The following is a 55,409-nucleotide window of genomic DNA, read 5'->3' as shown; positions in this document are numbered from 1 at the left end:
TTTTGATGGTTGGTTAAGACGGGATATAAAACTGGCTAATTTAAAAAGTGTAAAATTTATTAATGAAGTGGTAATTAAGGAACCAGATTTTTTTATTATAATTTAGCTTATGAAAATTATTTTCTTAAAAGACGTACCTAATATCGGTAAAAAAAATCAGACCAAAGAGGTAAGCGACGGCTTTGCTTTGAATTATTTATTGCCTAATAAGTTAGCTATTAGGGCCACTAGCCAAACTCTAAAACAGGCGGAACTTAATATTGCTAAGCAAAAAAAACAACTATTGGCTCAAGTTAATTTACTTACCGAAACTAAGCAACGTTTGCAGGGTTTGGTAATTAATTTACAAGCCAAAGCTTCGTCGGCTAGTACGTTGTATGCAGCTGTTTCGGCCGAGCAGGTGTTGGCGGCTATTAATAAGGCGGGCGGTTTAAAGTTAGAAGCCAGCCAAATAATCGGTTGTCATAATATAAAAACTATTGGTAGCCATACGGTTAAGGTAAATTTGGCTTCTAACGAGTCAGTCAATCTAAAAGTAATAATTGAAGCAGAATAATTTTATGTCCACCAAATACATTTTTGTAACCGGCGGAGTTTGTTCGGGTTTGGGTAAGGGCACGGCCATGGCTTCTATTGGTGCTATTTTAAAAACAGCCGGTTACAGCGTTACAGTTTTAAAATTAGACCCTTATTTGAATATTGATCCCGGGACCATGAGCCCGTTTCAACACGGCGAAGTTTTTGTAACCGACGATGGTTATGAAGCGGATTTGGATTTAGGACATTATGAAAGATTTATTGACGAGCCTTTGTCTCGTTTATCTAACTTAACCACTGGTCAGGTTTATCAAAAAATTCTATTAGACGAACGGGAGGGGGCTTATTTAGGCCGAACTATTCAGGTAATCCCGCATATTACCGGTTTTATAAAAAATAAAATAACCGAAACGGCCCAGCGCACCAAAGCGGATTTTTTGTTAATAGAAATTGGCGGTACAGTCGGCGATATTGAAGGGGAGCCGTATTTGGAAGCGGCTCGGCAGTTTCATCGTGAATCTGGTCCGGACAACGTAATGTTCGCCTTGGTAACGCTGTTGCCGCATTTGGAAACTTCGGAAGAATATAAAACCAAACCTACACAAATGGCCGTTAGAGAATTGCATCGGGCCGGTATTCAGCCGGATATAATTTTGGCTCGGGCGGCTAAAAAAATTCCCAAAGATGTTTTGCATAAAATTGCTTTGTTTTGCGATGTGCCTTTGCCCAACGCCTTGCCTTGTCCGACTTTAAAGTCTATTTATGAAGTGCCTTTGGATTTGGAAAAAAATAATGTGTCTGAACTTATTTACAAACATTTTAAATTAAAACCGAAAAAAGTTGATTTGTCAGCTTGGCGAACTTTAGTGCGTCGGATTCATAATCCCAAGGCCAAAAAAATAACTGTGGCTTTGGTGGGTAAGTACACGGCACACGGCGATGCTTACATTAGTGTTCATGAAGCTTTAAAGGCGGCTAGCGCTTGGCAGGCATCTAAATTAAATATTATTGATATTGATTCGGAAAAATTAGAAAGCAAGGATAAAAAAGAATGGACTCGCTTAAAACAAGCTGATGGTATTGTGGTACCGGGTGGTTTTGGCAATCGGGGGATCGAGGGCAAAATAATGGCGGCGGCTTATGCCAGGGATAATAAGATTCCTTATTTTGGTTTGTGTTTGGGGATGCAAATTATGTGCATTGAGTTTGGTCGTCGTTTGCTTAATACCAAGGAAGTTAATTCTACCGAGTTTGATAATAAAACAGCTAATCCGGTTATTCACATTATGCCAGAACAGCGCCAGAACCTGGAGGCTAAGCATCTGGGCGCTAGTATGCGCTTAGGAGCCTATAATTGCCAATTGCAGGCTAAATCTAAGGCTTATAGCGCTTATACCTCTAAAGTCGCCCCACAGGCCGTGCCCTTAACCGAGCATAAGGATGGCACAGCCACTATTTCCGAGCGCCACCGGCATCGCTATGAATTTAATAATGAGTACCGCCATAGTTTTCAGGAAGCTGGTATGATTTTTTCCGGGTTAAACAAGGAACGTGATTTGGTGGAAGTAGCTGAATTAGCCGATCATCCTTTTATGTTGGGTACGCAGTTTCACCCTGAGTTTCAATCTCGGCCTTTGCGCCCACATCCTTTGTTTAGGGATTTTATAAAAGCCTGTTTGAAAAAGTAATTTTTTTTGGCTTTACCAAGATAAAATATTAACCAACGCCTCAGTCTAATTTAGACTGAGGCGTTTAAGTTTTTATATTTGTTTACATTATATCTACTGCCGCCGCTATCCGCCTTTTAGCAATTTATCTGCCACCATATTTAAGTCACGTGACAGAGCGGAAGTTGTGGCCGGGTATAACGAGCGCGTGTTTGTGGTGGCTTAGCATAGCGCGAGTACCGGCCGCAACGAGCACTGTAGGGGCTTAAATTCTGGTGGCGACTCTTGCTATTACTTCTCCTAGAGAAGTAATGAATTAAATATATATGACTGTTACTTTCTTTAAAGAAAGTAACACAAAGAATCGCCGCTAGAGTCCTCGCTTGGCTTCTGTCCCATAAGCCAAGCTGCGGGTAGCGGCAGGGCTTAAAGACAAAAAACTCCCGTATTGGGTAACAAGGGGAGTTTTTTAAATCAAGAGTAATTGCTTTTAGTTTATTCCACGCTGATGTAGCGACCAAGTTTTAACTTACCAGTAAAGCTTTTGCGCCAGCGTTGGTAAAATTTTACTATGCCGTTTTGAGTGGCGAACAAGGTATCATCGCCGCCTTTTTTAACACCTTTACCAGGGAAAAAGCGGGTACCGCGCTGTCTAACCAAAACCATACCAGCCTTGGCTGGTTGTCCGGCAAAAAGTTTAACTCCTAAACGTTTACTTTGTGAATCGCGGCCTAGTGTTGTAGAGCCGCCTGCTTTTGTATGAGCCATATCTAATAGTAAATTACTTGCGAAAAGTTTAGCTGTTTTTAATCAGCCAAATTATTATAAATTATTCTTTGTCTTAAGTCAAGGGTTTTAGGTGGGTTGTGAGGAATGAGGGTAGTAAAATAATAAAAAGATGCTATAAGTATCTACCTATAGCACCATGGCTTTTTTATTGCTTTTCATTTCTCGTTTTATTCCATGCCGTTTTCTGCAAGGAATGAGAATATAAAGGCTCCGAATTTAGGAAATATGTCTTTGACTGTTTTACAGTCAATAATTGTTTTTTCGCCAGAGTTAAAAACTTTTTGTCCATCCCATTCAAAGTATTGCTTTGGGGCTTTTATTCCTGATTTTTTAAAACTATCAGGAAATAAATCGTATACTTTTTCGGCTAAATAAGATGCACTAGGATCTACTGCAATGGATGTTTCTGCAGCATAGGCTATTTCGTTTTCTCTGGTAGCTATTTGCACGAATAATTTTGTGCCTTCTATACCAAAGAATACATGACACTGACTGTTAACTTTTTCGATTAAGCTTTCCATTGCACACTCCTTTTTTGTTTTTAAATTAGTTTTTAGATTTAATTTTAATAATCGGAGAATTATAATCGATCTTTTATAGTTTAATATAACGATTTATTTAAGCAGAATTTTAAAATCTTGTCAATGTCATGAGCGGGTTGTGTGGAGGGGTATTAGAAGGTAGAATGTTAGTATTAGTTGTTTTATTTATGAGCAAAGAAAAATTTGATACAAAAACCGAAGAGTCTTTTTGTAATTTTTTTAAAAACGTTGGTGAGAATATTGTGAAAATAAAGGGAAATAATTTTCCGGATTTTTTAGTTGATGACAGATTTGTTTTTGAAATCAAAGAAATAAATAAGAGTGGTACGGAAGAATATAGTAATGGGGTAAAAATACAAAAAATTAATATAATTAATGTTGTCAATAAATATATTATTGATTTTGATAAAAAAATAAAAAGCTATGAGAAAATTAAAAAGTGTAGTTATTATGGTTTAGTGTTTTATAATTTGAGATATCAAACAGATAATCATATTAAAGAATCTTTTAAAAATAGTAAGATTAAAAATTATAAAATAATTAATAGTCTAATTTATGCTGGATATAATAAGCCAACTAATACGACCTTAGCTTTGAGCGTATTTAATAATAAAGATTTTTTATTAGATGATATTTTTAACGATTTAAATTATGAAGTTTTGTAAATTTTTATGCCCCAATTAGCCATTGATATTGTTCTTCTACCGCCCGAGGAAGTAATGGATAAAGCCATTGCTATAAATAACCAGTTATCAGGTGATGCTATTAGGCTTAATAAGCTGGATTGCCTACCGCATATTTCTCTGTGCATGGGTGTGGTAAGGGAAGAAGATTTAGAAAAGGTTAAGCAAATAATCAATCAAATAGGGCAGAACTATAAGCCATTACCGTTAACTATAAATAAAATAGACGGCAAACATGTTTGCTTTGAAATAGTGAATACCAAAGAACTACAAAGTTTACATGAAGCTATAATGACTAAGCTGGAACCTTATTTATCATACAATTCTACAGTTGATTGTTTTTTAGGGGAAGAAATTAATGAGAGGACTCTGTGTTGGGTAAATAATTATAAAGAGAAAAGCAGTTTTAGTAATTTTTATCCTCATATTACTTTGGGAAAATATGAAATAGAGGGTAAGGATGAGAGTATTTATTTTACAGCTTCTAAGTTAGCTGTTTGTCATTTGGGGAATTATTGCACTTGCCGTAAAATACTACATAGTGTGGATTTGTTTTAAAAATGATTTATGTCTGTAAAATTTTATTTATCTTCTTATAAATTTGGCAGTCCAGATAATGTGGTTAAATTTAAGACCTTGGTAGCTAATACTAATAAAAGAGCGGCTTATATTTCTAATGCTTTGGATTGTTTTGATGATTTAGAACGTCGTCAGCAAGGTGAGCAGGAGGAAATAAATTATTTGGCGGGTTTGGGAATTACAGCTGAGGTTTTGGATTTACGCCATTATTTTGGTAAAATCGAGGAGTTAAAAAAAATTTTAGTTAATTATGACATTTTTTGGGTAAAAGGTGGTAATACTTTTGTGCTTAGACAAGCTATGGCGTTGAGCGGTTTAGATGTAATTCTTAAAGAGTTTGTAAAATCTGACCGGCCGATAATCTACGCTGGTTATAGCGCTGGCGTGTGTGTTTTATCACCAACTTTAAAAGGGTTAGCTATAGTGGACGATCCTAACCAAAAGCCTTATGGTGCGGACAGAGAGACTATTTGGGAAGGTTTAGGTTTGATTAATTATTCCATTGCGCCACATTATAAATCGGACCATCCGGAATCGGCTGATGTAGACAAGGAAATAAAACAAATGATTGATAACAAAATGTTATTTAAGGCTTTGCGCGACGGTGAGGTTATAATAATTGAATAATTTTATGAAAAAATTGCAGGAAGAGATTAAAATTTTTTGCCAAGTTAATGGTTTAATTAGACCGGTGGAATATCAGTTATTGGATATGGTATCCGAATTGGGAGAGGTGGCCAAGGAAATTTTAAGGTCGTCTGATTATGGTAAAAAACCCGTTGAATATAAAGAGGAATTAAAACAAGAACTGGGCGATGTTTTGTATTCTTTAATTACCGTGGCTAACGGTTTGGATATAGATTTGGAATTAGCGGTTAAACAAGCTATCGTAAAATATCAAGCCAGGCTTACCAAAGGTTCTCCTGGATCGGAAAATGATTAATTTATGAATAATAAGAATTGTTTTATAATTCACGGCTGTCCTTCTAATGTGGAACAAGGAATGAATCCAGCCACTAGGATTTATGATAAACATTGGTTACCTTGGTTAAAAAAAGAACTTATAGCCAAAGGTGTGCCAACGGAAATGCCGCTAATGCCCGAGCCTTGGGCGCCGGATTATCAAAAATTTAAACAAGAGTTTAAAAAGTACGAAGTTAATGAACATAGTATTTTAATCGGCCACAGTTGCGGTAGCACTTTTTTGGTTAGGTGGTTAGGTGAAACCAAGCAAAAAATAGCTAAGCTTATTTTAGTGGCGCCTTGGAAAATTGCCCACACTGGTGATAGTTTTCGGCCGAATTTTTATACTTATGATATCGATGTTACGATTAAAGAGCGAGTCAGCAAAATAATTATGTTTACAGCCAATGACGAAGCAGATGAAGGCCAACAAAGTTTAAAAATTTTTAATAAAGCTTTAGGTGGAGAAATTATTAGTTTGCCAAATCATGGTCATTATTGTTTTAAAAATATGAAGACAGAAGAGTTTCCTGAATTATTACAAGAAGTTTTAAGTTAAGATGTATGAAAAAATATTTAGTTATAATGGTGTTGGTTGTGGCTGCGGGGGGGTGGTTTTGGTTTAGTCAGCAGGCTAAAAATTCTAAGATGGTGGAGGTCGGCGGCAATCAGTCTGATATTGTAGAATTGGTTGATAATAAAAATAAGTCAATTGATAATACAGATGAGTCTGTGGCAGAAGAAAAAACATTAACTAATGATCAGGTGATTGAAAATAAATCAGCTGAAGTTGAAAAAACAGTTGAATCTAAAAATAATTCAGAGCCCAAGATAGAGCACGCCATAACAATTTTGCCAGTACCTTTTACTTCACAGGCGCCTAAATATAATTGGGATTTGCCTTACCAAGAAGCTTGCGAGGAAGCTAGTATGATAATGGCGGCTGAATATTTTAAGGGTAATCGGGTTAGTCGTTTGGAGCCAGATTATGCTGACAAGGAAATATTAAAGTTGGTGGCCTGGCAAAAGCTGGAGCGCGGTTTTTACGAAGATACCACAGCCCAAGAGGTGGCGGATATTATGAAAGATTATTTTGGTTTAAGCGCAGCAGTAGAGGAGTATGATGCAGTCAAAATAAAGGATTATATAAGGCAGGGTAAGTTGGTTTTATTGCCAGCGGCCGGTCGTTTGCTTAATAACCCCAATTTTAAACATCCCGGGCCCTTGTACCATATGCTGGTAGTAAAGGGTTTTACTACTGATGAATTTATAACCAATGATCCGGGCACTAAAAATGGTTTTAATTATTATTATCGGCCCAGTATTTTTGCTACAGCCGTGCATGATTGGAATGGTGGTAAGGTTACCGAAGGTCAGCAGGTTATGGTAGTGGTGGGTAATTAGAATTTAGCAGATAGAATTATGACTATAAAACAGCAGGAAAGTTTAATTAAAAAAGTTTTGCAGCAAACGGAAGTTTATTTAAAAAAGGATCAGGGTGGAGTTAAATTTGTTAGTTGGTCCGCTAGGTTGGGCCTAGTAAAAGTAGAATTAACTGGTCGGTGTGCCACTTGTCCTTTGTCTAAATTAACAGTTAATCAATATATAAAAAAACAACTTCGGGCTAAGTTGCCGCAAGTTAAGGAAATAGAGGTTTGTTAAATTAATAATGACAATTTAAATCGAAGTCGATTGATTAAGGTAAAGATTTTATAACTCCAGTTGAAGAGTTGTCTAGAGCAGTATCTTTATCGATTTCAGTAATGTCTTCTGCTGTTTGTTTGTTTAAAGAAAAAGGATTAGGTATCGGGTTAGCTGGCTTGGGTAGTTCGGTTTTTTTGTTTTGCCAGTTTAACAAAACTTTTTCGTACAAAGGCACATTAATACGGTACTGGGTAACTTGGGAGCGCAGTAAGTTTACTTCTTGCACTTGGGCCAAAGTTTGATAAAAGTTGCGTTGCAAAAAAACAATTAAAACAATAAGCAAAAATAATAATATTACTAAAGTAAGCGAAGGTAGCCAGGGCAATAGTTTGTCCGGTTTTATTTTTAGTTTTAATGGTTTTGTTAAATAGTCGGGTAGTTTCATAATTTATAAAAGGCGGTGCCGGCTAAATTTAATTGCAAAAGGTCGCTAGTTTTAGGTTGGTCCGCAGGTTTACTAAAGCGTACGGTTTCCAAGTTTAAATAATAATCCAGCTTTTCTAAATCTTTTAAGTAATTAAGCAGATTGTTAAATTGGCCGATTGCTTGAACTTGTAGATTTAAAGATTTATTGGTGATTAATTTATCATCCGTTTTGGCCAGATTTATTTTTTGATTAACACTGTTTTGTTTGGCTACTTGTTCTAAGGTAGTTACAAAAGTAAGTTCGTCACCGGGCTTTATGAACATAGTTTCAAATTGTTCCAAAGTGGGTTTAATTTTTTCGTATTGAGCGGTAGTTTGTCGGATTTTTTGACCGCGCTGGTATAGCATTTCCAAAGATTCTCGTTCCAGCATAATTTGCTGGTTTAAGGTAAAGATGGTTTTAATATTAGGCCAAATAATAAAACCAATCGTGCCTAGAACGGTTAGTAAAGCCAAGCCGACTGTTAGACCGGCTACCAAATGAGGTTTTTTTAATAAATAGGCGTTAAGCATCATAAATCATTCAGCTGTTAGATTAATTTGGCCGGCTAGTTGGAAATCAATATTTTGACTGGTTAAAATATTAGATAAAGGTGAGGACAAGTTACTTAAATAGGGCAGTTTAGCTAAATTATTTTTAAAAGTTAAATAATCATCTCTTTGTTTAGCTTGACCATAGACTGTTAAACCATTACTTTTTTCTAAACTTAAATAGCTAAGTTCAATACCTAAAGGTAGGTTTAGACTAACGTCTGACACTAAGTTAGACCAATTGATAAAGCCGTGTTGAATTTCCGACATGTGTTTAAGTTGATTGTTCAGCTTAGTAATATCGCGGTCCAAGGTTTTATTTCTCTCGTTAATGGTCGTGCTAGTAGCTAGCAGTTCATTTAGATTATCCTGTAGCATTAAACGGGCGGTAAAAGCTGTGCCAGCCGCTAGCAGAGAAAAGGCCAAAAAAAGATAAATAATTATTCTGGCGTAGCGGTACAAAGAAACAAGTTTTAATTGTTTTTGGTCGTTAGGTGAAAGCAAATTTAAGTTTAAGGACAGCATAGTATTTTAAGGCCGCAGGGCCAGGCCAATAGCCGTGGCAAAAGAATTAAGCTGTTCTTTGTTAAAAGGTGAGTCGTCGGACAAATATTGCCAGGCATTACTTTTTCTAACCGGTAATTTAAGACCTTTAGATAACAAGGCATCTAGTTTGCCAAAATTAGCACCGCCACCGCATAAAATAATTTGGCCGACCGGTTGCTCGGGAAAATGATCAATTTGGTAGTTAATGGATTCTTTAATTTTTTTAATTAGTTCATTAATCGCCGATTCCATTATGGCGTAAATAGCGCCCTGGCAACGTTTGGGGTCCAGTCCGCAAATAATTTTGGCTTTTTCTGCTTCAACTTCTGTCATTTTTAGTTGTTTAGCCAGGGTGGCGGTAATATTTAAACCAGAAATGGGTAAGGAGACGGTAAACTGAATAGCCTGTTGATCTAAAACTATCAAACTGGTGCGGGTAGCGCCGAAGTCTATTATTAAGGCGGACTGTTTGAGAGTTAAATCTTGTTCAGCTATAACACTGCGAGCAATAGCCAAAGCTTCTATTTCCATAGCTAAAGGAATAAGACCGACTTCTTTTAAAGCTACAGAATAGGAATCAACAATGTTTTTGGGAATTACCCCCAACAAAAGAGTTTGTTTGTTGGTTTTAGTATCAATTGAACCAACTGCTTGCCAATCCCAATAAGTTTCTTCAATAGCAATGGGAATGTGGTGTTCCGCCTCCCATTTTACTGCCAAGGGCATTTCGCTTAGGGGCATTGGCGGCAGATTGATGGTCATGATGAAAGTTTTTGTTTCGGGTAGGCAAGCGACCACATTGTTACTGGTAAATTTTCCTACTTTCGGTTGACTTAACATTTGCTGGAGAATTTTTTGAAAAATTTCCGGTTGTTTTAATTCACCTTCAAAAAAAACGCCAGCCGGTACAGAACTATCGGCGTAGGCGCGTAATCTTAAGAAACCTTTAAGATTTTTTTTAAATTGAACCAATTTCAGCGAACGATCGCTTATATCTAAACCTAAATGTTGTACCTGAGGTTGAAACAAAGGCATAAATTTAGTATAGCATAAAATTTTATTAATTAGGTTTTATTTCTTGCCAATCAATCAGACTATATTGGTCGCTGGTTAAGGGGAAACTGGGCGGTGGGTTATAAAGTAAATTAGAGTCATAATTTATTAGGCGATTTTGATAACCGGTGCTATCGGTGTAGGCAAAACCGTAACGTAAACTGGAAGCTAACATACCGTTTAAGGTAAGGGTTTGCCTAACATAACTAGAACCGCAGGACGAGCCATAATAATAACGACCAATTCGACCGTTTTTAGCTACTAAAGCGGCATCTATTTTTAAATTATCAGCACTATTCAACCCGACGTTAATATTATTTTGAGCCATTAAAGATAGAATATCATTACCATTCAAGTTTGAGTAAACTAAATTATTGTTAACAGTAATCGAAGTATTAGTGTTGGGGTTTTCGGGAAAGCGGGCTGAGGCAATAGTAAGTTTTTGATTACTAATTTGTCCTTCCAACCAAACATTGTCTTCTAAAAATATTAGGCCGTTGTTGGGGTAGCTATAAGTACCTAAAAAAATTTGAGCATTAGGCGCCGAGCTGATGCTCCAGGTGCCCCAGCCCGTTTGGTTTAAAGAATTGTAGCACCAGCTACTAGGCGGGCTTTGTAAAATTTTAATTTGATACAAATCAAATTGGCCATTGGTTTTTAAAACCAGGCGATAACCCAAGTAGCCGGAAGCTGCCAAATATAAGCCGTCGGCGATGGCTTGGCTTTTGATGGTTGCCAAATCCGAGGCTAAACCGTCAAAATCTACGGTTGGTACAGGAAATTGTCGGCCGACCACAAAAACATCCGGTCGGCTGGGTACGGCGGTTGGCGGCAAAGGATCGGTTGGGCTTAAGTGGGTGTGGACGCCAAACTCTAAACCGCCGGTATGGTCGGGATCATCGTAAGTTGATTTAGCACTGGTAACCAGGTTTTCTGCCCGACCGTCAAAGCGGATACCGCCGTTACTGTGTAAGGGGCCGGTAACTATTGTTCCGGCGCCAAAGCGTATATCACTGTTGGCTACAATAGCAAAACGAGCCAAGCTGGGCCTGGCAAATTGGCCGCGCAGGGTTCTTTTTTGTTGTGAGTTCAAAGTGGTGTAGCCAGTGGCATCAACAGTTACCAAAGTGGAACCAACTGGCGGCGGGGTAATGTTTAAACTAAAGTAACCCAGTAAATTACCATTAATATCTTTAAATTCATGAACATAGGGCCCGGGCTGACTCAAGCCGTCTTGAAAATCTTGCGGGGCGTGGGCTAAATGCCAGCGATAATAATTTAAGCCAGCCTCGGCCAGTTGAAAGGCTTTTTCACTATTTAAACGGGCTCGGCTTAAACGACTAACTCCCAGACTCCAGTTAACAAAACCGCCCAAGATTATTAAACCAATTGCCCCAAAAAAAAGAGAAAATAATATTATGTCGCCGGCTGGTAGTTTGTAGGTACGGGCTTTTATCATAAGTTGTCTTTTAGGTTTCTTAAATTAACCTGGGTCGACAAGGTATAAGGCAAGGGAAGTTGGTTGGGCGTGGCGTCAACTATTAAAGTTATTTTTATCAGCCGAACATCGTTTAGGTTAACCGGGGTGCTTAAAGGAGCACTTTGGCCGTTGTAATCATTGTTGTAATAAGAAAAAATCGTGGTGGCATTGGTTAAATTGTAAACTAATTCGTCGGTTATAGTATTGCCGGTTTGATAGTTTAAGGGGGTGCCACTGGGTTTGGTAACAGATCGTTTAAGAGTTGTGCCATCGCTAAAGTAAGTTATTTTTTCTTTGTCACTTGTTGAATCCAGGTTGGCGTAAAAAGTTAAAGATTGGTCGGTGGCTTGAGCGATAGGATAACTACCTAAAGATGATACAGAAGCGCGTCTTAATTCAGTGGTTAATTTATTTAAAGCCAATCTGGATTGATCGTGGCTTAATAGGGTAAGGTTCATATCATGGCTGGAGCGAAGAATAGAGGTGACTAAAGAGCCTAAGGACAAAAAAACTAAAGCCACAATAGCCAAAGCTAAAACTGTTTCTAAGATGGTAAAACCTGATTGGTTAGATTTTTTATTGGTCGGGAACATATTAATTTGGTAACAGACTGATTTCTAAACTAGTCCAATTAGGGGATAAGTCGGCCTGGGTAGTAAGGGTTTGGTAATTAGTTAAAGAAATTTCTACGTCATAAGTGGCGCTGGTTAGTTTGGTAAAAAAGGCCTGGCCTGGGGGAATACACTGTGAAGCATAAGTTAAGCTAATATCGGACAAATTAGGTGTTACTTTATCATCGGCCGTACTTAAATAAACTTTATAGCGCAAATAACGGTCACCATTATGTTGCGTGCCAATAGTTTGGTTACTAGCTGTGTAAAAAGTATTAGCTGTACCGTCAGGGCCGACAAAATTCCAAGTGATTTGATCGTTGTTACTAGCCAGTTGTATTTTTATGGGTTGACTGCCGCTGCTGGCTGGTTGATCACCGGGTTGCCAAGCAACGGTGGCCGGGCTGGCCGCGGCACCGGCGTCAAAAGTGGAGGAGATTAACCAGCCGTCTGTTACATAACTATTACCGACTTTTTTTAATTTAAGTTGGCCGGCTGGACTACTGGTTTCTATATGGCCATCATCACTGAAATATTTTTCGCTGTTAATAAAATTTTCTTGACCCGGACCTTGTTTCCATTCTGTTTGGGTAAGATAGCCTCGGCTGGTTAAGATTGTTTCTGACCAACTAGCTTTGGTTAGTTTAACAGCGGCGCCGGACAACGGCAGTTGGGTGCTGGCGTCTTTGACTATTAGCAACACGCTATGAGGTGTGCTGGTTTGCATAACCAGGTTTAAATTTTGGTTAGAAGCTGGTGATAAATTAAGCGGCAAGGGTGGGATGGTACCTCTTAATTCGTAAGAAGCGCTGGTCGGAGAGATTAAATAGGAATCCCATTCTAAATTAGTTAAGGTTTTAAGTCCATTAGTGTCAGTGGTTAAATTTTGGTTATATTTGTAAACAGCGGGTGATTGGGATATTAATTTAGCACCTTGAAGATTAAAGGGTATGTTGGCGATAGCCTCGCAGGTAGAATTGATGGTTGAAATGTTAAGTTGACTTAATAGGTCAATAGCAAAAGTCAGGCTGGTAACTTCTTGAGCAATCACGGTAGCATCTGTTTTTACCGGGTTTATTACTATTGGATCATCCGGGGCATAAGTGCGGTCGGTGGAATAGCCGGTTTTACTAACAACGATGCGATATGATTCCTGAGCCGGCGGTACATCCACTAGTAAAAGATTTCCTTGGTTGTCAGTGGTGTCGGTTAGATCAATAATTGGACTGACGGTGGAGTTGGTTATATGGACCAGCGCGCCGTTAATTGGTTGGCCGCTGGCGTTAATAGCTTTAATTATTAAAGCGCCGTTATTGCCGGTGTTTTCCAAATTTTTGGGCGCTACTATAGTAGTTAGGCTGACTGGATTAAAAAAGGGTAGGCAAGTGGAGCAGCTGACTGTTACGGTAACTTGTTTGTAATCGGCCGGCGCCGTATCGTTGGGTAAGCCGCCAATTGTGCCATCAAAAGGATCATCAATATTACGCACGTTGTATTGAACAGTAAAAATTACATTATCTTTACTGTCTAAGCTGTCGGCCGGTAAACTGCCGCTGGGCAAACCATTAACTAAACCGACCGATTGATAAGGTAGGTTGCGCACCACTTCCATTTTTTCCGTGGCCAGTAAAGTGGCCGCCGTTACCAAGCGATTTTTTTTAACAGACTTAGTTAATTGCAAGTAAACGTCATAGAGGCTTAAAGTAATAACCGTGAACAAAGCTAGACCCAAGAGGGCTTGTAATAAAGTAACACCGGAGGGAGGTTGGTTTTTATTTGGCCAGACCATGAAGGAGGATTATAAGCTTTGAGTCAATGAATACATGGGTAAAATTATGGAAACGGCCAACCCACCGACGGCTAAACCTAATAGCAACATTAAAATAGGTTCAATAATAGTAGATAAATTAGACATAGTGCGGTCGACATCCTCTTCATAAAAAGCTGCTAATTCAGTTAGGACGGAATCTAAAGTACCAGTTTGTTCACCCACGGCCGTCATTTGGATTACTAACCCAGGGAAAAGTTTACTATGTTCGGCCATAATGGTAGCAATGGCTGTGCCCTTACTTAAGCGTTGGCCGGTTTGGTTAACTGCTTGTCGGTAGCGAACATTGCCTAGAGTGGAAGCGGTTATTTGGAAAGCTTGTACAATGGGTATGTCGGTTTTTAGCAAGGAAGATAAAGTGCGACAGAATTTAGCCAAGTTTATTTTTTGCAGAATATTTTTAAAAATAGGTAATTTTAACAATAGACCGTGCCCCAGCCAGCGTCCTTTTTCGGTACGCCACAGTTTTATTAAGGTAATTAAACCAATAGTTAAGCCTATTAATAACCACCAACCATTATTAACGACAAAATCACTTAGGGAAATAAGTATTCTGGTGGGTAAGGGCAAGGTGGCGTTTACTTCTTGAAAAACAGCCATTATTTTGGGAATAACAAAAATAATCATACCAACACCTATACCCACCATGGCCACCACCACAACAATCGGGTAGGTTAGAGCGTTTTTTACTTTACTAATCAGAGCGTGGTTTTTTCTTAGTTGGATTGTTAATTGGCCTAAAACTTCTTCTAAGCGGCCGCTTTTTTCGCCGGCTTGAATCATATTAACAAAGATATCCGGCCAAACTTTAGGAAATTTAGCTAAACTGTCGGCTAAAGAAGAACCTTTGTCTACTTCGTTGGAAATGGTTACTAAAATTTGTTTAAGTTGTTTATTGCTGGTTTGGTTGGTTAGTGTTTTAAGCGCTTGGGCTAAAGCCAAACCGGCTTTTATCATAACCTGAAGATTTTGTGTAAAAAATATTTTATCGACTACGGATACTGGTTTACCCAGAGTGATATTGAAGTTGATTTTATTGTTTTTAAAAAAAGAATTTTTAACCGTCGGTTCAGCTTGGGTTAAAATTAAATTTTGCTCATGCAATAGAGCGGCTAATTCATGTTCGGAAGGGGCCTCTAATTGTCCACTGTGTAAACTACCGTCCGAGCGACGAGCTTTATAATTGAATTGCATAAAATTAATCCATGGTTACGCGCAGGACTTCTTCGATAGAAGTAATGCCTTGCACGGCTTTTATAAAACCGTCTTCCAGCATTGTCAACATATTTTGTTTTTGAGCTTCTTTTTTTAATTCGTTGGCCGAAGCCCGATTTAAAATAAGTTGAGCCACCGAGGCGGTGATCTCAAATAGTTCGTAAATACCTAAGCGACCGCGGTAGCCTTGGTTATTACATTGCTTGCAACCGGCACCTTTTTTAAAAGTTAGATTTTCTAAAGTTTTGCCGGTTGTTTTTATGACATTTTCCCGTTTTAAAGTACTTAAAATATTAGCTAGGTTAATTTGTTTAGCCAGATCATCAAGATTTTTTTTGTTTAATTTATAACTGGTGGCACAGTTGCCGCAAATTTTTCTAACCAAACGTTGAGCCACAATTATATTGGTGGTGGAGGCAACTAAAAAGGGAGCAATACCCATGTCTAGTAGTCTGGGTAAAGTGCCAACCGCATCGTTAGTATGTAGGGTGGATAAAACCAAGTGGCCGGTCATGGCGGCATGAATGGCAATTTCGGCTGTTTCTAAATCACGAATTTCACCTACCATAATAATATCCGGGTCTTGCCTTAATAAGGAGCGTAAACCATTGGCAAAAGTAAAACCGATGCGCGGGGAAACTTGGCTTTGGTTAAGGCGGGGCAAGCGGTATTCAATCGGATCTTCAATGGTGGAAATATTAACGTCGTTGGTATTAAGTACGTTTAGAACAGAATATAAAGTAGTTGTTTTACCACTGCCGGTCGGGCCGGTAACCAAAATCATGCCGTGTGGTTTATCAATATTTCTTTTTAGAATGGTCAGAGGGTTTGGTTGTAGTCCTAGTTGTTCCAAGGTTAGGGCTTGGCCGGATTCTTGGAGTAAACGTAAGACTATCTTTTCACCGTCAAACACTGGAATAATGGAAACGCGGAAAGAGAATTGGTAGTCTTTGGTTTTAATTTTAAAACGGCCATCTTGAGGCAAGCGGTGTTCGTCCAGCTTAAGGTTGGCTAGAATTTTTATACGAGCGGTTAAACCGTCTTGGGCCTCTTTGGGTAAAGACATAACATCGCGCAACAGGCCATCCACCCGATAACGAACAATAACTTCTTGTTCAGTTGGTTCAACATGTATGTCGGAGGCACGTTCAAAAACAGCATATTCCAAAAGAGTGTCGACTATTCTTATAACCGGTAAATCTTCGGCTAGTTTTTTTAATTCAGCCGGTTTATCTGGATTGGGTGTGGAGGGTTTAGCCGGATTGGTTAGTTCGGCAAATTCAGCTTTTAAACTTTTATGATATTGTTGCAGAGCCTGCTTTAGGGAAGTGGGAGAGGTTAAGGCAATATCAATTTGACTATTGAATTTTTTTGCCAAAAATTCAATAGTCTGTAAGTCATCTGGTTCGGTAGCGGCAATTTTTACTGAGGTTTCATCTTTGTCATAGGCGACCAGTTGGTGCGATTCGGCAATTGGTTCTGGTACGGCCAATAGGATATCTTTACGAATAACAGTAGTGTGTAAATCAACATAAGGTATTCTTAATTCTTTGGCCATGGCCTGGTATAGGTCTGGTTCCTTGATTAATTTGTTGTCTATTAAAAATGTTTCTAAATTTATGCCTTGCTTAAGGCAATCTTGTTTAGCTTTAGCGAGCTTGGCCGTTGGCAAAAGCTGGTTATTAAGCAAGGCTTTATAAAGTAGATTTTGGTTTAGCATATTATTTTAAAGGCTAATTTAAAGGCCACTTGACTTGAGTATACCAAAAGTTGTTTGGCTGGACAATAAAAGTATTTGGAGGGTTTGCCAAAATAGGTGGTAACTAGCTACAATTAGTGAGTAAACCTTTATGTTTGGTAAAAAAATAATTTTTTGGCAGTGGCGAAAAGAAAGTTGGCGGTCTTTTTGGCGACAAAGGCTGGTGTGGCTACCGGTTAGTTTAACTTTCTTAATGGCTATAAGTAGCTGGCTGGTTTTGTGGTTGGTGTTGCCCCAGCAGGCCGAGTTGAGTGTTATTAGGTATTCGGTTGTTTTAGGCCCGAACTGGTTAGCTGAGCCGCGTTATTTATATTTAGTACCAGTTTTAGGTACCTTGTTTATGGTGGCTAATGTTTTATTGGCTTATACCTTGGGTCGGCGGACTTTATTCTTAAAGCAGTTGTGGTTGTGGTGCGGTTTAATTTTAACAGCTGGTTGGTTTGGCTTAACTATGTTATTGGTTTGGATTAATACTTAAAAGGCTTATGTTTTTTAGCGCTATTTTTGAAGTAATTTTTTTAACTATAGTTTCTTTTTTGGTGGCTTTAAGTTGGACGCCGATTTTAACTCATTTTTTATATCGTTACCGCTTAGGCAAGCAGGTTAGGGATTCTGATAGTGCGCCGATTATGTCGGCTTTGCATAAAAATAAAAATGGTACACCGACTATGGGCGGGGTTTTAATTTGGCTGACTGTTTTAGTTTTAGCTTTGCTGTTTTTTTATTTAGATGTTTGGTTTGGTTGGGGTTTAAACTTTTTAACCCGTAGTGAAACATTGTTGCCCTTGGGCGCTTTGGTGGCTTCGGCCATTGTGGGCCTGGTGGATGATTGGTTTAACATTAAAGGTTTTGGGCCCAAAGGTGGTGGTTTAAGTATGAAGCACCGTTTGCTTATTTATACAGCTATTTCTTTAGTGGGTGCCTGGTGGTTTTATTTTAAATTGGATTGGGATGTTCTGCATATTCCTTTTGTGGGTAATGTCGGAGTGAATTGGTGGTATATTCCAATTTTTATTTTTATTATTGTGGCCACTTCTTTTTCGGTTAACGAAACTGATGGTTTAGATGGTTTGGCTGGCGGGACTTTATTAACAGCTTTTGGTGCTTTTGGTGCTATTGCGTTTTTACAGGGTAAATATGATTTAGCGACTTTTTGTGGAGTGATTGTTGGCAGTTTATTGGCTTTTTTATGGTTTAACATAAATCCAGCCCGATTTTTTATGGGTGATACCGGTGCGATGTCTTTAGGGGTTACTTTAGGTATTGTGGCTATGTTAACTAATAGTGTTTTATTGTTGCCGATTATCGGTTTGGTTTTTGTTTTAGAATCGTTATCGGTGATTCTTCAGGTGTTGTCCAAAAAGATACGTGGCAAGAAAATTTTTTTGTCAGCCCCTTTGCACCATCATTTGGAGGCTATTGGTTGGCCGGAACCTAAGATAGTTATGCGTTTTTGGGTAATTGCTGGAGTAATGGCGGCCACTGGTTTAATAATTGCTTTGTTGGACAAAGGTTTTTAAAAATATGCCTACAGTAGCTGGTTTTAAAAAATTAAGGGTTTTGGTTTTAGGTTTGGGTTTACATGGTGGCGGTTTGGCGGTGGCTAATTGGTTGCTTAGCCAAGGTGCCTTAGTGACAATTAGTGATTTTAAAAATTCATTGGAACTTCAATCAAGTTTAAAAAAATTAAAGCGTTCATCAAGATTACAATTGGTTTTGGGAAAACAACCTATAACTTTGCTTAAAAATTGTGATTTAATAATTCAAAATCCAGCGGTGCCCAGGGAAGCCAAGATACTTAAATTAGCCAGACAAAAAAATATTCCTATAGAAAATGAAGCTAGTTTATTTTTAAAAATTTGTCCCAGCCAGCATTTAGTAGCAATTACCGGCAGTAAGGGTAAGTCCACCACCGTTAGTTTGTTAGGACAAATGGTTAAATCTACCTTTGTTAATAGCTTGGTGGCCGGCAATATACGCGATACGGTGATGTTTGAAGCTTTAAAGAAAATTAACCGACATAGTCGGTTAATTTTGGAGTTATCTAGTTGGCAATTGGAAGTAATGGATTTGCACAAACAAAGAGTGCCGCTGGCTGTTATTACCAATATTTTGCCGGATCATTTGAATCGTTATGATTCTTTGGCGCATTATGTAAAAGCCAAGGCGGTTTTAGTACGTTGGCAAAAAGTCACTGATCAAGCAGTCTTAAATTATGATAATGTAAGAACCCGGGCTTTAGCCAAACAAACTAAGGCTAAAGTTTATTGGTTTTCTTTAATTAAACCGGTTAGGCGGGGCTGTTATATAAAAAACAATTTTATTTATTGGCAAAATAAAAAAATAGAAAAAATTATGTCAGTGGCTGATGTTAAGCTTAAAGGCCAGCATAATTTGGCTAATATTTTAGCGGCGGTAGCGGCTGGTCGTTTAATTGGTTTACCAGCTAGTAAGATTGCTAAAACTTTGCGTAATTATAAAGGTTTGCACGATCGTTTAGAGTTAGTTAGGCAGTTTAAGGGTCGGTATTATTATAACGATACAACCGCTACGGCGCCGGTAGCTACTATAGCGGCCCTTAAAACTTTGGCTGGTCAGGCGGTGTCTTTAATTGCCGGCGGACAAGACAAGAATTTAGAGTATAAAGGATTGGCCAAGCAGATAGTTATAAATCAGGTGGTTTTAATTTTATTACCTGGTACAGCTACGGTTAAATTGCTAGCGGCTTTGCCTAAAGATTATCCGTATTTGGAAGTTGATAATATGAAACAGGCGGTTAAGTTGGCTAATAGTTCTTTAGGTGTGGCCAGTGGGGGAACGGTTTTGCTGTCGCCTGGGGCGGCTAGTTTTAATTTATTTAAACACGAGTTTGATAGGGGCCAGCAATTTATTAAAGAAGTAAAAGCTTTAGTTTAAGAATAATTTAAAATGAATAAAAAAATTTTACAAACCGCCAATCGACCCGATTATGTTTTTATTGTGGCCGTGGGTCTTTTATTGTTGTTCGGTCTTATTTTTTTAGCCTCGGCTTCTTCGGTGTTGGCTTTTAATAAATTTGGTGACAGTTATTATTATATAAAAAGGCAATTACTGTACGGTGTGGGACCCGGGCTTATTTTGTGTTTGGCTTTTAGTCGATTGCCTTATCAAAAATTACGGCAGTTAGCCATGCCTATTTTAATTGTAACTTTGTTTTTAATGCTTTTAGTTTTTGTGCCAGGTGTTGGTTTTGAATACGGTGGTGCTCGGCGTTGGATTCATTTGTTTGGCAATTCCTTGCAGCCTAGTGAAATTTTAAAATTGGCTTTTATTATTTATTTATCAGCTTGGTTAGCTGGTAAGGGTGAACAGATAAAAAAATTTAAAGAAGGAATTTTGCCTTTTGTTTTAATAACTGGTCTTACTTTAGTTTTTGTTTTACTGCAGCGTGATTTAGGTACCACTTCGGTTATTGGAGTTAGTGCTTTTTTTATTTTGCTAGCCAGTGGCGCCAATTTAAGTCATTTGGCTGGTTTGATTGGTTCGGGTAGTTTGCTTGCTTGGTTAATGATAAAATTAGAACCTTATCGGGCCGCCCGTTTAACTGTTTTTTTACATCCAGAATTAGACCCGCAAGGTATTGGTTATCATATTAATCAGGCTTTATTGGCCGTGGGTTCGGGTGGATTTTTTGGTTTGGGTTTAGGTTATTCCAGGCAAAAGCACGCTTATTTGCCCGAGGTAACCGGCGATTCCATTTTTGCTATTATTGCTGAAGAATTAGGTTTTTTGTTTACCAGTATTTTTGTGATGTTAATTGGTTTTGTATTGTGGCGCGGTTTTAAAATTGCTCGTTATGCGCCCGATAATTTTGGCCGTTATTTAACCGTCGGTATTTTGGTTTGGTTGGGTTGGCAAAGTTTTATTAATATTGCCTCCATGCTTAATTTATTACCTTTAACTGGCGTGCCTTTGCCTTTTGTTTCGGCCGGCGGTTCAGCTTTAATGATTGCTTTAAGCGGTATTGGTATTATTATTAATGTGTCTCGTCAGGCGCACTGGAAGGAGAGATTATGACCATACTATGCTTGGGTGGCGGTACTTTAGGTTCGGTAACACCACTCTTAGCTGTGGCCGAAGAGTTACAGCAACGACATAAGGATTTAAAAATTATTTGGTGGGGTACGGCTCGGGGGCCAGAGAAAATTTTAGTGACCGCGGCCGGTTTAAATTTTTTGGCTTGGCCGTCTGGCAAATGGCGACGTTATTTTAGCTGGCAAAATTTTGGAGATTTGTTTGTTATTGGTTACTCTTTTATTAAAGCTTGGTTTTATTTAGGACGACTTAAGCCAGTAGTTATTTTAACAGCTGGTAGTTTTGTGGCTGTACCGCCGGCTTGGGCAGCTTGGTTTAGAGGTTTACCGGTTTTGGCCCATCAGCAGGATGTACGGGTAGGTTTAGCTAATCAATTGTTAAAACCAGTTAGCACTAAATTTACTTTGACTTTAAGCAAGTCAGCTACAGATTTTTCTAATAATCAGGCCGTGGTTACCGGCAATGCCGTCCGGTCTGGTTTTAACCAACCGCCAACAGTTACAGAAGCTAGGCAGAAATTAGGTCTGGCTGTTGAAAAAAAGGTAATTGTTTTTTTGGGTGGTGGTACGGGTGCGTATTTTATTAATCAGTTAGTGATTGATAATTTACCTTCCTTAACCACTTTGGGGCAAGTTGTCCATTTAACTGGTTTAGGAAAAACATCAACCAGTCAGCCAGCTATGGATTATTGGCCAATTCCTTTAACGGCCGATAATTTATTTGTTTTGCAAGCTGCTGATGTGGTGGTTAGTCGAGCCGGTTTAGGCACTTTGTCTGAATTAGCGGCTTTAAAAAAACCAGTGGTGGTGGTGCCTATGCCGGGTACGCACCAGGAGGCCAACGCCGCTTTATTGGAAACAGCCCAAGCTGCCTTGGTTTTTAAGCAAACAGATTTGACTTCCAGTAAATTGATTGATACTTTAAGTCAGCTGTTGAATGATTCAGCTGTTAGTTTTGAGTTAGGTAAGAACTTGTCCGCATTAATCCCTACCAACGGGGCCAAAAGAATAGCGGATGAGGTGGAAAAAGTAATTAACCGAGCCAAGAATTAAGATTTAGTATTTAAATTATTTATGTCTTTTTTGGATAAAGCTAATCGAATATACTGCATTGGTTTAAAAGGTGTTGGTATGATTGGTTTAGCTCAAATTTTAAAAGGTCTGGGTAAAGAAGTTTGGGGTAGTGATACCACGGAAAAATTTATTACCGATGAGGTATTAGTTCGAGCCGGTCTTAAGTGTCATGAAGGTTTTTCCGCCAAGCATTTGGCCGAACCAATTGATTTTGTTATGCGTTCCAGCGCTTATGGTCCGGAACAAGAAGAAGTGGCCGCTGCTCTTAAAAAAAATTTACCAACTTATACTTACGCTGAAGTTTTAGCCGAGCTTACTAAAACCAAACGAGGTTTGGCTGTAACTGGTAGTCACGGCAAAACCACTATTAGCGCTTTGCTGGCTCATATTTTAAAAGAAGCTGAATGGCGACCTACGGCCTTGGTAGGTTCTATGGTTAAGAATTGGCAAGGTAATGCTTTAGTGGGCGATGGTGATTGGTTTATTTTTGAAGCTGATGAATACCAAAATAAATTTCATCAGTTTATGCCCGAGGCCGCTATTTTAACTGGTATTGATTGGGATCATCCGGATTTTTTCCCGGATGCCGAGTCTTACTATCAGGCTTTTGTGGAATTTTTAAAAAAACTTCCGCCTGATGGTTGGTTGGTAGCTTGTTATGATGATAATAATGTTAAACGAGCGGTGGCCGAGGCTGGTTTAAAGCCGGAACAAATTATCACTTATGGTTTAAAAAATGGTTATTGGAAAATGGTTAGAATGTGGTTAGAGGAAGGTCGTTGGCATTTTTCTTTGAATGAGGGGCAAGAATATTTAGGTGTGTTTTCTTTTCGATTAATTGGCGGGCATAACGTAGCTAACGCTATGGCGGCTATTGCGGCCGCCCGGCGCTTAGGTATAGAGGTGGATGTTATTCAGCGGGCCTTATTAAGTTTTGAAGGTACGGCCAGACGTTTTGATATTAAAGGTAAGTTGACCAACGGTTTAACTATTGTAGATGATTATGCTCATCATCCAGCGGCTATAACTGCGACTTTAAAAGCCGCTCGGGCTTTTTATCCTTATAAAAATATTCGAGTGGTTTTTCATCCTCATACTTTTAGCCGAACTAAGGCTTTGTTTAAGGAATTTGCCAATTCTTTTAAAGAGGCGGATCAGGTTATTATTTTGGATATTTATGCTTCAGCTCGTGAGAAAGTCGGTAGTATATCTTCTTTGGATTTGGTGGAGGAAACAAAAGAGCATCATAAAAATGTGGTGCATCAGCCAACAGTGGAGAGTGTGGTGGAATATTTATCAGCTGATTTAAAACGCAATGATCTTTTGATTACTATGGGTGCGGGTGATGTTTGGCGAGTGGGGGAGGAATTGATTAAAAAGTTTGGACTTATAACTGGGAATGAGTTTTAGGTTTTGAGAGAATAATTTATTTAATTGCTTTTAACGAGCAGAAGCCCAAGCTTGGGACTCTAATGGTACTTCTTTACACCCCCCTTCTTTTAAAGAAAGGGTTAATTATATATTAAGATATTTAGTACTCCATTACTTCTCTAAGAGAAGTAATACAAGAGTCGCCACCAGAATTTAAGTCGCTACAGTGCTCGTTGCCTGATAGGCCCAGGCTATGCCGAATCTACCACAAACACGCCTTGGCTTATCTGTCAGGCAACTTCCGCTCTGTTACCAGGGCTTAAATATGGTGGCAAGTTACTTATTTAAATTTTGAGATAGCGGTATATTTAAAAACACTCTTAATTTATAAGAGTGTTTTTAAGAAGTGTAGTGTTTTCTAAATTAATCTGGAGGAGAACAGGTGAAACAGTTTTGGCTCGAAAGCCACTGTTTCGAATTAATTGACTTCTGGTAAGAGCTAGTTAACACCAGCTAAACAGACCAGCACAATTAATTATTCTCCCCTCCAAGTTAACTTAGAAAAAATATTTTTTTAAAGTTCCCACCTAAACGGCTGATAAATTATCCGCAGCTAGGGTGGGAGGGAGAAAGAATGTTATTTTCTCCCAATTAGGTGTGTTGATGAGTCCTACGGCATTAGGACTCTGAGGAATATTTTAAATAATTTTTTTGTCTTAGCCACTTGTTTTTAAGGTGGCTATTAAAAAAGATGTTTGCCTAGATACCGTCAGTTCAAACATTACTGATTGTCTTAAGATCCTTTGTATAACCGGCGTGACTGTTTAAGGTAACAAGACAAATTTGTGCCTGTAAATTCGGTACCAAGGTAAACATCCTTTGGTAAGCTGTTTTAATTAAGGGACAAGCACGACCCAATTAAAACTTAATATATTTAATTTTTAACTATTTATCATACACCCAAGCAGGATTTTTGTCAATAGTTAAGGCTTGGCTTGGTGGTTATTTTGGCTAATGTTAGAGAAGATAATTAAATTTAGTTTATGTTAATTGAGTTTTATTACAGGATGTTTGTTTACAGTATATTAGAATAATCTCTTGCTTAGTTAAGCAAATAACCTTAACCTAGGTAAGGGAAAATTTATAAAAATATTCAATATGGCCGATATAATTACAGAATTTAATAATAATCAAATAGGGCCGGTTTTAGCAGAGGAACCTTTAAAAAATCATACTAATTTTAAAATTGGTGGTCCGGCTAAATATTTTTTTACTGCTTTGAATACGGCCGACTTAATAAAAGCTGTACAAGTAGCCAATGAATTAAATGTTAAAACATTTTATTTAGGTTTGGGTTCTAATGTTTTAGTATCAGATGGTGGTTTAGATGGTTTGGTTATAAAAATTAAAACCAATCAATTAAAGATTACCGATTGTTCAGTAGTGGCCGAAGCGGGTGTTAATTTAGCTTGGCTAGTGCAGCAAATTGTGGCGGCTGGTTTAACTGGTTTAGAACCTTTAGTTGGTGTGCCCGGTACAGTGGGTGGGGCAATTTATGGTAACGCGGGGTTACCTAAGATTAAGCAGGGATTTATGGGCGACTGGGTTAATAGCGTAACTGTTTTGCGACAGGATAAAATTATTACTTTAACTAAAGAAGCTTGTAACTTTTCTTATCGGCAATCCCTTTTTAAGACTAATGAGGATGTTATTTTATCGGTTAATTTAAAATTAAACCCCGGTGTTAGTGCTCAAAGTCGGGAATTAATGGCTACTTATATTAAAGCCAGACAAAATCAACCTTATAATAAACCGTCTTCTGGTTGTATTTTTACTAATTTGGTTATAGAAAATCCAGCTGAATTAAGAAGTAAATTTCCTAACAACTCAGAGATAGAAGATTTTATTAAACAAGGTGGCCAGCAATTGCCGGCGGCTTGGTTAATTGATCAAGCTGGTTTAAAAGGTAAAACTATGGGGGATATTAAAATTTCCGAAGAGCACGCTAATTATTTGCTTAATTTAGGCCAAGGTACAGCTGAACAGGTAATAATGATGATTTCTTATATTAAACAGCAGGTGCGTGATAAATTTGGCTATCAATTAAAAGAGGAAATAAAGTATTTGGGTTTTTGATTATTTTGATATTCTCAAGGATGTTAGAATTATTCTGGTATAAAAAGAACCGCCTCTTAAAAAACAAAAGGCGGTTTTAAAATTGTATGAATTATTTTTTCATTTCCTCTGAATCAAACATGGAGGAGATGGATTTATTAGAAAAAGCATTGTTGGTTACTTCGGCCAGTAGTTTAGCCAGACTGATAACTTCTATTTTTTCCGAAGTGATTTCTTTTTTTATTGTATCGGTTACAACAAGTTTTTCTATGGGGCTATTTTCAATGGCTTCTATAGCTTTACCGGATAAAACAGCGTGAACAACTGAGCCATATATTTTATTAGCGTCTTTTTCTTTTAAGGCTTTAACTGTGCCAACAAAAGAACCGCCGGTGTCTATCATATCATCCACTATTAAAATATTTTTTCCACTTGGATTGCCAATAATATTTAAAATTTCCGCTTCGTTGTCTTTGGGCCTTCTTTTGTCAATAATAATCAATTCGGCGTTTAATCTTTTGGCCCAAGCTCGCGCCATTTTAACCGCGCCAACATCGGGGGCGGCCACGGTATCAATTGGATATTTTGACCAGTAGGGCAGTAATTCTTTAGAAGCATAAACATGGTCAACCGGAATATCAAAGAAACCTTGTATTTGGCTGGCGTGTAAATCAATGGTTATGATTCTGTCAGCTCCGGCAGTGGTTAATAAGTTGGCAACTAATTTGGCGGTGATAGAAACCCTAGGTTCTGGTTTTCTGTCTTGTCGGGCATAACCAAAGTAAGGAATAATAGCGAATATTTTAGCTGCCGAAGCTCTTTTAGCCGCATCGATGGCTACAAGGAGTTCCATCAGGTTTTCAGCCGGTGGATTAGTTGATTGAACTATGGCGACGGTGGCTCCTCGAATATTTTGATGATATTTACACCAAACTTCACCATCGCTGTGGCGTTTAACTTCCAAATTGCCCAAGGGCATTTCTAAATGTTTGGCCATTTTTTCAGCCAAATTTTTACTTTCTCTGCCCGAGAATATTAATAGATTTCCATTCATGTCCTGTCTCCTCATATTGTTTATTTTATATTGATTGTTTGTTAAATACCATTTTTAGACTTGTTTTTAGTTAGTTACCTTAACTCCGTGGTTTTTTATCGTTAAGTAAGAGGCTAAGATTAGCCAAAATAATCTTATTTGCCAAATGGGTCAATTTTATTTATATTAATAAGCGTTATCCTTATTAAAAATATATGGATTTTATTATCAGCGGAAAAAATTTTAAGCTTACCCCGAGCATTAAAAAATACGTGCAGGATAAGTTTAGTAAATTATCTAAATATTGGGGAAAAATTATACGGGCGCGCATTGAATTAAAAGTGGACAAAGCGCATAAGTCAGGGCAGTTAAGTGGGGTGGATGTGGTTTTGGAAGTACCAGGACCAGATATTCGGGCCGAACAAAAAGCTAGCGAGATGCACGAGGCTATAGATTTGGTAATGCCTAAATTAGAAAGGCAGCTTAATAAAGCTAAGGATAAAAATTTGGCTAGAGAAAAATTTAATCCGCCGGTTTTAGATTTATAAGGAGTAAGCAATCGCCATGGCTAAAAATAAAAATTATCGTAATTTTTGGAAATTAGGTCGCCCAGAAGTAAACACAGATCATTTTGACATAGTCCCGCCTGGGGAATTGGTGGTTAAAGAAGGTAATTATCAATACAATTTAAACGATTTAATAAAAAAATTTGGTACGCCTTTGGAAATCGCCTTTCCTTTTATAATTGAGAATCGACTGGGGCACTTAATAGAAACTTTTAATCGCACTATTAAATCTTACAAATACAAGGGTAAGTTTTTTTATCATTACCCCATGAAGGTTAATCAGAATAAAGAGTTTGTTTTGCCGATTATTTCTGAGGGAGGTAATTTAGAAGTAACCAGCGCTAATGAATTGTGGCTAGTTAAACGTTTGTGGGAGCAAGGGCAATTCAATACTAAGATACGGGTTATTTGTAATGGCCCAAAAACTAATTATTATTTGTCTTTGATTAGCGAACTTCGAGAAAAAGGTTTGCAGATTACGCCGATTATTGAAAGCTTGGAAGAAGCCAAGTCCATTAATGGTTTTAAGGGCGATGTTGGTATTAGATTAGATTTGGATATGAAGATTCGGGCCCATTGGGACAAAAAAGTGAATCGTTTTGGTTTGAAAGCTAATGATATTTTGGAATTAGGTCGCATTCGCAATCTTAAATTGTTGCATTATCATACTTCTACCCAAATTGAATATCAGGAGGATATGATAAATCCTTTAAAAAAGGCTATGGAAGTTTATGTTAAACTGCGTAAAATAAATCCCAGCTTAGACATGATAGATATTGGAGGTGGTTTTCCTGTGCCTCATGAGAAAGTCCCTTTCTTCAAAGTGGAAACCATGGTTAAACGTATGGTTAGTATTATTCAAAAAGCTGTAGATAAAGCTGGTTTACCACATCCTGATATTTTGTGTGAGTGGGGTAGTTATTTGGTCGCCCCGGCTCAGGTAACTATTTATCGTGTTTTATCACAAAAGCATATTAGTAAAGGTACGGCTAAAAATTGGTATATCGTGGATGGTAGTTTTATGAACGACCTTAAGGACACGTGGGCCATTCACCAAAAATGGCATGTTGTGCCAGTAAATAATTTACAAGCTAAAAATTTAACTCGCACTTGGTTAGCTGGTTTGTCTTGTGATTCAGACGATAGATACACCAATGGTGGTAATTATGTTTTATTACCTAGGTTGGATGATTTAGAAGAAGGCGAAAAACAATATATTGCCATATTGGACACTGGTGCTTATCAGGATGCTCTATCTTCTTATCATTGTTTGCTTTCTTCGCCAGCTAAAGTAATTGCTCAGAACGGTGTTTTAACAGTAGCTAGGAAGCGTGAATCAGCTGAAGAGGTTGGTAAGCAATTTGGTTGGTAATTACACAGGTTCTTGCTGGGTAATGCAGTGAATAGCTCCGCCACCGTACAGTAAATCGTTACAATCAATTAAAGTAATTAATCGGTCGCTAAAGTAGTGGCCGATTATTTTTTGGGCCTCTTGGTCGCTGGGTAAGTTAAATTTAGGCAGTAACAAACAATTATTAGCTAAATAAAAATTAGCGTAAGAAGCCGGCATTAATTGGCCATTATCATAAAAAATTTCCGGCAGGGGTAATTTAACTATATTTAATTTATCACCCTGGGCAGTTGTTTGGTTTAGAAGCAAATTATAATTCTCCACTAATCTTTCATAGTTGGGATTATTTTTATCATCAGTCCAAGTCACTAAAATTGTATTGGTATTTACAAAGCGGGCAATTTCGTCGATGTGTCCGTCGGTGTGGTCGTTGACTAAGCCTTGTTTAAGCCAGATTACTTTATCAACCCCCAAATAATCTTTTAGTAATTGTTCAGTGTCTTGTTTGGATAAACTAGAATTACGGTTAGGATTTAGCAAACATTCTTCAGTGGTTAAAGCCAAACCTTGGCCGTTTACCTCCATAGCACCGCCTTCCATAATAAAATCGGTTAGGAATTTTTGGCCGGTTATTTTTTTGTCTAATAAGTCAAAAACATTATTATCTTTGAGTAAATCAGTAAATTTATGACCGTAAGCATTGTATTGCCATTTAACCCAGGCTTTTTCTTTTAGATTGTTTTTTAGGAAAGTTGGGCCATAGTCGCGCAACCAAACATCGGCATAATCAGTTATATAAAATTCAACATTTTTTAGAATAGTTTTAGTTGATTCTAATTTTTTTAAAATTTTATTTTTAACCGCTTCGTTTTGAATAATAATTTTTATCTTTTCTTGTTGGCTTAGAGCTTCAATTATTTGGCAGTAAACCTGTTCAACCTGGTTAAGGCGGTCGGGGAAAGTTATTAGGTCGTACGGCCAAGCCAGCCAAGTGGCCGAGTGCTCTTGCCATTCGGCTGGCATTTGATAGCCTAGTGATTTGGGGGTCGGGTTCATATTAGTGGTTGGTAGGTGTCGGGGCGCCTGTTTTTTAAAAAACCCCAACCCTGGCGAATTCTTTTATTGTGTGACAGATCAATATCACAGATAATTATTTCTTCTTTAGTAGCTGAAGCTTTTTTGATTATTGTGCCAAAACCATTAGTCACAAAAGATTGTCCCCAGAAGTTTAATTTATCTTCACGGCCAGTACGGTTAATAGCCGCTACGTGAACACCGTTGGCAATGGCGTGGCCGCGCATAACTGTTTCCCAAGCATTATGCCAATCGCCGTCTTTAGAATTATGGCCGACTATGTAGCCAATAGCTGTTGGGTAAAAAATTAAATCAGCGCCTTTAAGCGTGGCAATACGGGCGGCTTCGGGAAACCATTGATCAAAACAAATAAGCACGGCAAAAGTGGCGTATTTAGTTTTGTAAATTTTGTAGCCGGCTTGGCTGGGGTTAAAATAATTTTTTTCCCAAAATAAAGGATCGTGCGGAATGTGAATTTTACGGTAGGTTGGCAAAAGTTTGCCTTGTTCGTTTATCACAGCGGCTGAATTGTGAAAGCGACCTTGTTTATCTTTTTCGTAAATTGGGGCCACTATGATGGTTTGATACTTTTTGGCCAGTTTGCCTAGAGCTTGGGTAATTGGGCCGGGGATGGTTTGAGCGTAAACATCTTTATTAACATTTTTATACTGAGGAAAATAAATCGTATTGAATAGTTCGGGCAAGGCGATAATTTTGGCGCCACGCCGGCCAGCCTTAGCCACTAAAGCTAAAACTTTTTTTAAGTTAAAAGCTTGGTCTGTGGTAGATTGATGTTGAATTAAAGCAATAGTTAATTTTGGCATAAATAATTTATTATAGTAGAGCTATTATATTTTAGCAGAACTTGGTTGTAAAGTCAGTTAGTTAATTGACAGATTGGCTTATTTTAATTAAGGTTTTATCAAACATCTTCAAAAAATAAAAACAATTTCAACAACTTTTAGGAGGTTAAAATGTCTTTTAAAATCAGTAATGCTTTTTTGTCTTCTTACAGAAAAGATCAGGAATTGATTAAATTCGCCAACAACCTTAGTAGTTTAGGTGTTAAGGTTTACGCTTCGGGCGGTACAGCTAATTATTTGCTTGATAATGGAGTTGAAGTTTTGAATATTGCTTCAATAATCGGTCAAGCAAAGTTTGGTCACCGTTTAGTAACAATTTCACCTCAAGTATTCGGAGCTTTGTTAGCTAATTATTCTTCACTCGATGATTTGCGGGAACTGGCAGAGATGGGTATGGAACCTTTTGATTTATTGTATGTTAATCCTTATCCGACTAGCGATGTTATTAAAGATAAAGTTGGAAATTTTTCTGCAGTTGTAGAAATGATAGATGTTGGTGGTCCAGCTATGTTGGTAGCGGCTGTTAAGGGTTTAAGATTAGTTGTATCTAATCCTAAACAATTTTCAAAAGTAATAAAAATAGTTGAAGAGGTTAACGAAGGTAGAGTTGATTTAACTGATGAGTTGCAGAAAGATGCTTATATATTTGATATTCTAGGGTTAGGCATAGAAGCAATTCATACGGTTCTTAATTCTTATGAGCCTTTGTTGAAATTTTTCGGTGATACCAGAGTAAAACTGGTTAATAAACAAAAAAAGTAAAAACAATTGGACGCTTCTTTGCCTTTTTAGGTGAGGAGGCGTTAATTATTTTTATACTTGTCGTTAGCTTAAAATTATAGTATAGTAAGGTCTGTTTTATAGCTTGTAAAGTAGAAAAAATTAGCATGTCATTTTTAGATAAATTATTTGGCGATCCTAATGAACGAGTGGTTAATAAGCTTTTGTCAGAGGTAGAACAAATAAACGCTTTTGAACCCAAAATAAAACAGTTGACCGATGAACAATTAAGCGGTCAGACTGCTTTATTTAAAAATCGTTTGCAGCAAGGCGAAACTTTGGATAATTTATTACCCGAAGCTTTTGCTACCGTGCGTGAAGCGGCTCGTCGTGTATTAGGCCAGCGGCATTTTGACGTTCAATTAGTTGGCGGTATTGTTTTACATCGCGGTCAAATAGCGGAAATGCGTACTGGTGAAGGTAAAACTTTAACCGCCACCTCGCCAACCTATCTTAATGCTTTAACGGGTAAGGGTGTACATGTGGTTACCGTGAACGATTATTTGGCTAGGCGCGATGCTATTTGGATGGGTAAGGTTCATTACAGTTTAGGTTTGACTGTTGGTTGTGTAAATCACGAAATAGCTTATTTGTACGATCCGACTGTTAGCAACGAAGATCCGTCTTTTAATAATTTAAAGGTTGTACCGCGTCAGCAGGCTTATTTGGCTGATGTGTTGTACGGCACTAATAACGAATTTGGTTTTGATTATTTAAAAGATAATATGGTTTGGCGTCTTAGTGATATGGTTCAACGTCCTTTGCATTATACGATTGTGGACGAAGTGGATTCTATTTTAATAGACGAAGCCAGAACACCTTTAATTATTTCGGCGCCGGCCGAAGAAGCTATGGCCACTTATTATAAAGTGGCTCAGTTTGCCGCGGGTTTGGTAGAAAATGAAGATTATAATGTAGATGAAAAAATGCGAGCCGCTACTTATACGGAAAATGGTATTACTAAGGCGGAGCGTTGGCTTAATTTAGGTAACTTGTACAGTGAAGCTGGTTTTCAGATGATTCATCATTTAGAGCAGGCTTTAAAAGCTAAAGCTTTATTTAAAAAAGATAAGGATTATGTAGTTAAAGAGGGGGAAATTGTAATTGTCGATGAATTTACTGGCCGTTTAATGCCCGGCCGTAGATATTCTGAGGGTTTGCATCAGGCTATTGAAGCTAAAGAAAATGTAAAAATTCAACGTGAGTCTTTAACTTTAGCCACCATTACTTTTCAAAATTATTTTAGGCTTTACGAGAAGTTGGCTGGTATGACCGGTACAGCTACTACCGAAGCTGAGGAGTTTCATAAAATTTATAAATTAGAAGTGGTAAGCATTCCCACTAATAAACCCAATATCCGGCAAGATTTAACCGATCGGGTATATAAAAATGAATTAGCCAAATTTAAGGCCGTGGTGCAGGAGGTAAAGGAGCGATATCAAAAAGGCCAACCGGTTTTGTTGGGTACTATTTCAATTTCTAAAAATGAACTGTTGTCTGAGCTGTTAACTCAAGCCGGTTTACCGCACCAAGTTTTAAACGCCAAGAATCATACGGGTGAAGCTGGTATTATTGCCCAAGCTGGTCGCAAAGGTAGTGTTACTTTGGCTACTAATATGGCTGGTCGCGGTGTAGACATAATTTTGGGTGGCAGTCCGGCCACAGCCGAAGAAGCGGCCGTTGTTAAAGATTTAGGGGGTTTGCATGTTATTGGTACGGAACGGCACGAATCACGGCGTATAGATAATCAATTGCGTGGTCGTGGCGGCCGGCAAGGGGATCCAGGCTCCACTTTGTTTTTTGTTTCTTTGGAAGATGATTTAATGAGGATTTTTGGTTCGGACCGAGTAGGTGGTGTAATGCAACGCTTAGGCTTGCCCGACAATGTGCCTATAGAAAATAAAATGGTTTCTAAATCCATTGAAACAGCGCAAAAAAAAGTGGAAGGTCATAATTTTGATATTCGTAAGCATTTGGTGGAGTATGATGATGTTTTAAATAAACAACGGGAAGCGGTTTATAAGAAACGGCGACAAGTATTGCAATCAGCCGAAAAAAATCCCAATGAATTAAGGGAATTAGTAGTGGAAATGATTGTTAAAGAAATTAGCGAGGTAGTAGCTTTTCATACGGCTTTAGATAATTTAAAAGATTGGAATATTGAAGAAATTTACGAAACAATAAATTCCATTTTCCCAGTGACCAAAGAAGTTAGAAAAAAATTAGCAGAATTAGAAGGTCATAAAAACACAGCCACAGACGAAGTGATAGCTAGGGATAGTTTAATAAATTATTTAACCGGTTTGGCTAAGGAACACTATGTGGCTATGGAGCAGAGTTTGCAAATAAAAGCAGCCGATTTAGCTGTGCCCAACAGCCAGGAAATAATGCGCGAAGCAGAAAAGACTTTGTTTTTAAGAGCTATTGATAGACTGTGGGTTCAGCATTTAACTTCTATGGATTATTTGCGGGGCAGTATTGGTCTGCAAGGTTATGGCCAAAGAGATCCGTTGGTAGAATATAAACGCCAAGCTTATAAAATGTTTAAAGAGTTGTTGGCCGCTATTCAAGATGAAATGGTTTATAATATATTTAAAACCGGTTTAATACAAAATTTGGTTAGGGAGCCAGTTGCTCCCAAGCAGGCGATTATAGAAAAAGGTCCGGCTAAAACCATGGCCGAACAAAACAGCGTCTTTGCGACAGCTTTAACCACCCAGGGCCAGGCGGCTAGCAATAAACCGCGCGATGGTGAAGGCCATAAAGTCGGTCGCAACGATCCTTGTCCTTGCGGTAGTGGAAAAAAATATAAGAAGTGTCATGGAGCGTAAAATATATGATTGGGTTGAAACGGGGAACAGTTAAATTGGTAAAGTATGACCCGAAATGGCGACAGAATTTTAGAATGGAGTCTAAAAAAATACAAAAAATTTTTGGCGGAGATGTGATAGAGGCGCAACATGTAGGAAGTACAGCTATTCCAGGAATATTAGCAAAACCAATTATTGATATTGCTATTGTTGTTCCGTCGCTTTGTAGGGTTCGACACTACGTAAAAAAATTAAAAGGTATAGGTTATAAAATAAAGAAAGACGACACTAGAAAGGAAAGATTATTCTTTACTAAAGGCCCAGAAAGACAGAGAACATATTATCTCCATATTGGAGAAATTGGTAGCAGTTATGTTAAAAATATGGTTTTATTTAGAGATTATCTTTGTAATAATGAAGATATGGCAAAGAAGTATTCTGCATTAAAAGAAAATTTAGCAATAAAATATCAAAATAATAGGGAAATTTATAGTAAAAAGAAAGAAAAGATGATCAAAGAAACAATTAAAAGGTCAAATAAATCTTTGCGGAAGTTAAAATAAGATTAAGAAGTATTATGAGATTCAATAAATTTTTATGAAAGATTTGGAAAAAAGAGTTTATAAGCATTTAAAAGATCGGCATTGGCATAATTTACGGCCGGTAGACATAGCTAAGTCTATAATGATAGAAGGTGCCGAACTTTTGGAACTTTTTCAGTGGGAAAATTTAAGTTTGCCAGAAGTAAAAGGCAACAAGAAGAAACTGCAAGCCATAAAAAGTGAATTGGCCGATGTTATAATTTATTCTATAGAGCTAGCGGTGTTATTGGGACTGGATACAGAAAAAATTATTAAACAAAAATTAATTCAGGTGGCTAAAAAATATCCAGCTAAATTAATGAAACAGACTACTCAAGAACCGGGGACCGAGAGTCTATATTGGAAAATAAAAAAATCTCATCGTCGACGTAAAAATAAAAAATAAGTTTTATAGATTAATAACTATAAGTTCTTATGCAAAATTCTTTTCAAATTCCCACTAGCAGGTTAATAAAATACGTGGAGTTGTTTAAGATTTTTTGGTTAAGTTTTATTTGTTTATTGCCTTATTTGCTGGTGTTGCATGTTTTGTCTTCGGCTATAGATATTAAGTATTTGTCTGCCATTTGGGATAATCTGGTGATTTATGTGGCTGTGCCTTGGTTAGGCTTGGTGGTTTTTTTATTGTTGGGTGGAAAGGTGCCAACTATTAGTGCTTGGCGAGAATATTTGGCTAAACAGCCGATTAAAATTTTTAGAATTGGTTTTATAAGTTTTATAGCAATTACCGTACTATTGATAGTTTTTAATCTGTCCAATGCTTGGTTAATGTTTTTAATTTTGGTGGGCGGTTTAGTGGTTTTGTCCATTGATTATTTAATACTCAAGCTGTGGCTTAAAGCTTATCAAAAAATAGATGAAGTTTTACAAAAACTTAAAGAGCTCGCTTTTAAAAAAGATGTTTAATATTTTTGTTCGTCTAAAAAATAACAAATTTTTCTCTCTAATTGTTTTGCTTGGTTTGGTGTTTTTGCTAGCTGGGTTATTTTGGTTGTGGTTGAGCCTAAAGCCCACACCGACTTTTTTGCCAGCTGGCGATGTTAATATAATAACGGGGGTAAAAGAGTTTAATAATCCAGTTAAAGCAACGGCTCAACCAACTGAGGCGTTGCGGGTGGTGGCAGAAAATTTGGAAATACCTTGGGAAATAGCAGTTTTACCAAATGGTAATTTAGTTGTTACGGAGCGGCCGGGCAATTTGGTAATTTTAAATTCTGATGGCTCTTTATTAAGTAGGCTTAAGGTGGAAAATGTTTATCACCATGGCGAAGGTGGGCTTTTAGGCTTGGCTTTACATCCTGATTTTTTAAACAATCGCTGGGTTTATTTATATTTAACTGTTAATCAAGACGGGCCGATTAACAGGATTGTTCGCTATAGTTTTGACGAAAAAGGTTTAACTGATAAAAAAATTATTTTAGATAATATACCGGGCAGTATTTATCATAACGGGGGTCGTATTGCTTTTGGTCCGGATGGATATCTTTATGTTACGACTGGCGACGCTACCGATACGGGTTTGGCTCAGCAGACTGATTCTTTGGCTGGTAAGATTTTGCGTCTAACTGATATAGGTGGAGTACCAGCCGATAATCCTTTTGGTAATTTAGTTTATAGCTATGGCCACCGCAATCCTCAGGGTTTGGTTTGGGATAATTTAGGAAGGTTGTGGGCAACCGAGCATGGTCGGTCTGGTTTGCAATCTGGTTTTGATGAACTTAATTTAATAAAAGCTGGACAAAATTATGGTTGGCCAGATAGTCAGGGCGATTTGGTTAAACCTGGCACAGTGGGGCCAGTAGTCCATTCAGGCGCCAAAGAAACCTGGGCGCCGGCTGGATTAACTTGGTATAAAGATAGTTTGATTTTTGTTGGTCTGCGTGGCCAGTCGGTTTATCGGGTAACAGTTGATGTTCAAGGAAGTCTTAAGGATATTAAACATTATTTACGTCAGGAGTTCGGGCGCTTGCGGGCCATAACAGCAAATGATAAAGGTATTTATATTACAACCTCTAATCGCGACGGTCGGGGTCAGGCTGGCCAAGACGATGACAAAATAATTTTTGTAGATTCTGATTATTGGCAGTAATTTTATGATTTTTTTAGATAAACCTAAAGATTTTAATCCCAAAATAGAAGTCGTTAGTTGTTTAATGGAATATGACGGTGTGATTCTTTTTTTACAACGGAATGATGATAAATTTAAAGGTGGAAAATGGTGTCGTCCGGCTGGTAAACTAAACGCGGGTGAAAATAAATTACAAGCTTTGGTTAGGGAGATTAACGAGGAAACTGGACTTGAAGTAAAAGAGAGTAATTTGGAATTTTTAAAAACAATTTATGTTCGTTATCCGGAGTTTGATTATCCTTATCATACCTATAAATTATCATTGCGAGTTAAACCAGATGTAAAGTTGAATAATAACGAGCATCAAAAGTATATTTGGCTTAAACCAGAAGAAATTTTAAATTTAGATTTATTGCCCGATGAAGCAGATTGCCTTAAGTTAATTTATAATTTATGAATTTAGAAGATAAAGTTTTAGCTATAGAGAGTCGCAACAATAAAGTAGAGCAAGACAAAGCTTGGGAAACTAGCTGGACTAGGCGTATTTTGTTAACAGTTTTTACTTATTTGGCTATTAGTGTTTATTTATTAGCTATTGATATTAAAAATCCTTGGCTTAATGGTATAGTGCCAGCGGTAGCTTTTATGATTTCTACCTTAACAATGCCTTGGTTTAAAAAACAGTGGTTAAAAATAATTAAAAAATGACTTTATTAGATTTTATAATCATAGCCAAACATAGGACTTACGCTGCCGGTGATAGTTCGGCCGATGAATTATTAGGCGATAGCGGGAAGATTTTTAATTATGCGGAGGAGGATTATAAATACCAGGATAAATATTTTGGTTTTAATCCTTTTAGCGGGCAGGAGATAATTTGGCAACAGAATAAACCCCTTTGGACTATGAATTATTATGGCCAAGTTTTTTCGGATCAGGTTAAAGCTAAAGAAGTTTATAGTTTTTTGCGATTAGCTCTGTTGGAAGTTAGGGTATCTCGGCCATTTAGGGGCCCTGAGGAATTTATTAAGGGTGATTGGAAATATGTGGACGTAAGTCAGGGCGATTGGGAAAATTTTTCCGGCCAAGAAGAAATTTATTTTAAAAACCAAAAAGTTTATCAGTTAAATTATTTGGGTGGAATATTAAATAAGTAGTTTATATATGAAGCCAAAAATTCCCATAGTTAATGAAAAAGATGAAATAATTGATTATAAAGACCGCACTACTATTACTAGTAAAGATATTTATCGGGTAGCTGGGTTGTGGGTTACTAATAATCAGGGTGATATTTTATTAGCTCGTCGGGCTTTTACTAAGACACATGATCCTGGTAAATGGGGTCCGGCTGTAGCCGGAACAGTCGAAGTAGATGAAACTTATAAAAGTAATATTATAAAAGAAGCTGAGGAGGAACTAGGTTTAAAGAATTTGGATTTGATTCCTGGGCCAAAATACTTAAGTCGGGGTGAAAAGTGGACCCATTTTACCCAAGTATTTTTTGCAGTTATTGATACAGAGTTAGATAATATAAAAATTGACGAAACAGAAGTGGCTGAGGTTAGGTGGTTTAATAAGAGCGTTTTAGGAGTTGAGTTATCTACTCGGCCACAGGATTTTCTTGGGGCAGTTAAAAAATTTTTTGATTCAAAAAATGGTTAATAATATTAGGCAAAGAGTTTCAGCGGTTATAGTAAAAGGTAACGAAGTTTTGCTTATTAAAAGAATTAAGCAGGATAAAATTTATTATGTTTTTCCTGGGGGCGGTGTAGAAACAGGTGAAAGTTTGGAGCAAGCTTTGGTTAGGGAGATTAACGAGGAATTAAGTTTGATTGTGACTGATTATAAATTTTTGTTTAGCCTAGATTTGTTAGGTTATGGGCAATCTTTTTATAAGCAGGAAAAATATCAAAATAATTTTTATTTAGTTACAGGTTTTACTGGCCAGCCGGCTATTGGCGGACCAGAAAAGGAAAGAATGAATAAAGATAATGTTTATGGACTGGTTTGGTTTAATAAAGAGGATTTGTCTAAATTACCAAACTTACAACCAACAGAAGCGGTTAGTAAATTGGTCAGTTTAAAATTAATTAATTAAATTTATGACTAAGGAAATAAGAGTTGGTATCGGAATAGCTATTTTTAAACAAGGCAAGGTTTTATTGGGTAAAAGAAAAGGCGCTCACGGCGCAGGTGAATATGCTTTTCCTGGGGGTCATATGGAATATGGAGAGTCTTTTACTGATTGTGTTAAAAGAGAAGTGACTGAGGAGTGTGGTTTAGAGATAGATAATATAAAATTTCAGTTCGTGGCCAATAATCTTTTTTATTGGCCTAAGCATGTAGTCCATTTGGGCTTAACAGCTGATTGGTTATCCGGAGAACCAAAATTGTTAGAGCCGGATAAAAATGAAGGTTGGCAATGGTATGATATTAATACCTTGCCTAATCCTTTGTTTAAACTGACTGAATTATTTTTTGAATCGTATAATTCGGAAAAAAATTATTTTGATATGGAAAAGCCTAAGTAAAGGATAATTTATGGAACTAACTTTGGGTTTTATTTTTCAGGATGATAATATTTTGTTGGGTTTAAAAAAGAGGGGATTCGGCCAAGGCAAATGGAATGGTTATGGTGGAAAAATTGAATCAGGTGAAACTATTGAACAATCTTTAGTTAGAGAAATAAAAGAAGAAGTTAGTTTAGTTGTAAAAGAGTATGATAAGCTTGGTGAAATAGAATTTATTTTTCCGCAAGAAGAGTTTTTAGTTCATATTTTTAAAATAACAAGTTATACTGGTAAACCTAAAGAAAGCTTAGAGATAACTTGGCAATGGTTTAAATTGAGCGACATTCCTTATGATAAAATGTGGATAGATGATAAGTATTGGTTGCCTATGTTAATTCAAGGTAAAAAATTCAACGGTCGATTTGTTTTTTCTGATGAATCAGGCCAATCAATTAAGCAATATAATTTGCGGGAAATTTAGTCGTTTATGAATAGAATAGATAAAGAAAAAATAAGCTGGGAAAATTTAGCCCATTTTTCTTGTGTCAATTGTAGCAAGTGGTGGACAATCGGTGATGCACCTAAAGATAAATTGGATTGGTATTGTCCGTGGTGCGGGCTTAAGCAAATTTTTAAACAGCCGGGTAATTAATATGTCTTATCTTTTAGCACCTATTTATAAACCGATTGGTTATACTCCCTTGCAGGCTTTAAATAAATGGCGTTTACAGCATAAAGACTGGGACGGTTTAAAAATGACTTATACTGGTCGCTTAGATCCTATGGCTGAAGGAGTTATGTTAATTGCCATTGATGAGGCTTTACAAGATCAGTCTAAATATCAAAAATTAGGCAAAACTTACCAGGCAGAAATTTTATTTGGTTTTACAACCGATAGTTACGATGCTTTAGGTTTGCCCAAAGAAGTTATTAAGCAACCAATATTAGAGGGTGTTAAAAAAGAAGTAGCATCCTTGGTGGGCGATTTTAAGTTCAGCTTGCCACCTTTTTCATCTTATAAAATTAAAGGCAAAAGATTATTTTGGTGGGCCTTGCAAAATCGTTTAGCCGAAATAGTCATTCCCCAAAAAACTGTTTTGTTAAACAGGTTAGATTTTTTATCAACCAAAAATTATACAGCCGATCAGTTGATAAATTTATTAATTGATAAATTTTCTCGATTGCAGACCGATTTAAGGCAGGAGACAATTTTACAGCAGTGGCATAAGTTGCTTTTAGAAAATTCTAATCAATTTTTGTCTGTTAATTTGGAAATTGATTGTTCTAGTGGTACCTACATAAGAAGTTTAGCCAAAGAATTAGGACGTAGGTTGGCTAGTGGAGCTATTTTGCTTAGTTTAGTTAGAACCAGAGTGGGGGAATATAGTATTAAGGATTGTGAGGAAATAGAAGCAGATAATGCAAAACTCTAAAACCTAAATCCTAAAATTTAAAATTATTGAGATTGGGGTATTATTTAGGGTTTGGAAGTTAGAAATTAGGATTTTTAGGTTTTTAGTTTTTGTAGTATCATGTAATTGTATTATTTATTAGCAAATTTATGTCGCCACTACAGCCAGTATCTGGAGCCAGTCACAAATCCAATAAACCACGTAAGGAACAAATGGCTCTAAGTTCGGTTTTTCTTTCGGTGTTATTGGCAGTGGCTTTAATAGGTTTGGGTCAGCGGGGTTTGTATGATTTAAACAGATTGTATAATCCCCATTATCAGGTTTGTAATCAGGCTAATTATTTATTATCAGCGGGTGAAAGTTGTTTGTGGGAAACTTATGCTTTTAAAACAGTTTTATTGCATAGTTATTTAAGTTTGCCGTTATTTTTAATTTTTTTAGGTTTGGTTTTTTATTTTAGAAAAAGGCGTTTAGGAACTTGGCAAACGGCTTTGTATCGTGTTTCTAACGGTGTGGCTATATTTTTTGGGGTAGAATTCATATTGGAAGTTATAGTTTATTTATTTCAATATCATAAAGTGGCAGCTTGGTATACCAGTTTGGGGTTAGCCGCTTTGTTGTTGGCAATTTTGGTTGTTTACATAGAAAGAAGGCGGGCTTTTAATAAAAAGACTGGTCAGGGCCATTAATTTATGAGAGAAATTTTGGGCCGACAAGTAGAGGGTGACGAAGATGGGGTTTTTTATTTAGACAGAATTGATGCTGAAGCGGAAAGTCTTTTTAAGAAAGCTAAATATGAGCATCGGGTTAAATTTAAAGATGACAAAGGGCGGCATTTTATTATGACTAGGTCAGCAGCCGGTCGTTATTTGGTCGCCCAAACAGATTCCAGTAGTGGCTGGTTTTAGTTAGATTTATGGACGATTTAAAGAATTAGTTTTATAATACTGCTTCACCAAATTATTTATGAAAAAAAGAATTAAAAATAAAAAATCTCAAGTGGCGGTTTTTGATATTGATGGCACTATTTTTCGATCTTCTTTACAAAGGGAGTTAATAATGGAATTGGTTAAATATGGTGTTTTTCCACCGATTGTTAAGAAAGAATTGGAAAAAGATTTTTTTTCTTGGGTAGATAGGCGGGGCAGTTACGAAGATTATATAATGGGGGTGGTTAACTCTTATGAAAAAAGGATTCCCGGAGTGTCCGTGGAAGATGTTAGACATGTGGCCAGAATAGTGATTGGCAAACAAAAGAATCGAGTTTATACCTTTACCCGTGATTTAATCAAAAAATTGCGACCCACTCATCATTTAGTGGCTATTTCCGGTTCACCCATTGAGATAGTAAAAGAATTTAATCGTATTTGGCGTTTTGATAAAGTTTATGGCATGGAATTTGAAATTAAAGACGAACGTTATACGGGTAAAGTAAATTTTTTACCTATTACAGATAAACGAGCGGTTTTAACTAATTATGTTAAACAAAAGAAACTGTCCTTATTTGGTTCGGTGGGTGTGGGTGATACGGAAAACGACGCTGGTTTTTTGTCTTTGGTAAAAAAACCGATTTGTTTTAACCCTAACCACGATTTATACAGTATTGCCCGTAAGAAGAGTTGGGCTGTTGTGGTGGAAAGAAAAGACGTTATTTACCATTTGTAGGCGTTTTGTAACGTTTGTTGTTGTAGAACGTCTTTATATTAAATGGGCTAATTAGCTCATTTATTTGTCTTTATGAAATTAGTTACTAAACAAACTTATCAGCTTTTTTGGCAGCATATAAAAAAATATCGCTGGTATTTTTATGTGATTGTTTTTTCCATTGTGATAGGTTCGGTAGTAGATGTCATAGTACCGATTTATTATAAAAAATTTATTGATTTGTTAACTGTTTCTACTGCTCAAAATAACTTAATTAAGCAAGATTTAGTTAATATTTTGTTGTTGATTTTAGGTTTAAATGCTGTTAGTTGGTTGTTTTACCGTTTAGCCACTTTTACTAATAATTTTTTTCAGCCTAGGGTAATGGCTGAATTACAAAATACTTCTTTTGAGTATTTACACGGCCATTCTTTTGGATTTTTTGTTAATCGTTTTGTCGGTGGTTTGGTACGTAAGGTTGGTCGGTTAATTAGGGCCTTTGAAGAAGTTACTGACGCTTGGTATTGGAATATGATAAGGATCGGCGTCAGTTTAATAACTGTTTTGGTAGTGGTATTTAGCCGTTACCAGTTAATTGGTTGGTTGATGTTAGCTTGGTTGGCGCTTTATCTTACTATTAATTATTATTTGTCTTTATATAAATTAAAATTAGATGAAGCTGCTGCGGCCGCCGATACCAAAGTGACTTCTTATTTGGCAGACACTATAACCAATCAATCAAACTTAAAAATATTCGCCGCTTTATCTGATGAAAAAAAAGGTTTTGCCGATACCACTAGTAATCAATTTGTATTATCTAAAAAAAGTTGGGATTTTGATGCCGTTATAGAAGCGATTCAGGCGGTTTTTATGATTTTATTGGAGTTTGCTATTTTTTATTATTGTTTGACTTTGTGGATTAAAGGTTTGGTAACGGTCGGTGATTTTGTGCTGGTACAGGCCTATATAATGCAGGTATTTTTCCAATTGTGGGGTTTTGGCCGGATAATTCGTCGTATGTACAGAAGTTTTGCTGATGCCGAGGAAATGGTGGAAATATTAAATACACCTCAGGAAATTAAAGATGAACCTAGATCGTCTGAATTGAAAGTTAGTAAAGGTTTAGTGGAATTTAAAGATGTTAGTTTTAATTACCAAAACTCACTGGATGTAATAAAGAATTTTTCTTTAACAGTTAAACCAGGAGAAAAAGTTGGTATAGTTGGACCGTCGGGTGCTGGTAAATCTACTTTAGTGGCTTTGTTGTTTCGTTTTTATGATAGTCAGCAGGGGGCTATTTATATTGATGGTCAGGATATAGCTAAAGTTAGTCAAGAATCTTTGCGTCGCAATATTTCCTTGGTGCCACAAGATACAATTTTATTCCACCGAACTTTATTGGACAATATTCGTTATGGTCGGCGTTTTAGTACTAACGAAGAAGTAATAGAAGTGGCTCGGCAGGCGCATTGTGATGAATTTATTAGTCGTTTGCCTGAAGGTTATAATACTTTTGTGGGTGAGAGGGGAGTTAAGTTATCCGGTGGTGAAAGGCAAAGAGTGGCCATTGCTCGAGCCATCTTAAAAAATGCCCCAATTTTATTATTGGATGAGGCGACTAGTAGTTTGGATTCCCAAGTTGAGATTTTAATCCAAGATGCTCTGGAAAAATTAATGCATGGTAAAACCACTATTGTCATAGCTCATCGTCTGTCTACTATTATGAAAATGGATAGGATAGTGGTGGTTAAAAATGGTATGGTTGAAGAAATAGGTAGTCACGCTGAATTATTACAAAAAGAAAGTGGTCTTTATCAAACCCTTTGGCGGTTGCAAGCGGGCGGTTTTGTTAGTGCTTAAAAGGTTTAGTTGGGGTTTTCTCTGAACCAAGTATCATCTGGTAAATCAGCGATTTTAATATCATAAATACCAACCTTGCGATAAGTTAGGTAGGCTGGTAATTGGCCGAACTGTTCTTTTAATTCATTCAATCTTTTTGTGATGATTAGCATATTAGCCGATAAACGGATAGGTTCGGTAATTTCTTTATCTTTATAATTTTCGGTCAAGTCTTTTAAGTAATTTAAGCAAGAGGCTGTTAGTTTTTTCATTTCTATCAATATAGTTTGACCAGTTTCTTGGTTATAATCGTTTGTATTGATTTTTTCAAAAATATCTTGAATCATGGACCAGGCCTCTACAGCTTCGTCTGGCGTAATAATTACTCCGTCTAAGTATTTTAGAACTCCCAAAGCTTGACCAATCGGCGCATCGGCTAGACGCATTAAATTGGTATATTTTTGGTAATTATCAGGTTCAATGCCAATTTTTCTTAAGTCTTGTTGGCCAATATCTTTTAGTTGTTTTTGGCGATCGGTTTGCTCTGAGGCATTAATTGAATTAAAGTTGTTTATTTTTTCCATATGATTATTTTAGAATAAGTCTAGGAAGTTAGCCAATTATAGTAACTTAACTTTTAATTAAAATCAATTAAACTACCCTTGCCAGACTGCCAGACGACTGCTATAGTGTTTATGTTTTCCTGTTATTAACAGGGTTTTATTTTCGTTTAAATAATATTAAATCATGAAAACTTCAAAGTTTTGGCAATCATTAAACGATAGTCTGGGGTTTATTTGGTGGCCTTTTATCGGACTTTATAAGTTATTGTTTAATAACATAACTTCTCGTAAAAAAATTTGGTATGCTTTTTCCGGTATATTGTTACTGAGTCTGTTAGCCGGTTTGGTGGATTATCCCAAAGTGCCATCTTGGGTGCCTGGGAGTTCTTTTTGGAATAGATATAATGTTCAATTAGGTTTGGATTTAAGAGGTGGTAGTCATTTGGTTTATCAGGCTGACGTTGTTAGTATTGCTTCTGCAGAAAGGGCTGATGCTTTGGAAGGTGTCCGTGATGTGATTGAACGGCGGGTCAATTATTTTGGAGTAGCCGAACCAATAGTGCAAACTAATAAGGTAGGTGATAATTGGCGAGTCATAGTGGAGTTGCCTGGTGTTAAGGATGTCGAGGAGGCTATTAAATTAATAGGTGAAACTCCAACTTTAGAATTTAAAGAGCAGGGTGCGGCTCCGGTAGCCGATATTAGCGCTACTGACGCTAATAATGAACAGGTAAAAATTAAAGCTGAACAAGTCTTGGCACGAGTTAAGTCGGGTGAAGATTTTTTTCAATTAGCTACGGAATTTTCCGAGGATCCCGGTAGTAAGGATCAGGGCGGAGATTTGGGTTATTTTGGTAAGGGAGTTATGGTGCCAGACTTTGAACAGGCTGTTTGGTCCTTGTCAGTTAATGAAGTAACTAAAGAATTAGTAAAAACTCAATTTGGTTATCATATTATTAAAAAAACCGGTGTCAGAGAAAATGCTGATAAAGTAGAGGAAATTAGTGCTAGCCATATTTTATTTAAAACAGAATCAGCTGCTTTAACAGCTGATCAGTGGGTATCTACAGGTTTGTCGGGCAAACAATTAAGCAAATCTCAAGTTGAATTTGATCAACAAACAGGCGTTCCCCAAGTAAATCTTACTTTTAATGAGGAGGGTAAAAAATTATTCTCGGAAATAACTGGTCGAAATGTTGGTAAGCCGGTAGCGATTTTTTTGGATGGCACGCCAATAAGTGTACCAACTGTTCAGCAGGCGATTACTGGTGGACAAGCGGTTATTAGCGGTAGTTTTACCCTGCCAGAGGCCAAGCAGTTGGCTCAACGTTTGAATTCAGGTGCTTTACCAGTACCGATTTCTTTAGTAAACCAAACTACAGTGGATGCCAGTTTGGGTAAAGTGGCTGTAGAAAAAAGTTTATTAGCTGGTATGTATGGTTTATTGTTGGTAGCTTTGTTTATGTTGTTTTATTACCGCTTGCCGGGGTTAATTTCGGTATTGGCTTTGGGTATTTATACGGCTTTGACTTTTGCTATTTTTAAATTATGGCCAGTAACTTTGACCTTAGCTGGTATAGCTGGTTTTGTTTTATCAATCGGTATGGCTGTAGATGCTAACGTGCTTATTTTTGAAAGATTGAAAGAAGAGCTGAAAGACGGTAAAACTTTAAATCAAGCTATTGAGGAAGGTTTTGCTCGAGCTTGGACATCTATTCGAGATTCTAATATTTCCAGTCTTATCACAGCGGTTATTTTAATGTGGTTTGGTTCTAGTTTGGTAAAAGGTTTTGCTATAACTTTGGCTTTAGGTATTTTGGTAAGTATGTTTTCCGCTATTACGGTGACCAGGACTTTTTTGCGCTTGTTGGCCACCGGGCATTTAACGGCCTGGCGTTGGCCGTTTGGTGTTAAGGCCCTTAAAAAAGAGCAAGTTAATTAGTTATTTAATATGATTAAAATAATTCAAAAAAGAGCTATTTGGTACACCTTGTCTTCTTTATTGGTGGCTATTTCTATTGGTTTTTTAGCAATTTGGGGTTTAAAATTTGGTATTGATTTTACCGGCGGTTCGCTTTTGGAAGTAGAGTTTACGGCTAGTCGCCCCAGTTTAGTGGCTATGCAAGATTCGTTGTCAGAATTTGATTTAGGTGGTTTTAGTATTCAGCCGAGCGGTGACAATAAGGCTATTTTACGTTTTAAAGAAGTTGACCAAGAAACAAAGAACAAAATAACCACCCAATTAACCCAGCTTAGTGGCGGAGAAGTTAAAGAAGATAGATTTGAATCGGTCGGCCCAGTTATCGGCTCGGAATTAAAATCAGGTGCTTTATGGGCCATTATTTTGTCTTTAATTTTCATAGTAATGTATATTGCTTGGGCTTTTCGTAAAGTGTCTCGCCCGGTATCATCTTGGAAATATGGTCTAGCTGCTATTGTGGCTTTAAGCCATGATGTGTTGTTTACCTTAGGTATTTTTGCCGTTTTAGGTCATTTTAAAGGTGTAGAAATAGATAGTATGTTTGTTTCGGCACTTTTGACTGTTTTGGGTTTTTCGGTGCACGATACTATAGTGGTTTTTGACCGTACTCGAGAAAATCTTTATCGTCATTCATCAGTTAATTTTGAAGAAACAGTTAATAAGAGTGTTAATGATACTTTGATTCGTTCTATCAATACCTCATTAACTACTTTATTGGTTTTGTTGACTTTGTTCTTTTTTGGTGGGTCTACTATAAAGTATTTTGCTTTAGCCTTGGCAATCGGTATAGGTATTGGTACTTATTCTTCTATTTTTTTGGCTTCACCTTTATTGGTTACTTGGCAAAATTGGTCAAGCCGGTCACGAAAGTAAGTTGCTAAGTAATTTATGTTTTAACAAGTGGTTCTTATGGGGCCGCTTGTTTTTTTTATTAAAATTATGTTTAATATAGTTATTGGTTGACATAGAACATTTTTTATGATATATTAGACAATGTATTAGAATTATTTGGCAACAGTATGAATGATGAACAAGAATCTTCTATATTAGACAAAATAATATCAGAACAGTCAGTCAGTCATTTGTTGGAATTTGATCCTAAAGATACTTTGACTGAACTGTTAAATATGCTGTCGGATAGAGAAAAACAGGTTTTAATAAGGCGTTTTGGTTTAGCCAACGGTTTACCAGAAACTTTGGAAAAAATTGGACAGAGTTTTCAAGTAACTCGGGAAAGAATTAGGCAAATAGAAAGGCAGGCTATTCAAAAATTGCGTGACGGTAAGCAGATAAGTCAGGCAGTTAAGTTGCTTAAGGAAATAATTGTTGAAATTTTAGAAAAAGAAGGCGGTATTATTCCCTTAAGTCGTTTTCAGTCTTTAATGGCTGAATACGGTAAGGGGATGACCCGTTTAGCTATTGAATTTTTATTGAATGAGGTTTTAACTGATTTGGTGGTACTTTTAGGCGGTGATAATTCCGAGTTTGTTACTGGTTGGCGTTTACGGACAGCTAATCAGGAAAATTTGTTAACTTTAATCGATAAAGCTGAGGAAATAGTTAGTTCTCAGGGTAAGCCGATTAGTGGCCTAGAATTAGGTTCGGCTTTATTGGCGGCTAATTTGATTGATCCTTTGAATAAGCCAATTAATAGCGCCGATTTAGCTTTGGCTTTATTATCTATGAGTCGTCGGATTAAACAGAATCCTTTTGGTGATTGGGGTTTGTCGCACTGGGAAACTATTACACCTAAAAGGATGAATGATAAAATTTATTTAGTCTTACAAAGAGCTAACAAACCTTTGCATTTTAGAGAAATAGTTCGTTTGATAAATGAACAGAAGTTTGATAATAAAATGGCTTATGCCCCAACAGTTCACAATGAACTCATTTTGGATAAAAAATACGTTTTAGTCGGCCGGGGTATTTATGCTTTAAGAGAGTGGGGTTTTAAACCAGGTGTAGTGGCCGATGTTTTAACCAGAGTGTTGCAAGAAAAAGGACCTTTATTATTAGATTCTTTAATAGAAGAAGTTCTTAAAAAACGTTTTGTTAAAAAAGGGACAATTCAGTTGGCTTTGACTAATCGGGAAAAATTTAAAAGATTACCCGATGGTCTTTACGATTTAGCTACTAATCTATCAACTATCAACCAAGATTAACATGGAGTTAGTGTTGGATTTTACTTCACTATATTTTGCCAATCCTCTTAGCTTTGCTTGGTGGTTTATTAGCCATGGTGGTTTAATTTTGTTTTTGTGGCCAATTTGGCGGGGTTTTACCCAGATTTGGTTACAAAATAAACAGCATGAGTATAAGCATAGTTTAACTTATCATTTATTGGCTATTGATGTGCCAAAAATGACCGAGCAAACACCCCAAGCTGTGGAACAAATATTTGCCTCGGTGGCTGCTACTTATAACAAACCCAAATGGCATGAAAAATGGTTTAAGGGTATGTCCACGCCCGAATTTAGTTTTGAAATAGTTTCTTTAGGCGGTTATGTTCAATTTTTAATCAGAACAGAAGATGAATATCGGGATTTAATTGAGGCAGCTGTTTATGCCCAATATCCGGAAGCGGAAATTACTGAAGTGGAAGATTATGTTGGTCGAATCTCGCCGGATTTTGATACGGCGGAGTATGATTTATGGGGTACGGAATTTGTTTTGCAAAAACCTTGGGCTTATCCCATAAAAACTTATCCGGAATTTGAGCATGAATTAAGTAAGCTATATAAGGATACTATGGCTTCGCTTTTAGAAATATTGGGTCGAATAAAGCCAGACGAAGATGTTTGGCTGCAATTGGTATTAATTCCAACGAGTGATAGTTGGAAAGCTCGTGCCGCTCACGAGGTTCAGTCCATAATTAAAGGTCATAAAGTTTCTAATGGTTTTTTTGATTATATTTTTTTTAAATTACCTATTAAAATTTTAGATGATTTGGGTGAAATTATTTTTCCTTTATGGGGTGAAATAGGCGAGGAAGAAAACAAGGAAAATGCTTTAAAAGATTTAACGCCTGGCCAGAAGAAAGTTGTGGAGGCTATAGAGAAAAAAATGGCCAAAGTTGGTATGTATACTAAATTTCGTTTAATTTATTGGGGGCGGCGAGAGACCTTTACTAAAGGCCGGGGTGTTAAGGGTGTAATGGGGGCGATAAATCAATTTATGACTTTAGACCGCAATGGCTTTAAACCTTCGTCAAAATTAACTACCAAGGCGGATTATTTTCTTAAACAATCACGTATTAATAAAAAACAACGTAAGATTTTAAGATCTTATCAGCAGCGGGATGTACATACTGGCGAAGGGCATGGTTTTATTTTGAATATTGAAGAATTGGCCAGTTTGTATCATTTTCCGGTGGTGGAAGTTAAAGCACCTTTGGTTAAGAAAAGTGAGCTTAAAAAGGCTGAGCCACCTTTTGCTTTACCAGTTTATCAACCTGGCTTTTTGCGTCCTTTGGTGGAGCAAGTGGGTGAGACTTTAATTAACGGTCAAAGTGTTAAGGGTGGAGCGCCATTTAATCTGCCCTTTGTTGAATAATTTATGTCTACAGATCAGCTACAAAATATAAATGTTTTTGCTCAGACGAATTTTCGCAACATGCAGCGAAAATTTGGTATTAAAACTGATGATCGTCGTCGGCATGTTTATATTATTGGTAAAACAGGCATGGGTAAATCTGTTTTGGAAGAAAATATGATATTTAACGATATTCGGGCGGGTCATGGTTTGGCCATAGTCGATCCGCATGGCGATTTAGCCGAAGCGATTTTGGATGTTATACCTTCGCATCGGGTTAACGATGTCGTTTATTTTAATCCGTCCGATGTGGATTACCCAGTGGCTTTTAATCCCTTAGAATCGGTAGATCCCAAATATCGTCATTTGGTGGCTTCGGGTTTGGTGGGGGTTTTTAAGAAAATTTGGGCCGATTCTTGGGGGCCTCGTTTGGAATATATTTTACGTAATGCCATTTTAGCTTTATTGGAATATCCTAATTCTACTTTGTTAGGTATTACTCGTATTTTGGTAGATAAATATTACAGAAAAAAAGTTTTGGAAAAGGTAAGCGACCCAGTAGTTAGGTCCTTTTGGATAGATGAGTATGATAACTATAATGAAAAATTTAGAACTGAGGCTATTTCGCCGATTCAAAATAAAATTGGTCAGTTTTTATCCTCTTCAATTATTCGTAATATAGTCGGCCAACCCAAATCAACCATAGATTTGCGGGAAATAATGGATAATAAAAAAATCTTGATACTTAATCTGTCTAAAGGGCGAGTAGGTGAGGATAATTCTGGTTTGTTAGGTGCGATGATGATTACTAAAATTCAATTATCGGCTATGAGCCGTATTGATACCTTGGAAGAAGCTAGGGAAGATTTTTTTCTTTATGTTGATGAATTTCAAAATTTTGCTACGGAGAGTTTTGCTAATATTTTGTCAGAAGCTCGTAAATACCGTTTAAATATAACTATAGCCCATCAATATATTGAGCAGTTGGGCGATGTCGTTAAGGCGGCTGTTTTTGGTAACGTGGGTACTATGATAACTTTTCGGGTCGGTGCAGAAGATGCGGAATTTTTAGAAAAAGAATTCGGGCCAACTTTTACTGAAGAAGATTTAGTAGGCTTACCCAAGTACCATATTTATTTAAAATTGATGATTGATGGAATTACTAGTGAGTCTTTTAGTGCTGTTACTTTACCGCCAGTGGCTACTAAAAATAAGAACCGGGAAAAAATAATTAAGGTTTCTCGTGAACGTTACAGCAAAACTCGGCAACAGGTTGAAGAAAAAATCTTGCGGTGGGCCGGTGTGGAAGATGTTTTTAAGGAAACAGCTACAGCTGAATCTGGTAGTTTAGATGAAGAAGAGTTAAGGTTTAAGCATAAATCAGCGGCGCCCAGCCAATCGGCTGAAGTCGATATGCCTCGTCTTAATTTAACTAAGACGGTTCAGGATTTATATGAAGCCGAATGTTGGGTTTGCCACAGAAAACTGCAACTTCCTTTTAAGCCGGATGGTATTAGGCCGATTTATTGTAAAGAAGATATGAAAAAAGTTAGACAGGGATTAATAACCAAACCCAAACCGCCTTTGGTGGTGGTGCAAGGGCAACCACTTAACGGGGTTCCTGATAGTTTACCGACGGTTGAGGAAGAAGATTATAATAAGATTAAAAAACCGACTGATGTTGATGATTTTAATTCCAACTCAACAGCTACTAGCAGTAAAAAAATAACAGGCGTTAAAAAAAACAAAGAAATAAAATTATCACCAGATAAGCTGATTGACCCTTTACCTAAAGTAGTCAGTCTGTCAGCGGATAAACCGCAGATCATAAAACCTAATCAAGTAATTCATTTTGAAGAATAATTATGTCTTGGTTGTGGGTGGCTTTTAAGGTTGGACCAATCGATAAGTTGTCTTTGGTTTTTACAGTTTTATTAGCTGTTTTAATTTTAGGAGAAAAATTAACGTTTAAAATGATTGGTGGTACAATACTTATGGCTTTAGGAGCAGTCTTAATCGCTTTTTAATTATAATTGTTTAGCCGCAACTATTTTTAGTAGCTGTGGAAACATTAAAATTTTTTATGGAAAATACCAATATTCAGCAAGCTGGTACGGGACGGGATTTATTTTTTTATTTGTTATTATTTTTTACTTTAACTTTAAGCGCTATTAGTGCCGGTGGTATTTTATTTCAGGTAGTAAATCATTATTGGTCGGATATTGTTGTTAATTATAACCAGGCAGTAACCTCGGGGGCCTTGCAATGGTCGTTAGCGTGTTTTATTGTGTCTAGTCCAGTTTTTTTGTGGGCTAATTGGAAGATTAATAAAGATACTAAAGCTGGTCTTAGTAGTCTTAATTCAGCCGTGCGGCGGGTGATTATTTATTTGGCTTTATTTATTGCCAGCGCCGTAGTGATTGGTGATATTATTGGTTTGGTTTTTAATTTTGTTGGTGGGCAACTGACTATTAGATTTATTTTAAAGGTTGTTATTATATTATTTTTGGGTGGTTGGATTAATTGTTATTATTGGTCTGAATTACGCGGGTCGCAAATAATTCCCAAAAAATGGCAAGCTTATTTTTTGATTGGTTTTTCCATGGTTTTATTGGTAGTAGGTTTTTTGTTAGCTGGTAACCCTTTGGAACAACAAAAAATTGTTCGTGACCAAAAAAGATTAAATGATCTTCAGCAGTTATCTTATGCTATTCAAAATTATTATGAGACTTCTCAACCTCAAGCCTTACCTGGCAGTTTAGCGGCTATTACTGCGGCTGGTTATTATGATTGGCAACCAATTGATCCTTTAACTAAGCAGTCTTACCGTTATGACAAGCAATCCGAGCAAACCTATTCGCTTTGCGCTAATTTTGAAAACCAATCAGACAAACAGCCCGGGGAAATTTTTATGGGTCCTGGGCGGATGAATTGGTCTCATCCAGCAGGTGATTATTGTTTTGAGATGAAAGTTTTTAATAATGATTTTGTTAAATAATTAATATGAGATTAAAAGTGGATAGAGATTTATGTATTAGTGCCGCTTCTTGTGTAGCTTTATTACCGGAAGTTTTTGAATTGGATGACGAAGGTAAGGCTCTTATAAAAAATTTAGCTGGTTCTAAAACTAGTGATTGGACAGATCTTAAACAATTACCAGCCGATATTCAGGCCATAATGGAAGCAGCTCGTTCTTGTCCGACCGATGCCATAATTATAGAAGACGATAACGGTCAGCAAATTTATCCTTAAAAGTTAGTTTAATTGTTTATTTTAAAAATCCCTATTTAATTGGGGTTTTTAATTTTGGGCGTGATATACTTATATTAGGGATTGACATAGAACAAAAAATGTAGTAGTATATTAAGTTAATATTTTTTTAATTATGCTTAGTTATTTTTCCAAAATATTAAAAAAGGTGTTGGCTTATTTTAAAGCTTTAAATCAGCCGGAGCAATCCAGTTTGCCTTTGGTTTGGCCTAAGGTAAAGCATCACAGTCGCCGAGCTTATCATAAGACTAAGGATTGTTTAATTCCCCATAGTGGTAATAATCATTTACCGCAAGTTTTAAAACATAGGTTTTTAATGTTTTATAGTGCTTTGTTGGTTATTTTAAAAGTTTTGGTTATTATTTTACCGGTAGCTTTACCTTCTTCCAGTTTGTATTCCAGTGCTATTACTTTACAAAATATAGTAGATTTAACTAATCAAACTAGGATTAATTTAGGTATTGGGGAATTACAAGTTAATGATTTATTAAACAAAGCTGCGCAAGCCAAAGCCAATGATATGTTGCTTAATCAATATTTTGCTCATGTTAGTCCAAACAATATTACACCTTGGGATTGGATAGAAAATTCAGGTTATGATTATCGTTTAGCTGGAGAAAATTTGGCAGTACATTTTCAGGAAGCCGAGGAGGTTCAGGCTGGTTGGTTGGCTAGTCCCACACATCGGGCTAATATAGTTAATTCTCGCTATTCAGAAATAGGTATTGGCATAGCTCGTGGACAGTTTGAGCAGGCGGATTCTGTAATTGTTGTGCAAATGTTTGGTCAACCAATGGTTAATCAGGTAAAAGAAATTAAAAAAGAGGCTGTGGCAATTAAACAGAATTTGCCCCAGGTTAAAGAGGAGATTAAAACAGTACCATTGGATATAAAACCAGTTGCTCCTAAGGTAGAATCTTTAGTTCAAGTTAAAAAACCTGTAGAAAAACCAGAAGTTAAAACGGTTAAGGTAACTGAACTCTTACCTAAAGAGGTTACTGTAGATTCTGGATTTGTTGGTTTGGGTAATTCTAGCGACAACCTACAAGTGACTAGTCAGGAAGTAGAAGTTTTTAAGCCAGCTGCTCCGGTTATTTATGAAAGCAGTTTAAAAATTAAACAGTCTTTAGATTTTTACAATGTTAAGCTGGCTGTAACTGGTGCTACAGCTGTAGCTTTACGTTTAGGTGAGGAATGGGTAATGATGGGTTTGGACGGTCCGGGTAGTGTTTGGCAGGCCGAAGTTCCCTTTAATAATTTATCTTTTAACATTAGCGGTGAACAATTATCGGTCGTGGCTTGGGCTGATAATGGTTTGGTGGCTAATAAAGCTTTAGCTTTGTTATTGCCTCAAAGCCAGGTGCAGCAATTTTATACTTTTAATGAAGGTACTAATAAGTACGCTAATTTTTTTGGTTTCTTTACGGTTCATAATTTACAGGATAAAGTTAGCCAGTTTTATTTGTTTTTTATGGTCTTTTTGGGCGCTGCCTTATTACTTAATATCTTTATAAAAATTAGAATTCAACATTATTCAGTTATTAGCCATGCTTTAGCGGTTATTGCTTTAGCTTTGTTGCTTATAGTAATTTAAAGTTTTATTTATTGACAAAGATTATTGATTATGTTAAAATGGCGTGTTAATTAGATTATAAATTTTATGAATAAAAATCATTTTTTATATTTTGTTTTTTCTAAATATTTTTCCGCAGCTTTTGTAGCTGTTGGTTTAATAATAGTAAGTGGTTATATTATTGGGCAAAGCAACCAGCCTCCTCAATTAGACCATCTATCCGGTCCTTTAACTTTAACTTGTAGTCAGGCTGGTACCTGGAATGTAGGAGCTTCTGATAGTGACGATACCAATATGACTTATACTGTTAACTGGGGCGATGGTAGCGCTAATTCTACAGCCTCAGTCACAGGCGCAGTTGGTACTATTATTTCTCGTGATTTTAGTCATACT

General features: G+C 37.0%; 63 protein-coding genes (1 of these 63 running past the window's edge). 48 read left to right on the top strand and 15 right to left on the bottom strand.

Annotation, left to right across the window (positions count from 1 at the left end; all coding sequences use genetic code 11):
- The 3 genes in view from KKC17_00315 to KKC17_00305 are tightly spaced (at most 4 nt apart) and all read left to right on the top strand, a layout consistent with a single transcriptional unit that may run on beyond the window.
- Positions 1-106, top strand: partial view of an acylphosphatase gene (locus KKC17_00315; protein ID MBU1038672.1) — the end only. 167 nt of this gene lie to the left of the window's left edge; the window shows 106 of its 273 coding nt (coding positions 168-273); the start codon falls outside the window, past its left edge; it ends in the stop codon at positions 104-106.
- 3 nt (positions 107-109) lie between these two features.
- Positions 110-556: a 50S ribosomal protein L9 gene (rplI, locus tag KKC17_00310; GenBank protein ID MBU1038671.1), complete on the top strand. Its 447-nt coding sequence runs from the start codon at positions 110-112 to the stop codon at positions 554-556.
- A 4-nt stretch (positions 557-560) separates the two neighbouring features.
- The gene (locus KKC17_00305) at positions 561-2,225 is read left to right on the top strand and encodes a CTP synthase (protein ID MBU1038670.1); all 1,665 of its coding nucleotides are present in this window, start codon (positions 561-563) and stop codon (positions 2,223-2,225) included.
- Between the two features lie 474 nt (positions 2,226-2,699).
- Here KKC17_00305 and rpmA read toward each other — a convergent pair whose 3' ends face one another.
- Both rpmA and KKC17_00295 read right to left on the bottom strand, forming a co-directional pair.
- Positions 2,700-2,972: a 50S ribosomal protein L27 gene (gene rpmA / locus KKC17_00300; GenBank protein ID MBU1038669.1), complete on the bottom strand. Its 273-nt coding sequence runs from the start codon at positions 2,970-2,972 to the stop codon at positions 2,700-2,702.
- Positions 2,973-3,160: 188 nt separating this feature from the next.
- On the bottom strand, positions 3,161-3,514 hold the full coding sequence (locus KKC17_00295) for a hypothetical protein (GenBank protein ID MBU1038668.1): 354 nt from the start codon (positions 3,512-3,514) through the stop codon (positions 3,161-3,163).
- A 128-nt stretch (positions 3,515-3,642) separates the two neighbouring features.
- Between KKC17_00295 and KKC17_00290 the strand changes: the two genes are divergently transcribed.
- From KKC17_00290 to KKC17_00260, 7 genes are read left to right on the top strand one after another with little or no spacing between them, the layout of a single operon-like run.
- Positions 3,643-4,200 carry a hypothetical protein gene (locus KKC17_00290; GenBank protein ID MBU1038667.1) on the top strand — a complete coding sequence of 186 codons (558 nt, stop codon included), beginning with the start codon at positions 3,643-3,645 and terminating at the stop codon, positions 4,198-4,200.
- A gap of 6 nt (positions 4,201-4,206) precedes the next feature.
- Positions 4,207-4,776, top strand: a complete 570-nt coding sequence (locus KKC17_00285) for a 2'-5' RNA ligase family protein (GenBank protein MBU1038666.1) — start codon at positions 4,207-4,209, stop codon at positions 4,774-4,776.
- 9 nt (positions 4,777-4,785) lie between these two features.
- Positions 4,786-5,424 carry a peptidase E gene (locus KKC17_00280; protein ID MBU1038665.1) on the top strand — a complete coding sequence of 213 codons (639 nt, stop codon included), beginning with the start codon at positions 4,786-4,788 and terminating at the stop codon, positions 5,422-5,424.
- 4 nt (positions 5,425-5,428) lie between these two features.
- Positions 5,429-5,740 carry a MazG-like family protein gene (locus KKC17_00275; protein MBU1038664.1) on the top strand — a complete coding sequence of 104 codons (312 nt, stop codon included), beginning with the start codon at positions 5,429-5,431 and terminating at the stop codon, positions 5,738-5,740.
- Between the two features lie 3 nt (positions 5,741-5,743).
- Positions 5,744-6,319 carry an alpha/beta hydrolase gene (locus KKC17_00270; protein MBU1038663.1) on the top strand — a complete coding sequence of 192 codons (576 nt, stop codon included), beginning with the start codon at positions 5,744-5,746 and terminating at the stop codon, positions 6,317-6,319.
- 5 nt (positions 6,320-6,324) lie between these two features.
- Positions 6,325-7,164: a C39 family peptidase gene (locus tag KKC17_00265; GenBank protein MBU1038662.1), complete on the top strand. Its 840-nt coding sequence runs from the start codon at positions 6,325-6,327 to the stop codon at positions 7,162-7,164.
- Between the two features lie 18 nt (positions 7,165-7,182).
- The gene (locus tag KKC17_00260) at positions 7,183-7,422 is read left to right on the top strand and encodes a NifU family protein (GenBank protein MBU1038661.1); all 240 of its coding nucleotides are present in this window, start codon (positions 7,183-7,185) and stop codon (positions 7,420-7,422) included.
- Positions 7,423-7,456: 34 nt separating this feature from the next.
- Here the strand turns inward: KKC17_00260 and KKC17_00255 are convergent, their stop codons facing one another.
- Genes KKC17_00255 through KKC17_00215 form a run of 9 tightly spaced genes read right to left on the bottom strand, consistent with a single transcriptional unit; the run spans position 7,457 to position 16,874 of the window.
- A complete protein-coding gene (locus tag KKC17_00255; protein ID MBU1038660.1) occupies positions 7,457-7,849 on the bottom strand; it encodes a hypothetical protein in 393 nt (130 codons plus the stop codon).
- Complete coding sequence (locus KKC17_00250; protein ID MBU1038659.1) at positions 7,846-8,406, bottom strand: hypothetical protein; 561 nt, start codon at positions 8,404-8,406, stop codon at positions 7,846-7,848. The genes KKC17_00255 and KKC17_00250 overlap by 4 nt, the downstream gene beginning before the upstream one ends.
- Positions 8,407-8,409: 3 nt before the next feature.
- The gene (locus tag KKC17_00245; GenBank protein MBU1038658.1) at positions 8,410-8,946 is read right to left on the bottom strand and encodes a hypothetical protein; all 537 of its coding nucleotides are present in this window, start codon (positions 8,944-8,946) and stop codon (positions 8,410-8,412) included.
- Between the two features lie 6 nt (positions 8,947-8,952).
- Positions 8,953-10,002: a type IV pilus assembly protein PilM gene (gene pilM / locus KKC17_00240; GenBank protein ID MBU1038657.1), complete on the bottom strand. Its 1,050-nt coding sequence runs from the start codon at positions 10,000-10,002 to the stop codon at positions 8,953-8,955.
- A gap of 25 nt (positions 10,003-10,027) precedes the next feature.
- Positions 10,028-11,479: a hypothetical protein gene (locus KKC17_00235; GenBank protein ID MBU1038656.1), complete on the bottom strand. Its 1,452-nt coding sequence runs from the start codon at positions 11,477-11,479 to the stop codon at positions 10,028-10,030.
- The gene (locus KKC17_00230; protein MBU1038655.1) at positions 11,476-12,093 is read right to left on the bottom strand and encodes a prepilin-type N-terminal cleavage/methylation domain-containing protein; all 618 of its coding nucleotides are present in this window, start codon (positions 12,091-12,093) and stop codon (positions 11,476-11,478) included. The genes KKC17_00235 and KKC17_00230 overlap by 4 nt, the downstream gene beginning before the upstream one ends.
- Position 12,094: 1 nt before the next feature.
- A complete protein-coding gene (locus KKC17_00225; protein MBU1038654.1) occupies positions 12,095-13,900 on the bottom strand; it encodes a hypothetical protein in 1,806 nt (601 codons plus the stop codon).
- Positions 13,901-13,909: 9 nt separating this feature from the next.
- Entirely contained in the window at positions 13,910-15,133 is a 1,224-nt protein-coding gene (locus tag KKC17_00220) for a type II secretion system F family protein (protein MBU1038653.1), read from the bottom strand.
- 4 nt (positions 15,134-15,137) lie between these two features.
- On the bottom strand, positions 15,138-16,874 hold the full coding sequence (locus KKC17_00215) for a GspE/PulE family protein (protein ID MBU1038652.1): 1,737 nt from the start codon (positions 16,872-16,874) through the stop codon (positions 15,138-15,140).
- 130 nt (positions 16,875-17,004) lie between these two features.
- Between KKC17_00215 and KKC17_00210 the strand changes: the two genes are divergently transcribed.
- The 7 genes from KKC17_00210 (at position 17,005) to murB (ending at position 25,567) form a co-directional block, all read left to right on the top strand.
- Positions 17,005-17,391, top strand: coding sequence for a hypothetical protein (locus KKC17_00210; GenBank protein MBU1038651.1), 387 nt, complete (start codon positions 17,005-17,007; stop codon positions 17,389-17,391).
- A 7-nt stretch (positions 17,392-17,398) separates the two neighbouring features.
- A complete protein-coding gene (gene mraY, locus KKC17_00205; GenBank protein ID MBU1038650.1) occupies positions 17,399-18,433 on the top strand; it encodes a phospho-N-acetylmuramoyl-pentapeptide-transferase in 1,035 nt (344 codons plus the stop codon).
- Between the two features lie 4 nt (positions 18,434-18,437).
- Positions 18,438-19,829: a UDP-N-acetylmuramoyl-L-alanine--D-glutamate ligase gene (gene murD, locus KKC17_00200; protein ID MBU1038649.1), complete on the top strand. Its 1,392-nt coding sequence runs from the start codon at positions 18,438-18,440 to the stop codon at positions 19,827-19,829.
- 12 nt (positions 19,830-19,841) lie between these two features.
- Positions 19,842-20,969 carry a putative lipid II flippase FtsW gene (gene ftsW / locus KKC17_00195; GenBank protein MBU1038648.1) on the top strand — a complete coding sequence of 376 codons (1,128 nt, stop codon included), beginning with the start codon at positions 19,842-19,844 and terminating at the stop codon, positions 20,967-20,969.
- Positions 20,966-22,039 carry a UDP-N-acetylglucosamine--N-acetylmuramyl-(pentapeptide) pyrophosphoryl-undecaprenol N-acetylglucosamine transferase gene (locus tag KKC17_00190; protein MBU1038647.1) on the top strand — a complete coding sequence of 358 codons (1,074 nt, stop codon included), beginning with the start codon at positions 20,966-20,968 and terminating at the stop codon, positions 22,037-22,039. Before ftsW ends, KKC17_00190 begins: the two co-directional genes overlap by 4 nt.
- A 21-nt stretch (positions 22,040-22,060) precedes the next feature.
- A complete protein-coding gene (murC, locus tag KKC17_00185; GenBank protein MBU1038646.1) occupies positions 22,061-23,470 on the top strand; it encodes a UDP-N-acetylmuramate--L-alanine ligase in 1,410 nt (469 codons plus the stop codon).
- A 1,119-nt stretch (positions 23,471-24,589) separates the two neighbouring features.
- Positions 24,590-25,567: a UDP-N-acetylmuramate dehydrogenase gene (gene murB, locus KKC17_00180; protein MBU1038645.1), complete on the top strand. Its 978-nt coding sequence runs from the start codon at positions 24,590-24,592 to the stop codon at positions 25,565-25,567.
- 91 nt (positions 25,568-25,658) lie between these two features.
- Here murB and KKC17_00175 read toward each other — a convergent pair whose 3' ends face one another.
- Entirely contained in the window at positions 25,659-26,600 is a 942-nt protein-coding gene (locus tag KKC17_00175; GenBank protein MBU1038644.1) for a ribose-phosphate pyrophosphokinase, read from the bottom strand.
- Between the two features lie 194 nt (positions 26,601-26,794).
- Between KKC17_00175 and raiA the strand changes: the two genes are divergently transcribed.
- Positions 26,795-27,127: a ribosome-associated translation inhibitor RaiA gene (gene raiA, locus KKC17_00170; GenBank protein ID MBU1038643.1), complete on the top strand. Its 333-nt coding sequence runs from the start codon at positions 26,795-26,797 to the stop codon at positions 27,125-27,127.
- A 16-nt stretch (positions 27,128-27,143) separates the two neighbouring features.
- Entirely contained in the window at positions 27,144-28,517 is a 1,374-nt protein-coding gene (locus KKC17_00165) for a hypothetical protein (GenBank protein ID MBU1038642.1), read from the top strand.
- Here KKC17_00165 and KKC17_00160 read toward each other — a convergent pair whose 3' ends face one another.
- Entirely contained in the window at positions 28,518-29,552 is a 1,035-nt protein-coding gene (locus KKC17_00160; protein ID MBU1038641.1) for an agmatine deiminase family protein, read from the bottom strand.
- A complete protein-coding gene (locus tag KKC17_00155) occupies positions 29,549-30,394 on the bottom strand; it encodes a carbon-nitrogen hydrolase (GenBank protein ID MBU1038640.1) in 846 nt (281 codons plus the stop codon). The genes KKC17_00160 and KKC17_00155 overlap by 4 nt, the downstream gene beginning before the upstream one ends.
- Positions 30,395-30,544: 150 nt before the next feature.
- On the opposite strand from KKC17_00155, the gene KKC17_00150 reads away from it, so the two are divergent.
- From KKC17_00150 to KKC17_00060, 19 genes are all read left to right on the top strand, one after another.
- Complete coding sequence (locus KKC17_00150; GenBank protein MBU1038639.1) at positions 30,545-31,195, top strand: hypothetical protein; 651 nt, start codon at positions 30,545-30,547, stop codon at positions 31,193-31,195.
- Positions 31,196-31,320: 125 nt separating this feature from the next.
- Positions 31,321-34,044: a preprotein translocase subunit SecA gene (secA, locus tag KKC17_00145; protein ID MBU1038638.1), complete on the top strand. Its 2,724-nt coding sequence runs from the start codon at positions 31,321-31,323 to the stop codon at positions 34,042-34,044.
- Between the two features lie 5 nt (positions 34,045-34,049).
- Positions 34,050-34,586 carry a GrpB family protein gene (locus tag KKC17_00140; GenBank protein ID MBU1038637.1) on the top strand — a complete coding sequence of 179 codons (537 nt, stop codon included), beginning with the start codon at positions 34,050-34,052 and terminating at the stop codon, positions 34,584-34,586.
- Positions 34,587-34,620: 34 nt separating this feature from the next.
- The gene (locus tag KKC17_00135) at positions 34,621-35,010 is read left to right on the top strand and encodes a nucleotide pyrophosphohydrolase (protein MBU1038636.1); all 390 of its coding nucleotides are present in this window, start codon (positions 34,621-34,623) and stop codon (positions 35,008-35,010) included.
- Between the two features lie 29 nt (positions 35,011-35,039).
- Positions 35,040-35,531, top strand: a complete 492-nt coding sequence (locus tag KKC17_00130) for a hypothetical protein (protein MBU1038635.1) — start codon at positions 35,040-35,042, stop codon at positions 35,529-35,531.
- The gene (locus KKC17_00125; GenBank protein ID MBU1038634.1) at positions 35,524-36,714 is read left to right on the top strand and encodes a PQQ-dependent sugar dehydrogenase; all 1,191 of its coding nucleotides are present in this window, start codon (positions 35,524-35,526) and stop codon (positions 36,712-36,714) included. The genes KKC17_00130 and KKC17_00125 overlap by 8 nt, the downstream gene beginning before the upstream one ends.
- 4 nt (positions 36,715-36,718) lie before the next feature.
- Positions 36,719-37,150 (top strand): NUDIX domain-containing protein, encoded by a 432-nt coding sequence (locus KKC17_00120; protein ID MBU1038633.1) that lies wholly within the window; start codon positions 36,719-36,721, stop codon positions 37,148-37,150.
- Positions 37,147-37,401 carry a hypothetical protein gene (locus KKC17_00115; GenBank protein MBU1038632.1) on the top strand — a complete coding sequence of 85 codons (255 nt, stop codon included), beginning with the start codon at positions 37,147-37,149 and terminating at the stop codon, positions 37,399-37,401. Before KKC17_00120 ends, KKC17_00115 begins: the two co-directional genes overlap by 4 nt.
- A complete protein-coding gene (locus KKC17_00110) occupies positions 37,398-37,850 on the top strand; it encodes a hypothetical protein (protein ID MBU1038631.1) in 453 nt (150 codons plus the stop codon). The genes KKC17_00115 and KKC17_00110 overlap by 4 nt, the downstream gene beginning before the upstream one ends.
- Positions 37,851-37,857: 7 nt before the next feature.
- Positions 37,858-38,355: an NUDIX domain-containing protein gene (locus tag KKC17_00105; GenBank protein ID MBU1038630.1), complete on the top strand. Its 498-nt coding sequence runs from the start codon at positions 37,858-37,860 to the stop codon at positions 38,353-38,355.
- Complete coding sequence (locus KKC17_00100) at positions 38,336-38,791, top strand: NUDIX domain-containing protein (protein ID MBU1038629.1); 456 nt, start codon at positions 38,336-38,338, stop codon at positions 38,789-38,791. Before KKC17_00105 ends, KKC17_00100 begins: the two co-directional genes overlap by 20 nt.
- A 4-nt stretch (positions 38,792-38,795) precedes the next feature.
- Complete coding sequence (locus tag KKC17_00095) at positions 38,796-39,224, top strand: NUDIX domain-containing protein (protein ID MBU1038628.1); 429 nt, start codon at positions 38,796-38,798, stop codon at positions 39,222-39,224.
- A 10-nt stretch (positions 39,225-39,234) separates the two neighbouring features.
- Positions 39,235-39,684 carry an 8-oxo-dGTP diphosphatase gene (locus tag KKC17_00090; protein ID MBU1038627.1) on the top strand — a complete coding sequence of 150 codons (450 nt, stop codon included), beginning with the start codon at positions 39,235-39,237 and terminating at the stop codon, positions 39,682-39,684.
- Positions 39,685-39,690: 6 nt separating this feature from the next.
- The gene (locus tag KKC17_00085) at positions 39,691-39,855 is read left to right on the top strand and encodes a hypothetical protein (GenBank protein ID MBU1038626.1); all 165 of its coding nucleotides are present in this window, start codon (positions 39,691-39,693) and stop codon (positions 39,853-39,855) included.
- A gap of 1 nt (position 39,856) precedes the next feature.
- Positions 39,857-40,636: a hypothetical protein gene (locus KKC17_00080; GenBank protein MBU1038625.1), complete on the top strand. Its 780-nt coding sequence runs from the start codon at positions 39,857-39,859 to the stop codon at positions 40,634-40,636.
- Between the two features lie 128 nt (positions 40,637-40,764).
- Entirely contained in the window at positions 40,765-41,304 is a 540-nt protein-coding gene (locus KKC17_00075; GenBank protein ID MBU1038624.1) for a hypothetical protein, read from the top strand.
- A gap of 3 nt (positions 41,305-41,307) precedes the next feature.
- Complete coding sequence (locus KKC17_00070; protein MBU1038623.1) at positions 41,308-41,523, top strand: hypothetical protein; 216 nt, start codon at positions 41,308-41,310, stop codon at positions 41,521-41,523.
- 58 nt (positions 41,524-41,581) lie between these two features.
- Positions 41,582-42,280 (top strand): HAD-IB family phosphatase, encoded by a 699-nt coding sequence (locus tag KKC17_00065; GenBank protein MBU1038622.1) that lies wholly within the window; start codon positions 41,582-41,584, stop codon positions 42,278-42,280.
- Between the two features lie 72 nt (positions 42,281-42,352).
- Complete coding sequence (locus KKC17_00060; protein MBU1038621.1) at positions 42,353-44,119, top strand: ABC transporter ATP-binding protein/permease; 1,767 nt, start codon at positions 42,353-42,355, stop codon at positions 44,117-44,119.
- Between the two features lie 5 nt (positions 44,120-44,124).
- Here the strand turns inward: KKC17_00060 and KKC17_00055 are convergent, their stop codons facing one another.
- A complete protein-coding gene (locus KKC17_00055; protein ID MBU1038620.1) occupies positions 44,125-44,682 on the bottom strand; it encodes a hypothetical protein in 558 nt (185 codons plus the stop codon).
- A 163-nt stretch (positions 44,683-44,845) separates the two neighbouring features.
- Here KKC17_00055 and secD point away from each other — a divergent pair, with 163 nt between their 5' ends.
- The 10 genes from secD to KKC17_00005 form a co-directional block, all read left to right on the top strand.
- The gene (secD, locus tag KKC17_00050; GenBank protein MBU1038619.1) at positions 44,846-46,603 is read left to right on the top strand and encodes a protein translocase subunit SecD; all 1,758 of its coding nucleotides are present in this window, start codon (positions 44,846-44,848) and stop codon (positions 46,601-46,603) included.
- Positions 46,604-46,612: 9 nt separating this feature from the next.
- Entirely contained in the window at positions 46,613-47,515 is a 903-nt protein-coding gene (gene secF, locus KKC17_00045) for a protein translocase subunit SecF (protein ID MBU1038618.1), read from the top strand.
- Between the two features lie 146 nt (positions 47,516-47,661).
- Entirely contained in the window at positions 47,662-48,804 is a 1,143-nt protein-coding gene (locus KKC17_00040) for a hypothetical protein (GenBank protein MBU1038617.1), read from the top strand.
- 1 nt (position 48,805) lies between these two features.
- On the top strand, positions 48,806-50,194 hold the full coding sequence (locus KKC17_00035; GenBank protein ID MBU1038616.1) for a hypothetical protein: 1,389 nt from the start codon (positions 48,806-48,808) through the stop codon (positions 50,192-50,194).
- 3 nt (positions 50,195-50,197) lie between these two features.
- Positions 50,198-52,036, top strand: coding sequence for a DUF87 domain-containing protein (locus KKC17_00030; GenBank protein MBU1038615.1), 1,839 nt, complete (start codon positions 50,198-50,200; stop codon positions 52,034-52,036).
- Positions 52,037-52,038: 2 nt separating this feature from the next.
- Positions 52,039-52,200, top strand: coding sequence for an EamA family transporter (locus tag KKC17_00025; GenBank protein MBU1038614.1), 162 nt, complete (start codon positions 52,039-52,041; stop codon positions 52,198-52,200).
- A 56-nt stretch (positions 52,201-52,256) separates the two neighbouring features.
- Positions 52,257-53,171 carry a hypothetical protein gene (locus KKC17_00020; protein MBU1038613.1) on the top strand — a complete coding sequence of 305 codons (915 nt, stop codon included), beginning with the start codon at positions 52,257-52,259 and terminating at the stop codon, positions 53,169-53,171.
- Positions 53,172-53,176: 5 nt separating this feature from the next.
- Positions 53,177-53,425, top strand: a complete 249-nt coding sequence (locus KKC17_00015) for a ferredoxin (GenBank protein ID MBU1038612.1) — start codon at positions 53,177-53,179, stop codon at positions 53,423-53,425.
- Positions 53,426-53,558: 133 nt separating this feature from the next.
- Entirely contained in the window at positions 53,559-55,037 is a 1,479-nt protein-coding gene (locus KKC17_00010; GenBank protein MBU1038611.1) for a hypothetical protein, read from the top strand.
- Between the two features lie 66 nt (positions 55,038-55,103).
- The coding region (locus KKC17_00005) for a hypothetical protein (protein ID MBU1038610.1) at positions 55,104-55,409 on the top strand (306 nt) is incomplete at its 3' end.

It is taken from the genome of Patescibacteria group bacterium, from assembly GCA_018817715.1.
Classification (GTDB): domain Bacteria; phylum Patescibacteriota; class Patescibacteriia; order Veblenbacterales; family UBA10138; genus JAHITT01.
This window is presented reverse-complemented; position numbering and strand designations above follow the sequence as displayed.

Excerpts from the sequence above, each read along its gene's own strand:
- rplI (MBU1038671.1), top strand. The coding sequence starts at position 110 with ATGAAAATTATTTTCTTAAAAGACGTACCTAATATCGGTAAAAAAAAT.
- KKC17_00305 (MBU1038670.1), top strand. The coding sequence starts at position 561 with ATGTCCACCAAATACATTTTTGTAACCGGCGGAGTTTGTTCGGGTTTG.
- rpmA (MBU1038669.1), bottom strand. The coding sequence starts at position 2,972 with ATGGCTCATACAAAAGCAGGCGGCTCTACAACACTAGGCCGCGATTCA.
- KKC17_00295 (MBU1038668.1), bottom strand. The coding sequence starts at position 3,514 with ATGGAAAGCTTAATCGAAAAAGTTAACAGTCAGTGTCATGTATTCTTT.
- KKC17_00290 (MBU1038667.1), top strand. The coding sequence starts at position 3,643 with ATGAGCGGGTTGTGTGGAGGGGTATTAGAAGGTAGAATGTTAGTATTA.
- KKC17_00285 (MBU1038666.1), top strand. The coding sequence starts at position 4,207 with ATGCCCCAATTAGCCATTGATATTGTTCTTCTACCGCCCGAGGAAGTA.
- KKC17_00280 (MBU1038665.1), top strand. The coding sequence starts at position 4,786 with ATGTCTGTAAAATTTTATTTATCTTCTTATAAATTTGGCAGTCCAGAT.
- KKC17_00275 (MBU1038664.1), top strand. The coding sequence starts at position 5,429 with ATGAAAAAATTGCAGGAAGAGATTAAAATTTTTTGCCAAGTTAATGGT.
- KKC17_00270 (MBU1038663.1), top strand. The coding sequence starts at position 5,744 with ATGAATAATAAGAATTGTTTTATAATTCACGGCTGTCCTTCTAATGTG.
- KKC17_00265 (MBU1038662.1), top strand. The coding sequence starts at position 6,325 with ATGAAAAAATATTTAGTTATAATGGTGTTGGTTGTGGCTGCGGGGGGG.
- KKC17_00260 (MBU1038661.1), top strand. The coding sequence starts at position 7,183 with ATGACTATAAAACAGCAGGAAAGTTTAATTAAAAAAGTTTTGCAGCAA.
- KKC17_00255 (MBU1038660.1), bottom strand. The coding sequence starts at position 7,849 with ATGAAACTACCCGACTATTTAACAAAACCATTAAAACTAAAAATAAAA.
- KKC17_00250 (MBU1038659.1), bottom strand. The coding sequence starts at position 8,406 with ATGATGCTTAACGCCTATTTATTAAAAAAACCTCATTTGGTAGCCGGT.
- KKC17_00245 (MBU1038658.1), bottom strand. The coding sequence starts at position 8,946 with ATGCTGTCCTTAAACTTAAATTTGCTTTCACCTAACGACCAAAAACAA.
- pilM (MBU1038657.1), bottom strand. The coding sequence starts at position 10,002 with ATGCCTTTGTTTCAACCTCAGGTACAACATTTAGGTTTAGATATAAGC.
- KKC17_00235 (MBU1038656.1), bottom strand. The coding sequence starts at position 11,479 with ATGATAAAAGCCCGTACCTACAAACTACCAGCCGGCGACATAATATTA.
- KKC17_00230 (MBU1038655.1), bottom strand. The coding sequence starts at position 12,093 with ATGTTCCCGACCAATAAAAAATCTAACCAATCAGGTTTTACCATCTTA.
- KKC17_00225 (MBU1038654.1), bottom strand. The coding sequence starts at position 13,900 with ATGGTCTGGCCAAATAAAAACCAACCTCCCTCCGGTGTTACTTTATTA.
- KKC17_00220 (MBU1038653.1), bottom strand. The coding sequence starts at position 15,133 with ATGCAATTCAATTATAAAGCTCGTCGCTCGGACGGTAGTTTACACAGT.
- KKC17_00215 (MBU1038652.1), bottom strand. The coding sequence starts at position 16,874 with ATGCTAAACCAAAATCTACTTTATAAAGCCTTGCTTAATAACCAGCTT.
- KKC17_00210 (MBU1038651.1), top strand. The coding sequence starts at position 17,005 with ATGTTTGGTAAAAAAATAATTTTTTGGCAGTGGCGAAAAGAAAGTTGG.
- mraY (MBU1038650.1), top strand. The coding sequence starts at position 17,399 with ATGTTTTTTAGCGCTATTTTTGAAGTAATTTTTTTAACTATAGTTTCT.
- murD (MBU1038649.1), top strand. The coding sequence starts at position 18,438 with ATGCCTACAGTAGCTGGTTTTAAAAAATTAAGGGTTTTGGTTTTAGGT.
- ftsW (MBU1038648.1), top strand. The coding sequence starts at position 19,842 with ATGAATAAAAAAATTTTACAAACCGCCAATCGACCCGATTATGTTTTT.
- KKC17_00190 (MBU1038647.1), top strand. The coding sequence starts at position 20,966 with ATGACCATACTATGCTTGGGTGGCGGTACTTTAGGTTCGGTAACACCA.
- murC (MBU1038646.1), top strand. The coding sequence starts at position 22,061 with ATGTCTTTTTTGGATAAAGCTAATCGAATATACTGCATTGGTTTAAAA.
- murB (MBU1038645.1), top strand. The coding sequence starts at position 24,590 with ATGGCCGATATAATTACAGAATTTAATAATAATCAAATAGGGCCGGTT.
- KKC17_00175 (MBU1038644.1), bottom strand. The coding sequence starts at position 26,600 with ATGAATGGAAATCTATTAATATTCTCGGGCAGAGAAAGTAAAAATTTG.
- raiA (MBU1038643.1), top strand. The coding sequence starts at position 26,795 with ATGGATTTTATTATCAGCGGAAAAAATTTTAAGCTTACCCCGAGCATT.
- KKC17_00165 (MBU1038642.1), top strand. The coding sequence starts at position 27,144 with ATGGCTAAAAATAAAAATTATCGTAATTTTTGGAAATTAGGTCGCCCA.
- KKC17_00160 (MBU1038641.1), bottom strand. The coding sequence starts at position 29,552 with ATGAACCCGACCCCCAAATCACTAGGCTATCAAATGCCAGCCGAATGG.
- KKC17_00155 (MBU1038640.1), bottom strand. The coding sequence starts at position 30,394 with ATGCCAAAATTAACTATTGCTTTAATTCAACATCAATCTACCACAGAC.
- KKC17_00150 (MBU1038639.1), top strand. The coding sequence starts at position 30,545 with ATGTCTTTTAAAATCAGTAATGCTTTTTTGTCTTCTTACAGAAAAGAT.
- secA (MBU1038638.1), top strand. The coding sequence starts at position 31,321 with ATGTCATTTTTAGATAAATTATTTGGCGATCCTAATGAACGAGTGGTT.
- KKC17_00140 (MBU1038637.1), top strand. The coding sequence starts at position 34,050 with ATGATTGGGTTGAAACGGGGAACAGTTAAATTGGTAAAGTATGACCCG.
- KKC17_00135 (MBU1038636.1), top strand. The coding sequence starts at position 34,621 with ATGAAAGATTTGGAAAAAAGAGTTTATAAGCATTTAAAAGATCGGCAT.
- KKC17_00130 (MBU1038635.1), top strand. The coding sequence starts at position 35,040 with ATGCAAAATTCTTTTCAAATTCCCACTAGCAGGTTAATAAAATACGTG.
- KKC17_00125 (MBU1038634.1), top strand. The coding sequence starts at position 35,524 with ATGTTTAATATTTTTGTTCGTCTAAAAAATAACAAATTTTTCTCTCTA.
- KKC17_00120 (MBU1038633.1), top strand. The coding sequence starts at position 36,719 with ATGATTTTTTTAGATAAACCTAAAGATTTTAATCCCAAAATAGAAGTC.
- KKC17_00115 (MBU1038632.1), top strand. The coding sequence starts at position 37,147 with ATGAATTTAGAAGATAAAGTTTTAGCTATAGAGAGTCGCAACAATAAA.
- KKC17_00110 (MBU1038631.1), top strand. The coding sequence starts at position 37,398 with ATGACTTTATTAGATTTTATAATCATAGCCAAACATAGGACTTACGCT.
- KKC17_00105 (MBU1038630.1), top strand. The coding sequence starts at position 37,858 with ATGAAGCCAAAAATTCCCATAGTTAATGAAAAAGATGAAATAATTGAT.
- KKC17_00095 (MBU1038628.1), top strand. The coding sequence starts at position 38,796 with ATGACTAAGGAAATAAGAGTTGGTATCGGAATAGCTATTTTTAAACAA.
- KKC17_00090 (MBU1038627.1), top strand. The coding sequence starts at position 39,235 with ATGGAACTAACTTTGGGTTTTATTTTTCAGGATGATAATATTTTGTTG.
- KKC17_00085 (MBU1038626.1), top strand. The coding sequence starts at position 39,691 with ATGAATAGAATAGATAAAGAAAAAATAAGCTGGGAAAATTTAGCCCAT.
- KKC17_00080 (MBU1038625.1), top strand. The coding sequence starts at position 39,857 with ATGTCTTATCTTTTAGCACCTATTTATAAACCGATTGGTTATACTCCC.
- KKC17_00075 (MBU1038624.1), top strand. The coding sequence starts at position 40,765 with ATGTCGCCACTACAGCCAGTATCTGGAGCCAGTCACAAATCCAATAAA.
- KKC17_00070 (MBU1038623.1), top strand. The coding sequence starts at position 41,308 with ATGAGAGAAATTTTGGGCCGACAAGTAGAGGGTGACGAAGATGGGGTT.
- KKC17_00065 (MBU1038622.1), top strand. The coding sequence starts at position 41,582 with ATGAAAAAAAGAATTAAAAATAAAAAATCTCAAGTGGCGGTTTTTGAT.
- KKC17_00060 (MBU1038621.1), top strand. The coding sequence starts at position 42,353 with ATGAAATTAGTTACTAAACAAACTTATCAGCTTTTTTGGCAGCATATA.
- KKC17_00055 (MBU1038620.1), bottom strand. The coding sequence starts at position 44,682 with ATGGAAAAAATAAACAACTTTAATTCAATTAATGCCTCAGAGCAAACC.
- secD (MBU1038619.1), top strand. The coding sequence starts at position 44,846 with ATGAAAACTTCAAAGTTTTGGCAATCATTAAACGATAGTCTGGGGTTT.
- secF (MBU1038618.1), top strand. The coding sequence starts at position 46,613 with ATGATTAAAATAATTCAAAAAAGAGCTATTTGGTACACCTTGTCTTCT.
- KKC17_00040 (MBU1038617.1), top strand. The coding sequence starts at position 47,662 with ATGAATGATGAACAAGAATCTTCTATATTAGACAAAATAATATCAGAA.
- KKC17_00035 (MBU1038616.1), top strand. The coding sequence starts at position 48,806 with ATGGAGTTAGTGTTGGATTTTACTTCACTATATTTTGCCAATCCTCTT.
- KKC17_00030 (MBU1038615.1), top strand. The coding sequence starts at position 50,198 with ATGTCTACAGATCAGCTACAAAATATAAATGTTTTTGCTCAGACGAAT.
- KKC17_00025 (MBU1038614.1), top strand. The coding sequence starts at position 52,039 with ATGTCTTGGTTGTGGGTGGCTTTTAAGGTTGGACCAATCGATAAGTTG.
- KKC17_00020 (MBU1038613.1), top strand. The coding sequence starts at position 52,257 with ATGGAAAATACCAATATTCAGCAAGCTGGTACGGGACGGGATTTATTT.
- KKC17_00015 (MBU1038612.1), top strand. The coding sequence starts at position 53,177 with ATGAGATTAAAAGTGGATAGAGATTTATGTATTAGTGCCGCTTCTTGT.
- KKC17_00010 (MBU1038611.1), top strand. The coding sequence starts at position 53,559 with ATGCTTAGTTATTTTTCCAAAATATTAAAAAAGGTGTTGGCTTATTTT.